Raw genomic sequence first — 57376 nt, 5'->3', positions numbered from 1 at the left:
CGAGCACGTGCGTGCCGCAGGCGGATCGGTCCAGGCGGGCCCCGACGACGGCGACTTCGTGCTGCGCGCCGAGCTGCGCCCCGTGTCCGAGGATCTGGCGGGCACCCCGAGCAGTGCGCCGGACGGACACGGTGGTGGTGCCGCGCCGCGGTCCCTGGACGACGCGACGAGCCAGGGGACGAAGATCCGGGACACGACGGCCTCGGGCACGACCTCCCCCGGTGGGACGGTCAGGGATGCGCGCACAGTCACCCACGGGCTGACCCGCGCACGCCGTCGCGGCGGGGCGCTGCTGCTGGCAGCGGTGCTCGTGCCGACCGCCGCACTGGTCGCGGTGGCGGCAGCGATCCAGGTCGCGGACCACCTGGACGCACGACGCGCGCTGATCGACCCGGCGACCTTCGCGCGCATCTCGGTCGGCGACGCTCGGTCGCACGTTCAGCCGCTGCTTCCTACGGCCACCCTCGACCCGCCCCCGGGCGCTGACCCGTCGTGCGACTACTACTCTGTCACGGTGGACTCGCTGGATGACGCGTCCGGTGACGCCTATCGGATCTGCTGGGCGGGCGACCGCGTCTCCTCGGCAGACCTCGTGGTCGGCGGAGCGCAATGAACGGGCCGGATGCCTCCGGGGCGCTCCGGGTGGTCCTCGCCGACGACGAGCCCCTGGTCCGCGCGGGACTCGCCGGGATCCTCCAGACGGATGACGGCGTGCGCGTGATCGCCCAGGCGTCGTCAGGTCAGGAGGCGCTGGCCGCGGTGCGGGCGCACCGGCCGGACGTCGTGCTGCTTGACGTGCGCATGGGGACGATGGGCGGCCTCGAGGCTCTCGCGGAGATCCGACGCACCGCCGGTCCCCTGCCATGTCTCATGGTCACCACGTTCGGTGAGGACGAGTACGTCGCGGAGGCGATCCGGCTGGGCGCCGACGGGTTCGTGCTGAAGGCGGGCGATCCGCGCGAGCTGCTGTTCGCGGTGCACGCCGCGGCGTCGGGCGGTGCCTACTTCTCGCCCGCCGTATCGCGGCGGCTGCTGCAGACGGGGCTCGGTACCCGGTTCGTCGCACAGCAGGACGCCAGGGAGCGGTTCGAGCGCCTCACCCCGCGTGAGCAGGAGGTGCTGGCGCTGATGGGCGACGGCCTGCCGAACCCCGAGATCGCGGATCGCCTCCACCTCGCGGAGGGCACGGTCAAGGTGCACGTCACCTCGATCCTGCGGACGACGGGCGCCCGCAACCGGGTGGAGGCGGCGCTGATCGCGGCGCACGCACGGACGCCGGGGTGACTACCTAATCACCAGGGTGCTCGTTTCGACCGCGGTCGAAATGGATTGAGTGTCAGGTCCTGCGGTACGACAGTGGCCTACGGGAGGAATCACATGTCCGACTCACTAGCGGTCGAGGCGCGCGGCCTCGTCAAGCATTTCACCAGTCGCAAGTCCGTCACCAAAGCGGTCGACGGCATCGACCTCTCGATCGCGGAAGGCAGCGTCTTCGGTCTGCTCGGCCCCAACGGTGCGGGCAAGACCACGGTGGTCCGGATGCTCGCCACCCTGCTGCGGCCCGACGCCGGCACCGCCAGCGTGCTGGGGCACGACGTGGTGCACGACGCAGACGCCGTGCGCTCCGCCGTCGGCCTGACCGGGCAGTACGCCTCCGTGGACGAGGACCTGACCGGTACCGAGAACCTGCTCATGCTCGCCAGGCTGTACGGGTTCGCGCCCGACGCCGCACGACGGCGGGTCCAAGGCCTGCTGGAGGCGTTCGACCTGGCCGACGCCGGAGGCCGGCAGGTCAAGACCTACTCCGGCGGCATGCACCGGCGCATCGACCTCGCCGCCTCGCTGGTGCTCGCGCCGCGCGTACTGTTCCTGGACGAGCCGACCACGGGCCTGGACCCGCGCAGCCGCAACCAGGTGTGGGACATCGTTCGCGTGCTCGTCGACGACGGCACCACCGTGCTGCTCACCACCCAGTACCTGGACGAGGCGGACCAGCTCGCGGACCGCATCGCCGTCGTCGACCGCGGACGCACCATCGCCGAGGGAACCTCGAGCGAGCTCAAGCGCTCGGTCGGCGAGGGAGCTGTGCACCTCCGCGTCGCCGAGGTGGCCGACCGCGCCCTGGCGGCCGAGATCGCTGAACGCGTGCTCGGCGCCGAGGTCACCTTCGACTCCGACCCGCACGCCATCGCCGCCCGCGTGCCTGACGACGGTGCCGACGCAGTGCCCGGTCTGCTGCCGGCCCTGGCCGAGGCTGGGATCAGCGTGCCGGAGTTCAGCTTGGGCCAGCCGAGCCTCGACGAGGTGTTCCTCGCTCTCACCGGCCAGCCGCTGCCCGACGACACGGAACCGGGCGCAGAGGGTGCCATCACCAAGTCCGGCGCCCGTGAGTCGACGGAGGCGCCCCGATGACCAGTACCTTGCGTGACGCTGTCGCCCTCACTGAGCGGCCCTCCCGGCCCTCACCCCTGTCGACCACGCTGACGTTCGGCTGGCGTGCGCTGCTCAAGATCAAGCACGTCCCTGAGCAGCTGTTCGACGTGCTGGTCTCCCCCATCATCTTCACGCTGATGTTCACGTACCTGTTCGGCGGGGCGCTGGCCGGCTCCACGCAGGCGTACATCCAGTTCCTGCTGCCCGGCATCCTCGTGCAGACCATCCTGTTCGTGACCATCTACACGGGCTACACGCTCAACACCGACATCTCCAAGGGTGTGTTCGACCGGTTCCGCTCGCTGCCCATCTGGCGGCCGTCGCCCGTTGTGGGCGCGTTACTGGGCGACACCGTGCGCTACACGATCGCGTCGGTCATCACCATCACTCTGGGGCTGCTGCTGGGATTCCGGCCCGACGGCGGCTTCCTGGGCGTGCTGCTCGGCGTGCTGCTCCTGCTGGTGTTCGCGTTCGCGCTGAGCTGGACCTTCATCATCCTCGGGCTCCTGGTGCGCTCACCCAACGCCGTGATGGGCGTGTCGATGATGGTGCTGATGCCGCTCACGTTCGCCTCGAACGTCTTCGTGGACCCGGCCACCATGCCATCCGGCCTGCGCGCGTTCGTCGACGTCAACCCGGTGAGCCACCTGGTCACCGCGGTGCGCGGCCTGATGGCGGGCAACCCCGACACCGCAGAGATCGTGTGGGTCCTGATCGCGTCGGTGGTTCTGACGGCGGTGCTGGGGCCGATCGCGATGCGGATCTACCGCACCAGGACCTGAGGACCGCCGTCCGTGGGCGGCACGCGCAGCCCGTTCAGCAGGCGGGTGATGACGCCGTCGGCCTCGTAGTGAGGGAGCTGAGGAGCCGGTACGAGAAGAGGCCCGGAACCGCAGGATTCTGGGGTTCCGGGCCTCTCACACCAGGCCTGCCGGGCTACCGGACTTCCTGAGGAATCTCAGAAGTCCCAGTCGTCGTCCTCGGTCTCCACGGCCTTGCCGATCACGTACGACGAGCCCGACCCTGAGAAGAAGTCGTGGTTCTCGTCCGCGTTCGGCGACAGCGCCGCGAGGATCGCCGGGTTGACGTCGGTGTCCTCCTTGGGGAACAGCGCCTCGTAGCCCAGGTTCATCAGGGCCTTGTTGCCGTTGTACCGCAGGAACTTCTTGACGTCCTCGGTCAGCCCCAGCTCGCCGTAGAGCGAGTCGGTGTACTCGACCTCGTTCTCGTACAGCTCGAAGAGGAGGTCGAACGTGTACGCCTTGAGGTCGTCCTGCTCGGGCTGCGTGAGCTGCGCGAGGCCCTTCTGGTACTTGTAGCCGATGTAGTACCCGTGCACCGCCTCGTCACGGATGATGAGGCGGATCAGGTCGGCCGTGTTCGTGAGCTTCGCCCTCGAGGACCAGTACATCGGCGCGTAGAAGCCGGAGTAGAACAGGAACGACTCGAGCATCGTCGAGGCGACCTTGCGCTTCAGCGGGTCGTCGCCCCGGTAGTAGTTGAGAACGATCTCTGCCTTCTTCTGCAGGTTCTCGTTGTTCTCCGACCACTCGAAGGCGTCGTCGATCTCCGGCGTCGACAGCAGCGTGGAGAAGATCGACGAGTAGCTCTTCGCGTGCACGCTCTCCATGAAGGCGATGTTGGTGTACACCGCCTCCTCGTGCGGGGTGAGCGAGTCCGGGATCAGCGACACCGCTCCGACCGTGCCCTGGATCGTGTCGAGGAGGGTCAGGCCGGTGAACACCCGCGAGGTCATGGTCTTCTCGTGCTCCGAGAGGGTGTTCCACGACTGGATGTCGTTGGAGACCGGGACCTTCTCGGGCAGCCAGAAGTTACCGACCAGACGGTCCCAGACCTCGGCGTCCTTCTCGTCCTCGAGGCGGTTCCAGTTGATCGCGGTCACGCGATCGATGAGCTTGAGCTTGCCAGTTGGCGACATGGGAGTTCCTTCAGGTGCGGCGGAGCGCGCAGTTCGTAACGTACGGGTGAGCCTGACGTTGCGGGTACGTCACAGCATGCAGGAAACGCAGTCCTCCACGGACGTGCCCTCAAGAGCAAGCTGACGCAGACGGATGTAGTACAGGGTCTTGATGCCCTTGCGCCATGCGTAGATCTGCGCCTTGTTGACGTCACGCGTGGTGACAGTGTCCTTGAAGAACAGCGTGAGGCTCAGACCCTGGTCCACGTGCTGCGTCGCCGCGGCGTACGTGTCGATGATCTTCTCGTAGCCGATCTCGTACGCGTCCTGGTAGTAGTCCAGGTTGTCGTTCGTCATGTACGGCGCCGGGTAGTAGACGCGGCCGAGCTTGCCTTCCTTGCGGATCTCGATCTTGGCCGGGACCGGGTGGATCGACGACGTCGAGTTGTTGATGTAGCTGATCGAACCCGTGGGCGGCACGGCCTGGAGGTTCTGGTTGTAGATGCCGTGCTCCATGACCGAGGCCCGCAGCTCGCGCCAGTCGTCCTGCGTCGGGATGGACACCCCGGCGTCGGCGAAGAGACGCGCTACACGCTCCGTGGCCGGCTTCCACTCCTGCTCGACGTACTTGTCGAAGTACTCGCCCGTCGCGTACTTCGAGTCCTCGAAACCACCGAACTTCTGCTTGCGCGCGATCGACAGGCGGTTGGACGCCGCGATCGCGTGGTAGGCCACGGTGTAGAAGTAGATGTTCGTGAAGTCGATGCCCTCGTCCGAGCCGTAGTAGATGCGCTCACGGGCGAGGTAGCCGTGCAGGTTCATCTGGCCGAGGCCGATAGCGTGGCCCATCTCGTTCGCCCGCTTGATCGACGGGACCGACTCGATGGCGGTCTGGTCGCTCACGGCGGTCAGGGCGCGGATCGCGGTGTCGATGGTGCGGCCGAAGTTCGGCGAGTCCATCGCCTTGGCGATGTTCAGCGAACCCAGGTTGCAGGAGATGTCCCGTCCGACCTCGCTGTACGAGAGGTCCTCGTTGAACGTCGACGGGGTGGAGACCTGCAGGATCTCGGAGCACAGGTTCGAGTGCGTGATGCGGCCCTTGATCGGGTTCGCCGCATTCACCGTGTCCTCGAACATGATGTACGGGTAACCGGACTCGAACTGCAGCTCGGCGACCGTCTGGAAGAAGTCGCGTGCCTTGATCGTGGTCTTGCGGATCCGGTCGTCCGCGACGAGCTCGTCGTACTTCTCCGAGATGGAGATGTCGGCGAACGGCACACCGTAGATGCGCTCGACGTCGTACGGGCTGAACAGGTGCATGTCCGCGTTCTTCTTGGCCAGCTCGAACGTGATGTCCGGGATGACCACGCCGAGCGAGAGCGTCTTGATGCGGATCTTCTCGTCCGCGTTCTCCCGCTTGGTGTCGAGGAACCGCATGATGTCGGGGTGGTGGGCGTGCAGGTACACGGCACCGGCACCCTGACGCGCGCCGAGCTGGTTGGCGTAGGAGAAGGAGTCCTCCAGGAGCTTCATCACGGGGATGACGCCGGAGGACTGGTTCTCGATGTGCTTGATCGGCGCGCCGTGCTCGCGGATGTTGCTCAGGAGCAGGGCGACGCCGCCGCCGCGCTTGGAGAGCTGCAGCGCGGAGTTGATGCTGCGCGCGATCGACTCCATGTTGTCCTCGATGCGCAGCAGGAAGCAGGACACGGGCTCGCCGCGCTGCGCCTTGCCGACGTTGAGGAAGGTGGGGGTCGCCGGCTGGAACCGCCCGGAGATGACCTCCTCGACGATGTCGCGCGCCGTCTGCTCGTCACCGTCGGCCAGACCGAGGGCCACCATGGCGACACGGTCCTCGAAGTGCTCCAGGTACTTCTTGCCGTCGAACGTCTTGAGCGTGTACGAGGTGTAGTACTTGAAGGCGCCGAGAAACGTCTCGAAGCGGAACTCCTTGGAGTACGCGAGCTGGAACAGCTCCTTGACGAACTCCCCGGAGTACTTCGCGAGCACGGCCGGGTCGTAGTACTTGGCCTCGACGAGGTGCTCGAGCTTCGCCTCGAGCGACTCGAACTCGACGGTGTTCGGGTTGACGTGCTGCAGGAAGTACTGGCGAGCCGCCTCGCGGTCCTTCTCGAACTGGATCTTCCCGTCCGGCCCGTACAGGTTCAGCATGGCGTTGAGCGAGTGGTAGTCCATCTGGAGGGACTCCAGGGGGATCTCGCTCACGCCCTCGCTGTTCAGGCGGAGAGGCTCTGTGGTTGTTGCTGCCAAAATCGTCCCAATCCGTTGCGGACGCGCGTGACGTCCTGCGCAGTACCCAAGAGTTCGAAGGCGTACAGGTACGGGACATGGCACTTCGCAGCGATGATGTCCCCGGTGATGCAGTACGCAGCCCCGAAGTTGGTGTTCCCCGCAGCGATGACGCCGCGAATGAGCGACCGGTTGTGTTCGTCGTTGAGGAACTTCCTCACCTGCCGTGGGACCGCCCCGCCCTCGTTGCCGCCACCGTAGGTGGGGGCCATGAGGACGTAGGGCTCGTCCACGCGCAGAAAACCGTCGGCCGGGCGCAGCGGGATCCGGTGCACCGACATGCCCAGCTCGTCGAGAGCGAGCTTCTCGACGAACCGGTGCGTGTACTCCGACACGCTGGAGAAGTAGACGAGAGAACCCACGTCACGCCTCCTTGCCGACGTTGCGGTACTTCAGGTCAGGCCGAGGCGGCCTGAAGCGCGGCGACCGCGCTGATCTGGTCGGGGCGAAAGCCCGACCAGTGGGTGTCACCGGCCACGACGACCGGCGCCTGGAGGTACCCGAGACCGCGAACCATCTCGAGCGCCTCGGCGTCCTCAGTGATGTCGACGACCGTGTACTCGACACCCTTGCGATCCAGTGCCCGGTACGTCGCGTCGCACTGGACGCACGCCGGCTTGCTGTAGACCGTGACGCTCATGTCCGCCTCCTCTGACCTCGAAGGACACCCGTGAAGTTACGTTGGTGTGCTTTGTTCGCGGGTCTGCGTCTCCCGCTGAACCAAACACTACACCTAGTGTCTGACACTCGCTTGCTTACGACATGTTGTGGTCGGGGGCGAACAGGGCACCACACCGGAACCGCTCGCGACCCTCATGGACCATGCTGCCACGAGCCTCTGACACCGCCTGGTAGGCGACATGGAGCGCTTCCTGCGTTGCCCTCGGGCGAGGGCCCGGGAGCCGCGAGAAAGGGCACCTCGGGGGTCCCGGGAGGTTCGAAAAGTGATCTGAGTCAGCGGCGTGTCGCGACGCTTGGGCGTGTCACCCGGTGGAGCCCGGACGATGCCAGCCGGTCGCGTCCACGCCGCCGGGCACCGCCGTCGCCGGGTCGTACGGGGCGCGGGTGAAGTGGAACGTACCGACGTCCAGCGCCACGGGCGCACCAGCGGCCTCGCACACCCGCAGCCGCTCCCCCAGCCAGTACCCGCCCTCGACGCCCCGCAGCTCGCCGTCCACGGCGTCGAACACGGTGCCCCGTCCGCCGCCGTCCTGGGAGCGCAGCTCGACGCGCCCCTCCGCACCGACGCTCACCGTGTGCGGGGACGGCCCCCAGTACCAGGTGCCGGTGATCTCGCCGGGACCTGCGGTCCCGCGCCCGACCGCCCGCCCGACGGTGTCGTGCGAGTCCCCCGGCGGCAGCGGTACACGCACCAGGTCCCCCTGAAGAGCAGCGAGCAGTGCCGCGCCGCCGCCGAACCCGAGCGTCGACGAGCCGCACACCGCCACGACGTCTCCGGTGACGGCGTCCGCCCGGAGGTCCGCGGTGAAGCCGGGGACGGACCCGCCGTGGCCGATGGTGCGCACTGCGCCGTCCTGCCGTACGCGCACCCCCAGCCCGTGGGCCGTCGACCACGGCCCGCCGGCCGGTCCTGCGTCGCCGACCACCACGCGCGGAGCTGCCATGTCGCGGCGCCGGGCGAGCGGGAGCACCGCCTCACCCGCGTCCCGGTCGGCCTCTCCGCCCACGAGCCACAGGCCGAACCGCACCAGGTCCGCCGGGGTGGACCACACCTCCCCAGCGGGCCCTGCCGCGAGGTACTCGGCCACTGGCTCGTGGTGGACCAGGTCGGCGTGCGGGTGCACGGCGTACCCCGTGACGTGCGGGCCGACGGGCACGCGGCCGGTGGCGGTCATGCCCAGCGGGCCCCACAGCTCGTCCTGGAGCACCTTGTCCCACGCGCGACCACGGACCACCTCGAGCAGGCGGCCCAGGACCGCGAAGCCAGGGTTGCTGTAGTGGTACTGCTCGCCCGGGTCCCAGAGCTGCTCGACGCCCGAGGCGGCCAGCTCGTCCCACGTGGGCCCGCCGTGCCGCTCCCACCAGGGACCGGGGAACTCGGCCTGCAGGCCGCTCGTGTGCGTGAGCAGATGCCGGATCGTGGCGTCGGCAGCGGGCGCGTCCGGCAGGTACTCACCGATCGCGTCCGCGAGCGCCACGAGGCCCTCGTCGACGAGCCGGAGCACCGCCACGGCGACCATGGGCTTGGTGATGGACCCGATGCGGAAGGCGTGCTCCGCCGTCGGCGTGCCGACCCAGGGGGCGTGGGCGACCTCGGACCAGACCACCTCGCCGCCGCGCCCCGCGGCCGCGGAGAGCGCAGGCACCCGCCGCGCGGCGCGCAGCTCCCTAAGCACGCTGCGCACCCCCGCCCGGCTCACCTGATCAGATCCGCTCACCCCCACAAGGTACCGAGAAGCGCAGCGCGGGTGGTCGGTAGAACGTCGCATGATCGGCAGCCCGAGCTACCGATCATGCGACGTTCTGCCGACCACCGCGAGGAGAGGGCCCCGCTCAGGCCGGCGAGACCTCGGTCACCGGCGGGAGGGTGTTGGTCGTCGCCAGGCGGCGGTACCAGTGCGCCGAGTCCTTCCAGGTACGCTCCAGCGTCTCGTAGTCGACGCGGATGATGCCGAACCGGCGGTCGTAGCCGTAGGCCCACTCGAAGTTGTCGAGCAGCGACCACGCGAAGTACCCGCGCACGTCCACGCCCTGGTCCCGGGCGAGCCCCAGGGCCTCGACGTGGTCGTGCACGTACGCGACCCGCTCCACGTCGTGCACGCGGGCGACGCCGTCCTCGGTTACCACGGTGTCGTCGAACGCCGCGCCGTTCTCCGTGACCATGAGCGGCTGGTCGGGGTAGGCGTCGCGCAGCGAGACCAGCAGGTCCGTCAGGCCGGCGGGCTCGATGTTCCAGCCCATGGCGGTGTACGGGCCGGGCTGCGGCAGGAACTCGACGTCGTCCGCCGCGATCCAGGGGGTGCCCGCCGAGTCCTTGTGCCCGTCGGCCTGCTGCCGCTCGCCCTCCCCGGAGTACTGCCGCACCCGCGCGGTGGAGTAGTAGTTGACGCCCAGCACGTCCAGCGGCTGCCTGGTGATCTCCAGGTCACCGTCCTGCACGAACGACCAGTCCGTGACCGAGGCGGTGTTCTCCAGCAGGTCGGCGGGGTACGCGCCGTCGAGCACCGGGCCGAGGAACGCCCGGTTGGCCAGCGCGTCGACCTTGCGGACAGCGCCCTGGTCGGCTGAAGACGACGGGTCGTCCGGCCGGAAGACGTGCAGGTTCAGGGTGATCGACGTCTTCGCGGCGTCACCGAGGACCTCGCGGATCTGCTGGACCGCGAGACCGTGCGCCAGGTTCAGGTGGTGCACCGCCTGCAGCGCGGCCAGGGACTCCGTACGGCCCGGCGCGTGGACACCGGAGCCGTAGCCCAGGTACGCCGTGCACCACGGCTCGTTGAGGGTGGTCCACACGTCGATGCGGTCGCCGAGCTCCTCGGCCATCTTCCGCGCGTAGCGGGCGAAGGCGTAGGCGGTGTCGCGGTTGGTCCAGCCGCCCGCGTCCTCGAGCTCCTGCGGGAGGTCCCAGTGGTAGAGCGTCACGACCGGCTTCACGCCGGCGGCGAGCAGCCCGTCCACGAGGTCCGAGTAGAACCGGATGCCCTCGGTGTTGAACTCGCCCGAACCGCCCGGCTGCACACGCGACCACGAGATGGAGAACCGGTAGGCGCCGAGGCCCAGGTTCTTGATGTGCTCGACGTCCTCCTGCCACCGGTGGAAGTGGTCGTCCGCGACGTCGCCAGTGTCCCCGTTCAGCGTCTTGCCGGGGGTGTGCGAGAACGTGTCCCAGATGGACGGCCCGCGCCCACCCTCGGTCGCACCACCCTCGATCTGGTACGACGCGGTCGCCGAGCCCCAGAGGAAATCGCTGGGGAAACTCCGTGCACTCACAGTGTCACCTCTCCTGGGCCCGTGGCCCGAACGGTCCGTCCTTCGTTCTCGACGCTCCACTCACCCGGAGCGTCGTCACTGGTCACCCGCACGACGCCGGAGTCGCACCGCACGCGGAACGTCGCGGGTGCGCCCGTGCCACCCGGGACCAGTACTTCTTCGTCGTACCCCTCGGGCAGACGGGTGCAGCGTAACGTCACGCCCTCGGCCCACGCGTAGTCCGGCCGGTCATCTCGATCACCGACGGGCAGCACCGTGCCGGGCCGGACGAGCACGGGCAGGCTGTCGAAGCCGTGCTCCTCCGCGACCCACCGGGGGCCGGTGACCGTCGGCGCCTGGCCCGCCCCGACGTCGGGCAGCCGGGTCCACTCCCCCGCGGGCACGTAGTACTCCGCACGCGACTCGTGGAAGACCGGCGCGACCAGCAGCGACGGCCCCAGCATGTACTGGGTGTCGACGGACGCCGCCGTCCGGTCGTCGGGGAACTGGAGCACCATCGGGCGCATGACGGGCATGCCCTCCTGCGCGGCCACGTGCCCGAGCCGGCCGAGATACGGCATGAGCCGCAGCTTCAGCCTGGTGAACTTCCTGGTGACGTCCACCGCCTCGTCGTCGAACGCCCATGGCACGCGGTAGGAGCTGGACCCGTGCAGGCGGGAGTGCGACGACAGCAGGCCGAACGCCGCCCAGCGCTTGAACACCGCGGGGTCGGGCGTGCCCTCGAACCCGCCGATGTCATGGCTCCAGTAGCCGAACCCGGACAGCGACAGCGAGAGACCGCCCCGAAGGGACTCCGCCATGGAGACGAAGGTGGACTCGCAGTCGCCGCCCCAGTGCACGGGGTAGGCCTGCGTGCCCGCGGTCGCGGACCGCGCGAACAGCACCGCCTCGCCGCGCCCGCGCTCCTCCTCCAGCAGCTCGAAGACCGTCCTGTTGAACAGGGCGGTGTAGTAGTTGTGCATGCGCTGCGGGTCGGACCCGTCGTGCCAGACGACGTCGGTGGGGATGCGCTCCCCGAAGTCCGTCTTGAAGCTGTCCACGCCCTGACCCAGGAGCACGCGCAGCTTGTCCTGGTACCACGCGACGGCGTCGGGGTTGGTGAAGTCGACCAGGGCCATGCCGGCCTGCCACTTGTCCCACTGCCAGACGTCGCCGTCGGACGTCATGACCAGGTAGCCCTTCTCCCAGCCCTCGCGGAACAGGTGCGAGCGCTGGGCGATGTACGGGTTGATCCACACGCAGACCTTCAGGCCGCGGTCGTGCAGCCGGGCCAGCATGCCCTCGGGGTCGGGGAACGTCGCCGGGTCCCACACGAAGTCGCACCAGTGGAACTGCCGCATCCAGAAGCAGTCGAAGTGGAACACCGACAGCGGGATGTCCCGCTCGGCCATGCCGTCGATGAAGCTCGTGACGGTGGCCTCGTCGTAGTTCGTCGTGAACGACGTCGACAGCCACAGCCCGTACGACCAGGCCGGGACGACGGCGGGCCGCCCCGTCAGGGCCGTGTACCGGCGCAGGATCTCGGCGGGCGTCGGCCCGTGGATCACGTAGTACTGGAGCGACTGCCCAGGCACCGAGAACTGGGTGCGGCTGACGGCCTCGGAACCCACCTCGAACGAGACCCGCTCTGGGTGGGCCACGAACACGCCGTAGCCGCGGTCGGTCAGGTAGAACGGCACGTTCTTGTAGGCCTGCTCGCTCGCGGTGCCGCCGTCCTCGTTCCAGACGTCGACGCTCTGGCCGTTCTTCACGAACGCGCCGAACCGCTCGCCCAGGCCGTAGACGTGCTCGCCGACGCCGAGCCCGAGCTGCTCGTGCACGAAGTCGCCGTCCGGGGTGCTCGCGATCCCGACGCTCCGGTCCGACGACGAGGTGAGCACCTCGCCGTCGGCCACGAAGTCGACGTGCCACTGGCCGTCGGTGGAGACGCGGGCCGTGAGACCGCCGGAGGTGAGCTCGGCCGGGCCGGACTCGGGCACGACCACCTTGACCGCCCCCGGCTCCCGGTTGACGGCGAAGTGCGGACCGGGATCACGGCGACCCTGGTGGTGGTCGATGCGCACGCCGATGACGTCGTCCGCCGGGGCGTCGAACGTGACCGTGACGACCGGCCGGTTCAGGGTGTCCCCGCGCCGCGTGATCGGCATGGTCGGCGCGTACACGGTCAAGGTGTTGTCGCCGGCCTCGACCGAGTCGATGTCGCGGGGGCGAAGCATCTCGACGCCGGGTCGCAGCTGCCAGTAGCCGTCGGTGAATCTCATGGCTGGTGAAACCTCTCGGCGTAGTGGTGGGCAGGCCGGGGTGCGGTCACTTGACCGCCCCCGCCGTGACGCCCCGGGTCAGGGTGCGCTGGAAGATCAGGAAGAAGATGACGGCCGGCACGAGCGACACGAGCGAGCCCGCGTTGATCGTCGGCGCGTCCATCATGCGATCGCCCTGCAGCGAGGCCAGGGCGATGGGAATGGTCTGGGTGTCGTTGCTGGTCAGCATGACCAGCGGGATGAAGAACTCGTTCCAGGTCCAGATGAAGAAGAAGATCATCAGGACGGAGAGCGTCGGCCGCACGATCGGGAAGACGACCTGCCAGAGGATGCGCCACCGGCTCGCGCCGTCGAGCGCCGCGGCCTCCAGCAGCGCCGGCGGGAACGTGCCGAGCACCGAGGAGAGCAGGTAGGTACCGAACGCCGACTGGATGACGGTGAAGATGATGATCACCGACCACTGGGAGTTCGAGAGCCCGACCGACTGCGCCATGGCGAACAGCGGGTAGATCAGGGCCTCCTGCGGCAGCATGTTCGCCAGCAGGAACAGCGCGACGATCCACAGCCGCCCCTTCACCCTGCCGATGCCGATCGCGTAGGCGTTGAACAGCGACAGCAGCGCAGCGAGCACGGCCACGATCGCGGAGATGAAGAAGGAGTTCCAGAGCTTCACCGGGAACTCGGTGCGCTCCCAGAAGGCCACCACCCCGTCGAGGTAGAGGCCTGACGGCAGGGCCAGCGGCCCGTTCGCCGCGTAGTCCTGCGGTGACTTGAAGGCGTTGAGCAGCATGATCCCGAACGGCGCGAGCACCGCGAGCCCTACGAGGACCGCGAGCGCCAGCACCAGCCAGCGGCCAGGACCGCGGCGGTACCGCGTGTCGACGGCCGTGCTGCGCACCTGGGCCGGTCGTGTGGCAGCGCGCACGTCTGTGGCGACGGCCATGTCAGATCCCCTCCCGCTCACGTCGTTCCGCTCGGCCCTGCAGGCCGAGGATGATCACGGCCACCACGACGATCACGAGCGTGAGCACCGTGGCGATCGCGGACCCGTAGCCGACCTGGGACTTGTCGAAGAAGCTCAGGTACGAGTAATAGCTGGGCACGAGCGTCGAGCTCTCCGGTCCGCCGCGCGTCAGCACGTAGATGGGCCCGAACACCTTGAGCGCCGCGACCGTGCAGGTCAGCGTGACCACGAAGATCTCGGGCCGGATCTGCGGCACTGTGATGGCCCGGAACCGGTCCCACCAGCCGGCGCCGTCCAGCTCGGCCGCCTCGTAGAGCTCGGGGTCGACCCGCTGCAGCGCCGCCATGAAGATGACCACCGGGCAGCCCATCTGGACCCAGATCAGCACGAGCATCACCGACGGCAGGGCCGTGCTCGGGTCACCGAGCCAGTTGGGCGGCGTCTCGATGCCGATCCCGCGCAGGATCACGTTGAGCGCGCCGGTCTGGGAGTTCAGGATCCAGTTCCACAGGACGCCCGCCACGGCCACGGGCAGGATCTGCGGCAGGTAGTACGTGGCCCGCAGCACCGACGAGACGCGCTCACCGAACCGTCGGCCGAGGTAGTCGAACAGCACCGCGGCGAGCACGAGCCCGAGGAGCGTCGGCACCACGACCATCGCGACGATCATCGCCGCCGAGTTGGCGAACGACGTCCAGAACTTGTCGTCGCCCATCAGGTCCACGTAGTTGCCCAGCCCGTTCCAGCGCAGGGGCGCCATGCCTCCGCGCCACTTGAACAGGCTGAAGTACACGTTCGTGACGAGGGGGTACCCGATCACCACGAGGAACGCGATCCCGCCGGGCAGCAGGTAGGGCAGGTACCCCACCCACGAGGCCCGACGGCGGCGGCGCGTCCCCTGCACCGGTCGCGGGCGCCCGGCCGTCCGCGGGCGCTCCTCCGTCAGGGTGCTGTCAGCCATCGAGCAGGTCGGCCTTGCCTTCGTCGTACGAGCTCTGCAGCCCGTCCAGCACCTCGTCCGGGGTCTTGGACCGGTTCACGAGCGACTGCAGCTCGCTGACGAGCACGTCGTAGTAGCCGGCGACCGGCCAGTCCGGGTAGAACGCCAGGCCGTCCTCGTCCAGGATCGCCTGGAAGTTCTCGGTGAGCTCCCGCGTGCGCTCGTCCTCGATCACCGAGGCGTCGCCGGCCACGGGCAGGCCGCCCTCGGCGGCGAGGATGTTCTGGACCTCGGGCCGCAGCGTGACGTCGATGAACTCCTCGGCGAGGCTCGTGGAGTCCGCGTTCGCCGGGACCACCCACAGGTTGCCGGACGAGCCCGTGTGCAGGGTGTTGCCCGGGAAGTTGAACTGACCCCAGTCGGCCTCGACCTCGGTCGCGAGCCGGCCGAACCACCAGGACCCGCTGACCATGAGCGGGTAGGTGCCGTCGATGAACGAGACGCCCATGTCCTCGGCGGTCAGAGCCGCGGAGTCGGAGGCGATGTAGCCCTTCTCGATCCACTCGTCGAGCTTCTCGGTGGCCTTGGTCATCGCATCGTTGTGGAAGTCGACGTCGTTCGCGAAGAGCTGGTAGTCGTCCACCAGGGCACGGTCCCCGTACGCGAGGACGAGCTCGTACCAGAGCTGGCCGAGCGGGTACTCGGCGCCGGCCTCGGCCAGCGGCGTGATGCCCTCCTCCTTGAAGGCGGCCAGGACGTCGTCGAACTCGTCGAGGCTGGTCGGCACCTCGAGCCCGTGCTCGGCGAACATGTCCTTGTTGTAGTAGACACCGACGAACTCGCCGTAGTTCGGCACCCCGTACCACTCGCCGGAGCCCATCAGACCCTGCTCGTCGTACGTCGCGGTGGTGGCCAGCGAACCGGGCAGCTTCTCGTCCCAGCCGCGCTCGGTGGCGGCGTCGGTCAGCGGGGTCAGCAGGCCCTGCGCCGCGAGCTGGCCGGCCGTCGCGTTGCCCTTGTTGAACTCCATGACGTCGGGCACGTCGTCGCCCGTGAGCACGATCTTGGCGTTCTTCTGGATCTGCTCGAAGGTCTGCTTCTCGACCTCGACGGTGACGTCCGGGTTCTCCTCCTCGAAGATCTTGATGGCCTCGGCCCAGGCCTTGCCCATCGCCGAGTCCTCGTTCTCGTAGTGCCAGATCGTGAGGGTGCTGTCGTCGGTGTCACCGCCCCCACCGCTGCCGGTCTGACCCGTGCAGCCCGCCAGCGCCAGGGCGCCGGCCAGCGCGGCCGCCACGGCAGTCATGGTCCGCTCGTGCTTCATCGCATCTCCTTGGTTCACCGAGCCCGACGGGCTCATCCTTCCGGCCACGCCCAGACCTCTGCGTCTAGATCGTCGAAGCGTTTCAACACGCTAACCCCAGGCGCTCACAACTGTCCAGTGCCATCCGCGAACTATCCCGCTACCATTTTGTCGAAGCGCTTCCCTGCCATACGGCACACTGGTGTGCCGGCGCGTCACACGCACCACCTGCCACCGCACCAGGCACACTGCGGTACTGATGAGATGAGGAGCTCTGTGGCTACGATCGACGACGTCGCCAGGGCGGCGGGGGTCTCGACCTCGACCGTGTCCTACGTGCTGTCGGGCAAGCGGCCCATCTCCGCGCCGACGCGGGCCCGGGTCGAGCGCGCCATCGAGAAGCTCGGCTACCGGCCGCACGCCGGGGCCCGGGCACTGGCCTCGTCCCGCACCAACGTCATAGCGCTCATGGCGCCCCTGCGGGTCGGCGTGAGCGTGCCCGTCATCATGCAGTTCGTCGCCGGCGTGGTCACTCGCGCCCGGGACTTCGACCACGACGTCCTGCTGCTGACCCAGGACGACGTGAGCGGCCTCGACCGGGTGACCAGCGGCTCCATGGTGGACGCCCTGGTCATGATGGACATCGAGGCGGACGACCCGCGAGTGCCCCTCGTGGCGGCCGCCAAGCAGCCGACCGTGCTGATCGGCCTGCCGCAGGACCCGGAGGGGCTGAGCTGCGTCGACCTCGACTTCGAGGCCGCCGGGCGGCTCGCGGTGCGGCACCTCGCCGGGGCCGGCCACACCGACGTCGCGCTCATCGGTTCCCCGCCCGAGGTGCTGCGGCGGCACACCTCCTACGCCGAGCGGATGATGCGGGGCCTGCGGAACCAGGCGAAGAGCTCCGGGGTGACGGTCAAGGTGGAGGCGTGCGACTCCACGCCGTCGGGCGCCACGGAGGCCGTGGACACGCTCCTGGCCACCGCACCGGACACCACGGGGATCATCGTGCACAACGAGGGTGCGCTCCCCCACGTCCTGGCCCGCCTGGCCGACCGCGGCATCGCCGTCGGCACCGACATGTCCGTGGTGGCGGTGTGCCCCACGGACGTCGCCCTCTCCCAGCGGATCCCGATGACCAGCATCGACCTGCCCGCCGAGGACATCGGCAAGGTGGCGGTCGACATGGTCATGGCCCGCCTCGAAGGCGAGCAGCCGTCCGAGACCAGGCTGCTCGCCCCCGTGCTCACCGAACGCGCGAGCTCGGCGCCCGGGCCCGCCGGCGCGCTCGGCTGACGGCGGGCTCCCCGTGCCGTTCACCCCTTGATGGCCCCGAAGATCACGCCCTTCGTGAAGTGCCGCTGCACCATGGGGTAGACCACGAGGATCGGGATGATCGCGAGCACCATCACCGCCATCTTCACGGGGAGGCCGGTCACGGCGCCGTCGTCGACGTCGACCTGGCCCACGCCGCTGCCCGGGAGCGTCACCCCCTGCAGGACGTAGGAGCGCAGCACGAGCTGCAGCGGCCACTTCGCGTTGTCGTTGATGTAGAGCATCGCGTTGAAGAACGCGTTCCAGTAGCCGACGCCGTAGAACAGCGCGACCACCGCCACGACCGCCTTCGACATGGGCAGCACGATCTGCCCGAGGATGCGCCAGTCCCCCGCGCCGTCGATCCGGGCCGCGTCGATGATGGACCGGTCGATGCCCATGAAGAACGCCCGCAGGATCAGGACGTTGAACGCGCTCACCGCCCCCGGGAGGATGAGCGACCAGTAGTTGTCGATCAGCCCGAGGTTGCTCACGAGCAGGTACGTCGGGATCATCCCCGCGCCGAAGAACATGGTGATGAGGAAGACGAACAGCAGGGGCCGGTGCGCGAAGGAACCTGGTCGGCTCAGCCCGTACGCGGCCAGCACGGACACGGTGGTGGAGAGCACGGTGCCGACCACGGTGATCCCGACGCTCACGATCGTGGCCCGCGTGACGATCCCGCCGGACAGGATCTGCGTGTAGGCCGAGAGCGACAGGCTGCCCGGTACGGTGACCAGGCCGCCGGACCGGGTGATGTCCGCCTGGGTGGAGAGGCTGGTGAGCACCACCGTGTACAGGGGGAACAGCACGGTGAGCACGATGAGCAGCAGCGCCACCCCCTTGACGACGAGCCCCAGCGGGTTGGGATCCTCCTCCCAGACCGGGCGGTTCTTCCCGCGCAGCAGGGTGCGATACCGGGCGGAGCGCCGCGGCGGCGGCTCCGGCCGCTGTCTCGGCGACCGTGCCGGTATGGGCTTCTTGGCGTAGTTCTCGGTTCGGACTGTCATGCGCGCTGGTACACCCCCGCCTCGCCCACGAGGTGGGCGAGCTTGTTGGCCCCGAGCACCAGGGCGAGCGAGACCAGGCCCTTGACGAGCCCGGCGGCGGCCGCGAAGGCCCAGTCGCCGTTCACGACACCCTGGTAGTAGACGAACGTGTCGAGCACCTCCGCCACGTCGGTGCCGACGGCGCCGCGCTGGAGGATGAGCTGCTCGAACCCGACGGTGAGCGAGTCGCCCAGCCGCAGGATCAGGAGCAGGATGATCACCGGCCGCAGCGCGGGGAGGGTCACGTGCCACATGCGACGCCACCGGCCGGCGCCGTCGACCACCGACGCCTCGTAGAGCTGGGTGTCCACCGTGGCGAGCGCAGCGAGGAAGATGATGATCCCCCAGCCGGCGTCCTTCCATACCGTCTGCGCGGTGATGAGCAGCAGGAACGTGTCCGGGTTGGTCATGAGGTCGAAGCCCGAGTACCCGGCCTCGCGCAGCCGGCTCGCCAGCATCCCGGCCCCGCCGAAGATCTGCTGGAAGATCGTCACGACGATCACCCAGGAGAAGAAGTGCGGCAGGTACACGATCGACTGGATGGTGGTGCGCAGGGCCGGGGTCAGCACGCTGTTCAGCAGCAGCGCCAGCACTATCGGCACCGGGAAGAAGAACACGAGCTGGAACGCGGTGATGATCAGCGTGTTCGAGACGGCGTCGAGGAACAGCGGGTTGGTGAAGACGCGCGCGAAGTTGGCCCAGCCCACGAACGGGCTCTCGCGGATCCCGACGTACGGCGAGTAGTCCTGCCAGGCCACCACGTTGCCGGCCATCGGCACGTACGCGAACACCGCGAGGAGCAGCACTGCCGGCGCCACCATGATCAGCAGGGTGCGGTCGCGCCGCATCCGCGTGGTCCAGGGAATCTTGCGGTGGGGCGGGCTGTCCGCGCGGGAGGTCGCCGTGCTCGCCGAGATGTCGGTGCTCACTTCTTGTCCAGGATGTCCTGGTAGAAGGCGCGCAGTTCCTCACCGCCGGAGCTGCTCCACGTCGCCACCGCTTCGTCGAGGTCCGCCATGCTCTTGCGCCCGCGCGCGATGTCCTTCTCGAGGTCCTCGAACGGTGCCTTGAGCGCGGCGTACTGGGCGGGCTCGGTGATCTGCATGCCGTAGAACAGGTCCTCGACCAGGTACTGGGCGGCATCGGCCTGCCAGGTGCAGAACGCCTCGACGAAGCCGGGGTACTGCACCTTGGCGTTCACCACCGGCGGGTCCACCAGGAAGACGTAGGACTGCGCCACGTCCGTGGCCGCCTGGTCGGTCGGCACCGGCAGGCCCTGCTCGTCGAACTCGTAGTGCGTCCCCTCCACGCCGTAGTTGATGAGCTGGAACTCCTCGGTGCCGAACGGCGAGGCCAGGAAGTCCGCGACCGCGAGCAGCTCCTCGATCCGCGCCGTGTCGTCCGTCTTCTTCAGGAACGAGAAGATGTTGACCGGGGCGCCCTTCCACAGCGCCGGGTCGCCGCCGTCGGCCGCGAAGAAGGGGAACGGCCGCTGGTCGTAGCCAGGGTTCGTCGACTGCATCCGGCCGAGCGCCTCGTGCCACCCGCCGACGCCGTCCGTGCTGATCAGTACCCTGCCGGACTCGAAGTTCGGCTTCGCCGCCTCCGGGCGGTCGGCCACGGCGTCGGGGTGGACGGCACCCGACTCGTACAGCTTGGTCTGCCAGTCCAGCGCGGCCCGGTACTCCTCGGTCTCGATGCGGTGGACCAGCTTGCCGGCGTCGTCCAGCCTCCAGCGGTCCGTCGGCGGCACCGCGAACATCATGTTCGCCGCGACCCACATGTCGTTGGTCCCCCAGCGCTTCTTGCCCGGGTCGGTGACCTCCTTGGCCAGCTCGAGCAGCTCGGCGGCGGTGGTGGGCGCGGCGTCGATGCCCAGCTCGGCGAAGATGTCGGCCCGGTGGAAGATCGCGTTGTTGATGACGTCGCCCGGGAACGGCAGCGCGTAGAGCTTGTCGTTGAACACACCGAACCGCCACGCGTCGGTCGGCAGGTTGGCGAGGTTCTTGTACTTCTTGACCTTGTCGCCGGCCAGGTACGGCGTGAGGTCCTGGAACAGGGCGTCGACGGCCTGCCCGAACCGCGGCGGGATGTTCCACGTGGGCACGCACACCCAGTCGGGCACGTCCTTTGCCGACGCCAGCACGGCGGCGAGCTTGTCGCCGTAGGTGTTCCCGTCCGAGATCCGGAACTCGAGGGTGGTCCCGATGGCCTCGTTCACGGCATCGAAGTACGCGTTGTCCCGCGTGGACGGGATGGTGCTCCACAGCGGCGTCATGGCCGTGTAGGTGCCGCCGGACCCCGGTGGCGCCTCGAAGGCGGTGACGAGCTCCTCGGGGATGCTCGCGTAGCCGGCGGTGGACCCGTTGACGCTGGGGAAGTCCGGCTTCACGTACTCGATCGGCACGTAGCTGGGCAGGTTCGAGGCGGTCACGGTCCCCGGCTCGACGGCGGGGCCGCCGCCCGCGGTGGTGCACCCGGTCAGCAGGGACGGTACGCCGATGACGCCGGCGCCGACTGCGAGGAAGCCGAGGAACGACCGACGGTCCAGCCGACCGGTCAGCAGAGGTGCTGTCATGGCTCTTCACTCCTTTGTGGACAGCGCGGCACGTCAATGTGCCCGGACCCGGCGAAGGAGTAGCGAATCAACGTCGAAGCGCTTCGACCTCCGTCGATGCCAAAACAGTAGGGGACGGCGCGAGAGGAGGCAATGATTTGTCCAGTTTTTTAGTCTGATCGTGCTCTGCTGGCGTGGTTTCCCAGGATCTGAGCCGTTTGCGTGGCGTATCCTCCACCGTGACCGCACCGGCGCGGCCACGGATCGGCGGGCGCCGGATCATTGAACCGTTTCGAGGACAACGTGCCACACGAGACCCAGCCCCTCTTCCGTGACCCTGCGGCTCCGCTCACCGACCGGGCCCGCGACCTCCTGGAACGCCTCACGTCCGACGAGCGCCTGAGCCTGCTGCACCAGCACCAGCCCGCCGTCGAGCGGCTCGGCCTTGCCGCCTTCCACACCGGTGCCGAGGCGCTGCACGGCGTCGCGTGGCTCGGCCGCGCGACGGTGCTGCCGCAGCCCGTCGGGCTGGGCGCGACGTGGGACACCGACCTGCTCCGGCGGCTCGGGGACCTGGTCGCCACGGAGGTGCGCGCCAAGCACGCCGAGGACCCCGCCGTCTCGCTGAACGTGTGGGCCCCGGTCGTGAACCCGCTGCGGCATCCCGCCTGGGGGCGCGGCGAGGAAGGGTACAGCGAGGAGCCGCGCCTCGTGTCCCAGCTCGCCACCGCGTACTGCCGTGGCCTGCGCGGGGACCATCCGACGGTCTGGAAGACGGTGCCAGCGCTCAAGCACTTCCTCGGGTACGGCAACGAGACCGACCGCTCGGCGACGTCGTCGAACCTGTCCGAGCGGACCCTGCACGAGTACGAGCTGCCCGCTTACCGCGGGCCGGTCGAGGCGGGCGTCGCCGGCGCCGTCATGCCCTCGTACAACCTGGTCAACGGGGTCCCTGCCCATACGTCGGGCGAGCTGCTGGCCGAGCTGCGCTCGTGGGCCCCCGGTTCGGTGGCCGTCGTGTCCGACGCCGGCGCGCCCACCTTCCTGGTCACCGTCCAGCGGGCCTTCGGCTCTCATGCCGAGGCGCACGCAGCCGCCCTGCGCGCCGGTCTGGACTCGTTCACGGACAACGACACCGACCCGTCGGTCACGCTGGACCGGCTGCGCGATGCGCTGGCCGCCGGACTGCTGACGTGGGACGACGTCGACGTAGCGGCCCTGCGCATGATCGAGCTACGGCTGCGCACGGGCGAGCTCGACGGGCCCGCCGACCCGTACGCGCGCATCGGCCCCGAGTCCATCGACCTGCCGGAGCACCGCGTGCTGGCCCGGGAGGCCGCCACGAAGTCGGTGGTGCTGCTGCACAACGACGGGACGCTCCCGCTGCGAGCGCCCGAGCGCATCGCCGTCGTCGGGCCGTTGGCCGACCGCGTCCTGACGGACTGGTACTCCGGCACCCCGCCGTACGCGGTGTCGCTCGCCCGCGCGGTCGCCGACCGCTACCCCGGCGCCGTCGTGGAGGTCGCCGACGGGGCCGACCGCGTGGCGCTGCGCGCGGCGTCGAGCGGCCGGTACGTGACCGTCGACCCTGCGGGCGAGGTGACCGTGTCGGCGTCCGACGCCGGTCCGGGGACCCACCTCGACGTCACCGACTGGGGTGACGGCCTGCTCACGTTCGGCTCGGTCGCCTCCGGCCGCCTCCTGACGGGCGCGGGCTGGATCCTGCGGGCCGACGCCGAACGGGTCGGTGGCTGGGTGGTGCAGGAGTCGTTCCGGCGACACCACCACGACGACGGCACCTGGTCGCTGCACCATGTGGCGAGCGGGCGCTGGCTGCGGGCGCAGCGCGGGTCGGGGCTGCTGGTCGCCGACGCCACCAGGCTCGCCGACGCCGAGCGGTTCACGTGGCGCACCGTCGTCTCGGGGCACGCGGAGGTCGCGCGGGCGGCGGCGAGCGCCGAAGTCGTGCTCGTGGCCGCCGGCAACGACCCGCACCTGGGCGGACGCGAGACCGAGGACCGGACCAGTCTTGAGCTGCCGGCTTCGATGGCCGAGATCTGGCGCGTGGCCCGCGAGGCGTGCCCGTCGGCGGTGCTGGTGCTGACGTCGTCGTACCCGTACGTGCTGGGGGCGGGGCTGCCCGGGTCCGACGCGACGCCGGGCGCGCTCGTCTGGGCGTCGCACGGCGGGCAGGAGGCGGGCACAGGGCTGGTGGACGTGCTGTCCGGGGACGCCGAGCCGTACGGGCGGATCGCGCAGACCTGGCCCGCGACCCAGGCGCAGGCCGGTGACCTGTTCGACTACGACGTCGCCCGTCAGGGCGTCACCTACCGGCACCTCGCGGGTGAGCCCGCCTACTGGTTCGGGCACGGGCTGAGCTACACGAGGGTCGAGTACGAGGACCTGCGGCTGGTGCAGGGCACCGCGGTGGTCTCGGTGCGCAACGCCGGGCGCCGGCCCGTGGACGAGCTGGTCGCCGTGTACGGCCTGTCACCCGACCTGCCGGTGCCCGCGGCCCGGCGCCAGCTGCTCGGGTACACGCGCGTCCGGCTGGCGCCGGGCGCAGCGGCGGAGGTGCCGGTCCCGCTGGATCTTGGCGCGCTCGCCGTGTGGCAGGACGGCGCGATGGTGGTGCAGCCTGGCGCCTACGGCGTGGCGTCCGGGCCGTCGGCCGGCGACCTGCGGGTACGAGCGGACCTGACGGTCGACTGACCGTGCTCGCGGTCGAGGATCGCGTAGACGACCTCGGTGGACCACCCGCCGTCGCGCAGGTCGTTCTCCACGAGGCGAGCCTCGTGGCGCATGCCGAGGCGCTCCGCGACGCGCACCGAGGCCACGTTCTCCTCGTCGATGCGCGCGAACACGCGGTGGAACCCGTAGGCGGAGAAGGCGAGCCGGAGGGTCGCGCCGGCGGCCTCCGTGGCCAGGCCCTGTCCGCTGACGTCCGGGTGCAGGGCGTAGCCGATCTCGACCTGGCGCGGGCCAGCTGCCCACTTGAGCAGCGTCTCGCCCACCACGTCGCCGTCGAGCTCGACCGCGAGCACCAGGACGTCGCCGGGCTGCTCGAAGGGAGCGTTCGACCAGGTGCGCAGCTTCAGCACCGCCGTGGGGTGGTCCCACGGCGGCAGGTACATGTACCGCACGACCGAGGTGTCGGAGCGCCAGGAGAGGAAGGCCTCGGCATCGGCGGGGACGACCGGGCGGAGCGTGAGACGGTCGGTGGTCACGGGCCAGCCGAGGTCGACACGATGATGGGCGAGGCCGGGCGTGGCGGGTCGAGGAGGCGAACCGGGTGCTGCAGGTCCGGGGACCGGGACGGAGGAGGGCACGAACCGACCGTAGCGCCCGAGCACCGGGTTGCCACCGGAATTGCGGCGACAGCCGCCGGACCGGCCGCCATGAGCGGCGAGTCGCCGTCAGCGCGTCTCGAACGGCAGACTCGCCCAGTCGGCGGGAATCTCGCGGGGCTGCCATGACGCGTCGGGCGTCCAGTCGGCCCAGGCCTTGTCCCACCAGAGCTCGCCGGCGTCGAGCAGGCCGGCGATCCGGTCGCCCTCGGCGCGGATCTGCTCCATGCGGCCGGGATAGCGTGCCGGTCCGGTCTCCTCGAACTCGGCGACGTCCTTGAACTCGTACGTCTCGGCGTCGGCGGCCCACCAGACGTCCAGCTCGTGGTCGAGCGTGTCGAACCCGATGGCGGTACGACGGGGCGCGTCCTCGAGGTTGAAGTACCAGCCCTGGAAGGCCCGTTCCGGGCCGGCCCAGAACAGGAAGAGGGAGTGCTCCACCCCGGCCCAGTGCAGCTCGAGCCGACCGTGCCCGCGCCAGTGAGTGCCGCCGGCGGTCTTCCACGGGTGCTCGCCCACGGGGAACTCGCCGGTCTGCGGGTAGGCCAGCGGCGTGCCGCCCGGGGTGTAGGTGACGAGCAGGTCGCCGTCGTCCTGGACACATACCTGTGGGACGGCGATCCACGGCTCGCCCCGCATGATCTCGCGGCGCACTACGGTCTGGCCGGGCTGGAACACGGGAGACGTCATGCTCGGCACGTTAACAGCGGTGCGTTACGCACCGGCGACATCGACGTCGACCTCACGCCGGTTACGCGACATCCAGCCCACCGCGAAGTCCACGAGCGACTGCTGGTCCATGAGCCGGGCAGCGGCGGACCCCACCTGCCCGACGGTGACCGCGCCGCTCTCCTCGAACGCGGCGCCGAGCCGGTCGAAGTCCTCCTCGCCAGTCACGAGGTCCGTCCAGGTCACCCAGCGACTCGTCCCGTCGGCGTCGCTGATCGCCGCGCCTGTCTCGCCCATCGGGGGTGCCGCCTGACGGCGCTCGGCCAGGTGCAGGGACGTATTGGAGTCGTGACCGCAGCCGAGGAGCAGGACCCGCCCGCCGAGCCGGTAGACCGCACCGATCGGCGACCTCTCCCCGTGCGACTCGGCGAGGTCGTGCTCCACGGTCACCTCCCGGGCGCGGGCGCCGAGCGCGGCGCAGGACACCTGCGGGTGCCCGCTGCGTAGGGCGCCCGGCCAGGTTCGGACGACTTCAGACAGGACGCCGACCCAGCGGCTGGGCGTACGTGCGGGGTCGAATCCGGGTGTCTCGGACCGGATCACCGGCCACCACTGCTCGGGGACGGGCGGATCCTGCCAGTTTGCCGGGTCGGTGTTCTCCGACGTGTGGGTCGGGACCACGATGGTGCCCTCAGAGCCCACGGCCGACAGCAACGCTTCGACAACGGCCTGCACGCCGCCCGCGACGAAGCCAAGGCTCTGCACGGACGAGTGCACCAGCAGCACGTCACCCGGGACCACGCCCAGCGCTCGCAGGTCGTCCGTCAGTGTGGCTGCGGTATGCGGTCGAGCTTGATCCATCCGGGGAGCGTAGTTCCGAGCCCGAGCAGCACACACGGGAATTCTGACCTCACATGGCACGAAGTCGGCGATGGGTCCAGAGTTGCGCGCCATGGGTCGGGGCCTCACGGTGCGGGCTGGGGAATTCGATGGAGAACCGCCTCCACTGGCCGTAGGTGGTCGCGGCGAACGTCGTGATGACGTCCTCCGTCGCGCTGGGGTGCTGCATTCCCCAGGTGCCGGACACCAGTTGTTCGGCGTCGGCCGGGTCGTGTCCTTCGGCGATCAGCCGGATGGTGAGTAGGGCGGCATCGATCCAGGGCGGGCCGGTCCGCGACCACGCCCAGTCGATGACGCTCACCGTGCCGTTGTCCACGAGCAGGTTCAGCTCGTGGATGTCGGCGTGGACGAGGCTGTCGCCGGCCAGGGCGTTCGGTGCCTCGTCGTCGAGGTGGACCAGCAGGTCGAGGTGCTGCTTCTCCCACGCGTCGAGCTGGTCGGCGTGGTTGTCGGCGAGCCACTGCCATCCGGCCAGCCGCGTGTACTTGCGGCTGAGCGGTGCCACGTCGGGTGCGGGGCTCGGCGTCAGTTCCTCGGCCAAGCGCGAGATGGCGTCGACCACGGTTGGTATGTCGGGCGAGCTGGGTGAGAAGTCGGCGTGCTCGCCGGGTACAGGCTCGTACCCGGCGAGCAGCCAGCCCCCGACCTCGATCGTCCACAGCAGGCACGGGACACCGGAGACGCGGTGCCGTAACCAGGTGTTGACGCGGATCTCGTGCCGATGGGCCCTGAACAGCCGAACGTCGGTCGGGATGCCCTTGACGAACACGCTCCCGTTCGCCGTGTGCAGCAACGCGGACAGGGCCGAGTTCCGGCCGGCGGACGGGCTCTCGGTGCGCAAGACCGCCCCGCACTGTGCCTCGATGGCGTTGCGGACGGTGTCGGGCAGCTCGTCCCAGGATCGGCGGTCCATGGTGTGTCTCCGTGTCGATCGGGTGGGCGATCAGGCGGGTGAGCTGGTGCAGCCCGCGTGGCACTGCGAGCACTTGCCCGTGTGCGCGGTCGGCCACAGCTCGGTGTCGACAGAGAACCCTGCGGCGTCGATGGCGTCCACGGTGTAGCTGAGCGTGTCGTGCCCACCCTCGCCCTCGGCGGCCACGTTCTCTGGCTCGGTGGGCACGTGGTGCAGGAACCGGCCCGCGATCCGCTCGCAGAACTCGACGTAGTCGACCGTGTGCAGGATGAACTCGTGCCACCCCGGGTTCACGATCTCGGACGGCGACAGCGGGCGCCCCTGGTGGGTCGCGGTGGTCCCGAGGAACGCGAGGGCCTGGTCCACGATCCGTCCGGCCATGCTCAGGTCGTGGTCGTGCTCCTCGGCGACCCGCTGGACGATCCGGTGGAACAGCTCGGGTTCGACAAGCTCCCTGCCCTCTCGCAGGTCGCGTGCGGTGGTGGTGGTCATGCGCTTCCTCCTCGTCGTGCGGGGTGGTGCCTGCACTTGCACCCGCCTGGAGCGGGCTCACTTACGGCTGGGCAGCGGTGCTAGGCACCGACCAGCCGCAAGATCAGTGGGCCCGGACGGTGGTGGCGGTCTCTGCGCCCGCCCGGGTCCCGCCCGTGAGGTCCTCACGATCAGGCTGAGCAAGCGCATGCAGGATCAGAGCCGCGCCGTCGTCCTCGACGTCCTTGGTCGCGTAGTTCGCGGAGAACCGGACCAGCGCAGACGCGTTACCCATCGCGATGCCTCGCTCGGCCCACGTCAGCATCGAGATGTCGTTCTCGCTGTCCCCGACGGCGACCGTGCGGCTCTTCGGGATGCCGAGATCGCGGCGGATCGTCTCCAAAGCGGTCGCCTTGCTCACCCCTCCGGGCGTCACGTCGACCCAGTCCGGGCGAGTCCGCGTGGCGGTCATCCCGCCCGCGCGAATCGACGGGACAAGGTTCTGCGCGCCCGCGCCATAGATGGCCAGGCGCGGGGTGGCCTCTGCCCACAGGTCGTCGAGCCGGGTGACCTCGACCTGTTCACCGCCCAGTTCCTGCGGCGGGAAGGGCTTTGAGACGTGGTAACCCACGCCGACTATCTCGGCCGCTATCCGAAGGTCGGGTCGGACGGCCGAGACGAGCTGCACGACGGCCTTCGCATCGACACTGTGCATGCCTGTCACCTCGCATCCCGCGCGAGTCATCTTGGCGACGACGCTGCCGTTCGAAGCGACGACATACCCATCCCCGATCTTGAGTAGACGGGCGGCCGCCAGTGCGCCGGAGAGCGAGCGACCGGTGGCGAGAACGAACTCATGCCCGGCATTGCTCGCGGCCCTGATCGCAGCAACAACGGCAGGCGTCGGGAGCTGACCCGTAACCAAGAGCGTCCCATCGATATCGAGCGCCACAAGGACGGCCTGGCGCTGGCTCATGTCACAGGTCGTCGTCATGTTCACTCCAAGGGTCGGCGGTTCAGGCAACAAGTATTACGTCTCAAACGTGATAGATGCAACCACGAAAGAGCAGCGGCCGTCACAGCACGGCGTACTCCGCTCTGATCCGCTCCAGATGCGGCCGGGCGCTCTCGCCCCACAGGACGTACCGCTCCAAGTGGTCCCACTCGCTCGTGACCTGCTGGACGTTCTCGGGATCGGTCACCAGTGACGTACCCGGGACGGTCGAGACCAGGGCTGCCGCGTCGTCGTAGATGGTGAACTGGTGCAGAGCAGGCGAGCTGACCGACGATGTCCACGGAATGATGCCCTGGCGCAGGTGGGGCCTGTCCAGTTCGACCAGCAGCCGGTCAAGCTGCTCGATCATCACCTTTGGACCGCCCAGATTCCAACGCAGCGCACCTTCGGTGTGCACGGCCGCGATCTCGCGCTTGTCGCTGCCGAGAATCAACTGGCGGCGCATCCTGGACTCGACGAACTTGTCCACCTTCTCGGCAGGGACCTCGTCATCCCACATCGCCCGGACATAGGCCGGCGTCTGCAAGAGTCCGATCACACCGGACGGGCAGAAGTACCGAATGGAGCTCGCGGAACTCTCCTGCCGACCGATGCGGTCCTGCAGCAGCCAACCACCGCGCTGCAGCACCACCTTCGCCGACCACGCCTGGGCCTTCGCCTGACGAGACTGCTCAATCAGCTGCGCACGCACCTTGGCCGGGACGCCGTACACCTGGGCGAGCCGATCAGCGTCCTCCGGCGTCGGCGGGGTCTTGCCTCGCTCGATGTTGGAGAGCTTGGCCTGGCTGATACCAGCCGCCTTCGCGGCACTGACGCCGGTGATCCCGACCTCAGCGCGTAGGGCGCGAAGCGTCGCGGCAAGCGGTGGAAGATCAGTAGTCATTCGCTCCGAGGGGTCGGGACGTAGAACTCGCGCCAGTACTGCTGATGGGCGTCCCACCAGATGGCGAGATCGATTCCCGAGTCCCACGCCAGGTCGGCGATCGCGGCCCAGTGTCCCACGTCCTGCTCGTCGTCTACCGGCTCCGCGCCGACGAAACGCCCTTCGTCGTCGTAGTGCATCAGCACCACGAGGCGGCGATCGATCAGCCAGAAGTCCTGCGTACCGAGTCCTGGAGCGCTGGGCCTGTTCACCACCCTGCAATGTTCACCTGCAGCTACGTTGTCGAGGTAGCCCCACTCGATCGAGCAGCGACGATAGTCGGTCAACGGTTCACTGAGTGCGAGGACACGACGGGTGATCTGCCCTCGCGCGACCTGCCCGCGGATCACATCAGCCCACGGACGATGACCAGGCCCCGGCTCGCCATTGAGATACCGCTCCAACCGGCCAGCATCCTGCGGAACATTGAGCACGTCGCGAGTCTCCAGACGGAACAGATCCCTCTGATGACGAGAAGCGACGAACTCCCCGAGCTGGTCCGCGTTCAGCATGACGAAAGCTCCAGAGCCGGAACATCGCCCGGACGTACGATCACGGCGGCCTCTCCGTCCGGAAGGTCTAGGTATGCAATGGTGCCCGGGTCGGTGACGAGCCGGCCGGTCATGAGGAGATCGTCACCGTCACGGCGCGCAGGAGTGTCCCACTCTGTCGCGAGCCACGCCGGGATACGCACCACTCGATCAGAGGCGGTCCGATACCCCTGCACGATGAGCGCACCGTCATCGGCACGATGAATCGTCGGGCAGGTCGTTCCGTTGTCACAGCTTGAACGCAGGATCTCGGGCATCTTCCAGTCCCCGTCTTTCCGGCCGATACGAGATCAGGCTACCGCAATCACGTCTCAGATTGAATATCTGGGAACGATCTCGTCGAGGCCGTGCCGACGGTCCGGCCCGTGCTTTGTGGCAACGGCGGCCGGATGCAGGACCAGCCCCGTCGCGGAATCCGCGAAACCTTCAATCGGTTACGCCCCGGCGACATCGACGTCGACGCCGTGGCGCAGCACCCGGACCGGGCGCAGGTCCGCGTCGGTGACCAGGACGTCGGCGCGCGCGCCCGGCTCCAGGCTGCCGACCTCGCCCGTCAGCCCCAGGACCCGGGCCGGCACGGCGGTCGCGGACCGCACGGCGTCCGGCAGGGACACCCCTCCGGCCACGGCGCAGCGCACGACGTCGATCAGGTGCGCGGTGCCGCCCGCGATCGGTCCGTCTCCCCCGGCGACCTCAGCGGTCCCGACCTCCGGGACGACTCGCGCGACGCCGTCGAGCACCACCACCGACATCGGCCCCAGCTCGTAGCGACCGTCGGCCACGCCGGCCGCCGCCATCGCATCGGTGACCAGTGCCACCTGGTCCGCTCCCACCATGTCGAACACCGAGCGGACCGTGGCCGCGTCGAGGTGTACGCCGTCGCCGATGAGCTCGACGACCATGTCGCCACGAGCCGCCGCGGCCAGGCAGGCCGCGATGGGACCCGGCGTGCGGTGGTGCAGCGGGCGCATGCCGTTGAACAGGTGCGTGGCCGTCATCGGCCCGAGCGTGCTGCCCCGGGCGGCCAGGGCCTGGGTGACCTGCGCGATCAGCGCTTCGGCCTGCTCGGTGCTGCCGTCGGTGTGGCCGAGGGAGGGTAGGACGCCCGCGTCGACCAGTGCCTCGACGGCTCCCCCGGGGCCTGCGACGCCCGGCACCTCCGGAGCCACCGTCATGGTGCGCAGGAAGCCGCGAGCTGCCTTCGCGAGGTCCCTGACCAGGTCGACACTGCCTTCTTGCAGGTCAGCCGGGTTGTGCGCGCCCCTGCGCCGGTGCGAGAGGAACGGCCCCTCGGCGTGCAGCCCTTCGATCTCGCCGGCCACGGCGAGCTCGGCCAGCACCGCTGCCCGCTCCAGCAGCACCTCCGGCCGGGCCGTCACGAGTGACGCGAGCAGGGTCGTGGTGCCGTGCCTGCGGTGCTCCAGCACGCCGGCCAGCGCGGCGGTGGACGAGGTCACGTCCGGGAACGAGACGCCACCCCCACCGTGGTTGTGCAGGTCCACGAGCCCTGGCAGCACGTATGCCTCGGGCGCCGGTGGCACCGACCCGACGACCGGGCCGTGACCGGCAGCGACGGCGTCGGGCAGCGAACCCGCGAAGGTGACGCGACCGCCGGAGGTGACGACGACGCCGTCGTCCACCACCCGGGACGGCTGGACCAGGCGGCCGCGCACCACGAGAGCACCGGAATCAGTCATGCGGACATCCTGCCAGGGTCACGGCCGCTCCCGGTCGCTGCGCCGGAGGGCGGTCCGTCGCAGCGGGAGATCCGCTCGAGACGCGCAACCGCTTCGATCTTTTAGTTCTCACGCAGAGCCGCCCAAACCGGCGGCTGATCGGTGATCTACGGTCGCTCCGTACCGGAGAAGGCCTTGACAGTCCTCTTTCGGGCTGGCAATGATGCTACCTATTCATCGAAGCGCTTCGCACAGCTGCGAGGGCGTTCACCGCACGTCAAGGAAGATGTGAATGATGCGTAGGACTGTCTCGGTCATGGCCACGCTCTCAGCGGTCGCCCTCGCCCTCACCGCCTGCTCGTCGGGCTCCGGATCCGGCGGCGCCGATCCCGGCGACGGTGGTCCCATCACACTCGACTACTGGGCCTGGGGCACGGCGCAGCAGCCCATGGTCGACGCGTGGAACGCCGCCCACCCCGACATCCAGGTGAAGCGGACCGACGCCGGCGGCGGGACCGACTCGTCGGCGAAGCTCGTGACCGCCACGCGCGCCGGGAACGCCCCCGACGTCGCGATCGTCGAGTACAACACCCTGCCGGCGATGATCGTGGCCGGCGTGGCCGGGGACATCTCGGAGCACGCCGAAGGGCTCGAGGACGAGTTCGCCCCGGGCGTGTGGAGCCAGGTGACCTTCGACGGCGCCACTTACGGCGTGCCGCAGGACGCGGGCCCCCAGGCGCTCACCTACAACCAGGCGAAGCTCGACGAGCTCGGCATCGAGGTCCCGACCACCTGGGAGGAGTTCGCCGTGGCCGCGGAGAAGGTCCACGAGGCCGACCCCGACACCTACCTCACGACCTTCGCGCCGGCCGAGTTCGGTGGCTTCGCGGGGTACGCACAGCAGGCCGGTGCCGAGTGGTGGTCGGTCGACGGGGACACCTGGACGGTGGACATCGACGACGCCGCGTCCGTCGCGGTCGCCGACTACTGGCAGGACCTCATCGACCGCGATCTCGTGCTGGCCGAGCCCATGCTCACCCCCGAGTGGAACGCCAAGGTCAACCAGGGCGAGGTGCTCTCCTGGCCGGCCGGCCTGTGGGCCGCCGGGGTGCTCTACGGCGTGGCCGAGGAGAGCGCGGGCGACTGGGCCATGGCCCCGCTCCCGCAGTGGGAGGAGGGCGATCCGGCCGTCGGGTTCCAGGGCGGGTCCGCCGTCGTGGTCACGACGTCCACGGAGCACCCGGAGGCCGCCGCCGAGTTCGCGCGGTGGATGGGCACCGCCGACGAGGCCTCCGCCGCACAGATCGAACAGGGCCAGTACCCGGCGTCGCTGGCCGGTCAGGAGCTGACCCTGGCGAGCGACCCGCCCCTGCTGATGCCGCAGCAGGAGGACTACTGGGAGACCGCCGCGGAGATCACCCGGGCCACGATCCCCGAGATCAGCTGGGGACCCAACGTCAACGTCGCGTCGAGCGCGTTCCAGGACGCGATGTCGACGGCCGTCACGAACGGCACCCCGCTGCGTGACGCCCTGACCGAGACCGAGGCCGAGGTGGTCGACGACATGGAGACCACCGGCTTCGAGGTCACCCAGAAGTGACTCCCGGTCGGCGCTGGGGTGCCCCGCTCCTCTTCCTCCTGCCGGCGGCGCTGCTGTTCGTCGCGTTCCTCGCGATCCCGATCTGCTACGCGCTGTACCTGAGCTTCCGGGGGATGCGCATGGCGGGCGGCGGCCCGTTCGGCGTCCGCCAGGAGACCTGGGTGGGACTGGACAACTACGTCGCCGCGTTCACCGACCCCGAGCTCCTCGCGGGGCTGGGACGCCTCGCGATCTACGGGGCCATCGCGGTCCCGCTCACCCTCGGGCTCGCGCTCACCTTCGCGCTCCTGCTCGACCTGCCCCGCGTTCGCGGCTCCCGGTTCTCCCGGACCGCGATCTTCATCCCGTACGCGGTGCCCGGTGTCGTAGCCACGCTCCTGTGGGGCTTCCTCTACCTGCCCTCGACGAGCCCCGCCGGCTGGATCCTCGAGCGGGTCGGCCTCGGCAGCATCGACGTGCTGCACGGCCCGATGATCTTCCCCTCGGTCGCGAACATCGCGATCTGGGGCGGGGTGGGCTTCAACATGATCATCCTGTACACCTCGCTGCGCGGGATCCCGGTGGACGTGTACGAGGCCGCGCGGCTCGACGGAGCCAGCGAGTGGGACATCGCCTACCGGATCAAGATCCCGCTGGTCGCCCCGGCCCTGACGCTCACCGGCCTGTTCGCGCTGATCGGGACGCTCCAGGTGTACGGAGAGCCCACCACGCTGCGGCCGATGACGAGCGCGATCTCCCAGACCTGGGTGCCGCTGATGATGATCTACCGCGACGCCTTCACCCGGGACAACCTGTCCCTCGCCGCCGCGTCGTCGGTCGTCCTCGCTCTCGGCACGCTCGTCGTGTCGGTCATCCTGCTGCGCGTGACGCAGAAGCGTTCGTTCGGAGAGTCCTGATGAGCACCGTCACCACGCCACGCCCCGTGGGCACCCGACGCCTGGTCGCGGAGCGCCCGCGCCCCGCGAGCCGACGCGGAGCGGTCCTGCCCACCGTGGTCCTGATCCTTGGGGCCCTGTACTGCCTCGTGCCCGTGGCCTGGGTCCTGGTCGCCTCGACCAAGTCCAGCTCCGAGCTCTTCTCGACGTTCACCTTCCTGCCCGGCACAGGCCTGCTCGAGAACCTGCGTGACCTGTTCGCCTACGGCGACGGGCAGTACCTGCAGTGGGCGCTCAACAGCGTCCTCTTCGCCGGCGTCGGTGCCGTCGCGTGCACCGTCGTCTCGACGATGGCGGGATACGCGCTCGCCAAGTACGACTTCCCCGGACGCCAGGTCGCCTTCTACGCGATCCTCGGCGGCGTGCTGCTGCCGGGTATCACGCTGGCAGTCCCGCAGTACCTGCTGATGTCCAAGATCGGCCTCGCCGGCACCTACTGGTCGGTGCTCCTGCCCTGTCTGATCTCGCCCTTCGGCATCTTCCTTGCCCGCGTCTACGCCGCGTCGGCCGTGCCGACCGAGACGATGGAAGCGGCGCGCATCGACGGAGCGAACGACGCCCGCGTCTTCGTCTCGGTCGCCCTGCCGATGATGGTGCCCGGCATGGTGACGATCTTCCTGCTGCAGTTCGTGGGGATCTGGAACAACTTCCTCCTCCCGTTCATCATGCTGTCGGACGAGCGGATGTACCCCCTCACGGTCGGCCTGTACACGCTGCTGTCCAAGGGGTCCGGGACGCCGTCGCTCTACACGCTCGCGATCATCGGCTCGGCCGTGGCGATCATCCCGCTCGTCGCGATGATGCTGGTGCTGCAGCGGTACTGGCGGCTCGACCTGATCAGCGGCGGGCTGAAGGGATGAGCGCCGCCCTCGCCCACCAGGCCCTCGGGACGACCGGGCTGCGCGTGCCCTCCGTGGTCCTCGGGACCTCCTCGCTCGGCCGGCGGCTCGATGCCGCCGGCGCGGCCGCCGTGCTGCGCGCCGCCGCCTCCTCCGGGTGGCGGACCTGGGACACGAGCAACGAGTACGGCGACGCCGAGGCGTTCATCGGCTCAGCGCTCGTGGACGCCGGCGGTGCCGGCAGCGCCGGCAGGTCCGACGCCGATGGCCCCGTGCAGGTGTTCACCAAGGCCGACCCGGCACCCGGATCCAGCGACTTCTCGGGCGCCCGCGTCCGGGCGTCCGTCGCCGAGTCCCTCGAACGCCTCGGCGTCGACCGGCTACCGCTGGTGCACTTCCACGACCCGGAGCGCATGACCTTCGCCGACGCCATGGCGCCCGACGGACCGGTCCGCGCGCTGCTGGACCTGCGCGAAGCGGGCACGATCGAGCACCTCGGCGTGGCCGGGGGCCCGATCGGGCTCCTGCGGCGGTACGTCCGCAGCGGAGAGTTCGAGGCCGTCGTGACGCACAACCGCCTCACGCTCCTGGACCGGTCGGCCGAGACCCTGCTGGACGACTGCGCCGAACGTGGCGTGGGCGTACTGACCGCCGCCCCGTTCGGCGGGGGCGCCCTCGCCGACGACGACGGGCCCGTGCGCAGCTACCACTACCGCGACGTCGACCCCGTCCAGCGGGACGCGGTCCTGAGGATCCGCTCGATCGCCCGTGCCGCGGCGATCCCCGTCGGTGCGCTCGCCCTGCGGGCCGGCAACCGCGACCCGCGGGTCGCCGGGACGATCGTCGGCGTGACGAGCACCGCCCAGCTCGCCCAGGTGACGGCGTGGGCGGCCACCGACGTGCCGGACGACATCTGGCCGGAGCTCGACGCCGCCCTGCCCGGACCGGCCCACTGGGCCGGAGAGCTCGGCCGCTGACACGGCTCCCCCGCCGCGGACTCGGCCTCCGCCGTCCACCTGCCCCTCCGCCCCACCGACCCGAGGACAACCCATGACGGTTCCCTTCGCACCCGCCCGCCTGCTCTTCGGCGGCGACTACAACCCCGAGCAGTGGCCGCGTGAGGTCTGGGCCGAGGACATGGCGCTCATGCGCCGCGCAGGCGTGAACACGGTGACGATCGGGGTGTTCTCCTGGGCGGCGATCGAGCCTCGCGAAGGGGAGTTCGACGCCGGCTGGCTGGACGACGTCGTCGCGCTCCTGGACGCCCACGAGATCGGCTTCTTCCTCGCGACGCCCACCGCCTCCCCGCCGCCGTGGTTCACGCGGGCGCACCCGGACGCGATGCCGGTACGCCCGGACGGGACGCGCCTCTCCCACGGCTCGCGTGACACGTACGCGATCAGTGCGCCCGCCTACCGCCAGGCCGCACGTCGCGTCGCGCGGTTCCTCGCCGAGCGGTACGGCGCCCACCCGCGCCTGCGCGGCTGGCACGTGCACAACGAGTACGGCACGGTCGACCACGGCCCGCACGCGGCTGTCGCCTTCCGACGCTGGCTCGAGAAGCGGCACGGCTCGCTCGAGGCGCTGAACGCCGCGTGGAACACCGCGTTCTGGTCCCAGCGGTACGACGACTGGGACGAGATCCTCCCGCCGTGCGCGACGCAGTACCTGCACAACCCCGCCCAGGCCGTGGACTTCAAGCGCTTCTGCTCCGACGAGATGCTCGCGGCGTTCGCCGAGCAGCGCGACGAGATCCGGGCGGCCGGCCCGACTGCGCCGATCACTACCAACTTCATGCTGCCCACGTGGAACCACCTCGACCAGTGGGGCTGGAGCGACCACCTGGACCTGGTGTCGGTCGACCACTATCTCGACACGCCCGGCCCGGACGGCGAGGCGCACGTCGCGTACGGCGCCGACCTGACCCGCTCCTGGGGCGGCGGACCCTGGCTGCTGATGGAGCAGAGCGCCGCCGGCATCCGCGACGGTGCACGGCAGGCCGTCAAGGACCCCGACCGGATGATCCGCAACTCCCTTGGCTACGTCGCCAGGGGCTCCCAGGGCGCGCTGTTCTTCCAGTGGCGGGCGTCGGCGGGCGGATCGGAGACGTGGCACAGCGCGATGGTGCCGCACGCGGGCCCGCGGAGCCGCACGTTCGAGGGCGTGGTGGAGCTCGGGGCGCTGCTCGACCACCTCCAGGAGGTCGCGGCACCGCCCCATGACGGACGCGTCGTCGAGGCCGACGTCGCGGTCCTCTGGGACGCCGACGGCTGGTGGTCGCTCGAGACGCCGCACCTGCCGAACGACGACCTCGACTACGCGACCGAGGTCCGGGCGACGCACCGCGCCCTGTGGCGCGCCGGGGTCGCGGTCGACTTCGTGCGCACCGGCGCCGACGTCGCTCGCTACCGGGTCCTGTTCGTGCCGACCCTCATGGCCGTCGACTCCGACACCGTCGCATGGCTGACCAGGTACGTCGAGGCGGGCGGGCACCTCGTCGTCGGGCGGTTCACCGGTGTCGCGGACGAGCACCAGCGAGTGGTCCCCGGCGGGTACCCGGGGCGGCTGCGCGACCTTCTGGGCGTGCGGGTCACTGAGCACGTCCCGCTCGCGCCCGACGAGAGCCAGGAGCTCAGCGACGGGTCGACCGTGGTCCAGTGGACCGAGCGGATGGACCCGCCCCGGGCAGAGGTCCTTGCGACCTACTCCGCGGGGACGCTCGCCGGTTCCCCCGCCGTCACCCGCCGCAGTGCCGGTGCCGGGACCGCCACGTACGTCTCGGCGGGGCTGACGCAGGAGTCGCTGGACAGGTTCGTCGCTGCGCTGCTCGCGCGGCACGGCGTGCGCCCGGTCCTCCCCGGCGCCGTCGGCACCGGGGTCGAGGCGATCCGGCGGCGCGGCGCGGCGGGTACGTACCTCTTCCTGCTGCACCACGGGGACCGGGCGGTCCGGGTCGCGGGCCCTGGCCACGACCTCGTCAGCGACGCCCCGACGGAACCCGGGATCGTCGTGCCCGCAGGTGGGTATGCCGTGGTCCGCGAGGCGCCGGGCGCCACGTGGTCGGTGACCACGCTCTAGAAGAGGCGGGTCGTCGGGTCGTCCACGCCACGCATCGCGTCATAGTCCAGGAGGAGGGTCGCGATGCCGCGGTCCTTGGCCAGCACGCGCGCCTGCGGCTTGATCTCCTGGGCGGCGTACACGCCGCGGACCGGGGCCAGCATGGGGTCCCGGTTCAGCAGGTCCAGGTACCGCGTGAGCTGCTCGACGCCGTCGATGTCGCCGCGACGCTTGATCTCCACCGCGACCGTGGACCCCGAGCCGTCGCGCGCGAGGATGTCCACCGGTCCGATGGCGGTCGGGTACTCCCGGCGAACCAGGGTGTGGCCGTCGCCCAGCAGGGCGATCTGCTCGGCGAGCAGCTCCTGGAGGTGCGCCTCGACGCCGTCCTTCACGAGACCGGGGTCGATGCCCAGGTCGTGCGCGGAGTCGTGGTGCACGGTGAACAGCTCCACCTCCAGCCGGTCGTCCGACTTGGCGTGCTGAACGGTCCACACCTCCGTGACACCGCGCTCGGCGGCCTCCTCGGACGGCTCACGCACCGCCAGGGTGCACGGGGGGCTCATCCAGTTCAGCGGCTTGTACGAGCCGCCGTCGGAATGAATCAGCACGCTTCCGTCAGCCTTGACCACGAGCAGCCGCGTCGCCTGCGGGAGCATCGCGGTCAGGCGGCCCGTGTAGAGGGCGGAGCAGTCGGCCACGACCAGCCGCATCAGAGAACCAGATCCTGTCGTCCGGGAGGGGCGGCCTCGAGCCAGGAGGCGAGGCCGAAGTAGTCGCCGGCGGCGAGATCGAGCTCGAAGTCGAGCCCGTCGTACCGGCACTGGACGAGATAGTGGTCACCCTGACCACGCTCGTCCGGGTCCAGCGGGGTGCGGCCGGTCACTGCCAGCCGCTCCCGGTACCACGTGCGGGCCGGACGGGGCGACAGCGACCAGCACCGCCACCACTCGATCCGGCCCACCGCGTACTGGGCGATGCCCGGCGTCCAGGAACCCTCGGGGTTTCCGGTCGGCCGGGCACTGCAGTCGAACGAACCCACCCTGCGGGAAAGCGTCCGCAGCCGGGAGATACCGGCCGCGAGCACAAGTGCGAGCGCACCGAGCACCGCTATCGCGATCCAGATGACGCCCGGCACTCGCGCTCTCCCTCAGACCAGGGAGATCTCGTCGACCACCAGGGTGACGAGGTTGTTGTCCACGGACACGAAACCACCGGTGACCTGCGCCTCCAGGGCGGGGCCTGAGGCCGTCTCCACCTTGATCGCGCCCGGGCGAAGCACAGCCAGCAGCGGCGTGTGGTTCGCCAGGATGCCGATCTGGCCGTCCGCGGACGGCGCGCTCACCTGAGTCGCCGTACCGCTCCAGACCTTACGGTCCCGGGACACGAGGTCCACGCTCAGCTCTGCCACGAGAGCTCCTTCCGATGTAGCGGGCGCGATGCCGCCCCTTGCCGGTCGCCCTGACCTTCCGGGCTGCCCAGCGGGGCGGCATCACGCACGGGGTTGCGAGGCCTCAGGCCCCGTACTCCTTCTGGATCCGTGCCCAGTTCTCTTCGAGCATCTCAAGCCCACCGATGTTGTAGAAGGCCTGCTCGGCGATGTGGTCGAACTCACCGTCGCAGATCTTCTTGAATGCCTCGATGGTCTCAGACAGGGGGACCGTCGAGCCCTCCACGTCCGTGAACTTCTTGGCCATGTAGGTGTTCTGGGAGAGGAACTGCTGGACGCGGCGCGCACGCGCCACGACCGTCTTGTCCTCTTCCGAGAGCTCGTCGACACCGAGGATGGCGATGATGTCCTGCAGCTCCTTGTTGCGCTGCAGGATGGACTTCACGCGGGTCGCGACGTCGTAGTGCTCCTGGCCCACGTACCGCGGGTCGAGGATGCGGGACGTCGAGGTCAGCGGGTCGATCGCCGGGTAGAGACCCTTCGACGCGATCTCTCGGGAGAGCTCGGTCGTCGCGTCCAGGTGGGCGAACGTCGTGGCCGGGGCCGGGTCCGTGTAGTCGTCAGCGGGCACGTAGATGGCCTGCAGCGACGTGATGGAGTGACCACGCGTCGAGGTGATGCGCTCCTGGAGGAGGCCCATCTCGTCGGCGAGGTTCGGCTGGTAACCCACGGCGGACGGCATCCGGCCGAGCAGCGTGGAGACCTCGGAACCGGCCTGCGTGAAGCGGAAGATGTTGTCGATGAAGAGCAGCACGTCCTGCTTCTTCACGTCGCGGAAGTACTCCGCCATCGTCAGCGCCGACAGGGCGACCCGCAGGCGCGTGCCCGGCGGCTCGTCCATCTGGCCGAACACCAGCGCGGTCTTGTCGAAGACGCCGGCCTCGTCCATCTCGTCGATGAGGTCGTTGCCCTCACGGGTGCGCTCGCCGACACCGGCGAACACGGACACACCACCGTGGTCCTGGGCCACACGCTGGATCATCTCCTGGATGAGGACCGTCTTGCCGACGCCCGCACCACCGAAGAGACCGATCTTGCCACCCTGCACGTACGGGGTCAGCAGGTCGATGGACTTGATGCCCGTCTCGAACATCGCCGTCTTCGACTCGAGCTGGTCGAATGCCGGGGGCTTGCGGTGGATCGGCCAGCGCTCGGTGATCTCCAGCTTCTCGCCCTCGGCGAGGTTCAGGACCTCACCGATGACGTTGAAGACCTTGCCCTTGGTGACGTCGCCCACGGGGACCGTGATGGGCGAGCCGGTGTCGGTCACCACGGCGCCGCGGACCAGGCCGTCGGTGGGCTTGAGCGCGATGGCCCGCACCAGGGAGTCGCCCAGGTGCTGCTCGACCTCGAGCGTCATGGTGAACGTGTTGGCGGCGTCGCCCTTGCCGGACAGGTCGATCTCGACGGTGAGCGCGTTGTAGATCTCGGGGATCGCGTCGTCGGGGAACTCGATGTCCACGACGGGGCCGATCACCCGAGCGACTCGGCCAGTTGCCGGCTCGCTCGGGGCCGCGCCGTGTGGTGATTCCACGGTGGTGGCGGTCATACTTGCCTCGCTTCGGTGGGCCGGAGGGTCCTCCGGCGGGGGTTCAGGTTCAGTGGTCTGGTCAGGACGCCAGGGCGTCGGCACCGGAGACGATCTCGCTGATCTCCTGCGTGATGTCGGCCTGACGGGCCTGGTTGGCCAGCCGGGTGTACGTGCGGATCAGTTCCTCGGCGTTGTCCGTCGCCGTGTGCATGGCACGCTGGCGGGCGGCCAGCTCCGACGCCGCGGCATCGAGCAGCGCCGCATAGATGCGGTTCTGCACGTACCTCGGGAGCAGAGAGTCCAGCACGGCCTCTGGCGACGGCTCGAAGTCGTAGAGCGGCAGGATCTCTTGATCTCCCGCCTCCACCACACCCTCGACGACCTCCAGCGGCAGCATGCGCACGACGTGCGGACGCTGGGTCACCATGTTGACGAACTGCGTCGAGACCACGTGCAGCTCCGAGACGCCGTCCTCGTCATCGGTCGCGAGGAACTTCTCGAGCAGTACCTGCCCGATCTCCTCGGCGATCTCCGGCGTCGGCCGCTCCGAACCGTACGTCCATGCCTGGACGACGTTGCGCCCACGGAACGAGAAGTACGAGATCGCCCGACGGCCGGCGACGTAGAGGAGAACCTCCTTGCCGTCGGCGACGAGCTGCTGCGTCAGCCGCTCGGCCTCACGGACGATCGACGCGGGGTACGAGCCCGCCATGCCGCGGTCAGAGGAGACCACGAGCACCGCGGCTCGCTTGCCGCCCTGTTCCCGGGTGAGCGGGTGGTCGATGTCCGTGTGCGTCGCGACAGCCGACACCGCACGGGTGATCGCCTGGGCGTACGGTGCCGCCGCCGCAGTCCGCGCACGGGCCTTGCCGATGCGAGACGCGGCGATCAGCTCCTGGGCACGGAACATCTTCTTCAGCGACTGCGTCGACTTGATCCGTGCCTTATAGATGCGCTGGGATCCACCGGCCACGGGTCAGGCCTTCTTCTTGACGACGACCTGCGCCTGCTCGACGTCGACGGGCTCGTCGTCCGTCTCGCCACCGACGAGAGCGGTGCCGTCGCCCCGCTGGAAGCCGGCCCGGAAGTCGTCGACGGCGGCGCCGAGGGCGTCCTCCGTGTCGGAATCCATCTTGCCGGACTCCAGGATCTTCGGCAGGACGTCAGACTTGCGACGCAGGTGGTCCAGGAACTCGGACTCGAAGCGCTTGACGTCCTCTACCGCGACGTCGTCGAGCTTGCCCTTCGTGCCTGCCCACACCAGGGCGACCTGGTCCTCGACCGGGTACGGCGAGTACTGGGGCTGCTTGAGCAGCTCCGTCAGGACGGCACCGCGCTTCAGCTGCGCGCGGGACGCCGCGTCGAGGTCGGACGCGAACATCGCGAACGCCTCGAGCGAGCGGTACTGCGCCAGCTCCAGCTTGAGCGTGCCGGAGACCTTCTTCATCGCCTTGATCTGCGCGTCACCACCGACTCGGGAGACCGAGATACCGACGTCCACCGCGGGACGCTGGTCGGCGTTGAACAGGTCGGACTGCAGGAAGATCTGGCCGTCCGTGATGGAGATGACGTTCGTCGGGATGTACGCCGAGACGTCGTTCGCCTTGGTCTCGATGATCGGCAGACCGGTCATCGAGCCGGCACCCAGCTCGTCCGAGAGCTTCGCACAACGCTCGAGCAGACGGGAGTGCAGGTAGAAGACGTCACCCGGGTAGGCCTCGCGGCCCGGCGGGCGCCGCAGCAGCAGCGAGACGGCACGGTAGGCCTCTGCCTGCTTCGACAGGTCGTCAAAGATGACGAGGACGTGCTTGCCCTGGTACATCCAGTGCTGGCCGATGGCCGAGCCCGTGTACGGGGCGAGGTACTTGAAGCCTGCCGGGTCGGACGCCGGAGCCGCGACGATGGTCGTGTACTCGAGCGCGCCCGCCTCCTCGAGGGCGCCACGCACGGAGGCGATGGTCGAGCCCTTCTGGCCGATGGCGACGTAGATGCAGCGCACCTGCTGGGTCGGGTCGCCCGACTCCCAGTTCGCCTTCTGGTTGATGATCGTGTCGACAGCGATCGCCGTCTTGCCGGTCTGGCGGTCACCGATAATCAGCTGCCGCTGACCGCGGCCGATCGGGATCATCGAGTCGATCGCCTTGATACCGGTCTGCAGCGGCTCGTGCACCGACTTGCGCTGCATGACGCCGGGCGCCTGCAGCTCGAGGGCGCGGGTGCCCTCGGTGTCGATCGCGCCGAGGCCGTCGATGGGCGTACCCAGCGGGTCGACCACGCGGCCGAGGTAGCCCTCGCCCACGGGGACCGAGAGCACCTCACCGGTGCGGCGGACCTCCTGGCCCTCCTCGATGCCGGTGAACTCGCCGAGGACGACCACACCGATCTCGCGGACATCGAGGTTCTGCGCGAGTCCGAGCGTGCCGTCCTCGAAGCGCAGCAGCTCGTTGGCCATCACGCCCGGGAGGCCCTCGACGCGGGCGATGCCGTCCGCGGCGTACGAGACGCGGCCCACTTCCTCGGCGACAGCTTCCTGGGGCTCGTAGGCCTTCACGAAGCTGTCCAGTGCGGCCCGGACCTCGTCCGGCCGGATCGTCAGCTCAGCCATTGCTCTTCTCCTGTCGTGGCCGCGAAAGCCGCGGCGGAAGGTTCATGTTCACGTTTTCAGCCGGCCAGACGACGCGAGGCGTCAGCAAGGCGCGACAGGACAGTGGAGTCGACGACGTCCGCGCCGACCTGGATGCGCATGCCCCCGACGATGGCGGGGTCCACGGTGACGTTCAGCTGCACGGGCTTCCCGTACGAGCGCTCGAGCAGCGCACCGAGGCGCTGCTCCTGCTCGCGGGTGAGCATCGTCGCGCTCGTCACGGAGGCGACGAGGCGCTTGCGACGCTCCGCCGCGACCTCGCCGAACCAACCGAGCGTCTGCACGAAGCGCCGGCCACGCGGCGACGAGGTCGCGCGCTGCGCCAGGCGCTGGGTCACGGTGTCGACCTTTCCGCCGACCAGCGTGTCCACGAGCGCGACCCGGCGTTCGGGAGCCGTCGTGGAGTCCGAGAGAGCCTGCTTGGCCTCCCGCTGGCCGTCCAGCGACCGGGCGAACCGGAACAGCTCGTCCTCCACCCTCTCGAGCGCGCCGCGCGCCTCGGCGGACGCCAGGACGGCGTCCAGCCCGAGACGCTCGACGGCCTCGCCGAGGTCGGCGTCACCCGCCCAGCGCGACCGGACGAGCCCGGAGACCAGGTCGACCACGCGCTCGTCGAAACCGCTCAGCAGGCCGGCCACCAGGCCGGCCTTGGCCTCGCCCTCGCGGGAGGGATCGGCGAGCGAGCGGCGCAGCGCGGCGGATTCGTCCAGCGCCGACACCAGGGTGAGCAGCTGCTCGCCCAGCGTCAGTGCGTCCGCACCCGCGGCACGCAGCACCGGCTCGAAGCGCTCCTGCGCCGCCTTCAGCGATGCCCCGCTCGATCCCCGCATCACGCCTCCTTGTTGCTTGCCACGGCCTGGCTTGCCTCGAGCTCGTCGAGGAAGCGGTCCACCACACGCGACTGCCGAGCCGAGTCCTCGAGAGACTCGCCCACGATCTTCGACGCCAGACCGGTCGCGATCGCGCCGACCTCGGTCCGCAGGGACACGGACGCGGCCTGACGGTCGGCCTCGATCTGTCGACGGGCGGTCTCGGTGATGCGCTCCGCCTCCTCGCTCGCCTTGACCTTGAGGTCCTTGACGATGGCGGTGCCCTCGGCACGCGCCTCCTCGCGGACCTGCGCGGCGTCGGCACGGGCCTCGGCGAGCAGCTCCTGCTGCTGCGCCAGCGCCTGGTCGGCCTGCTTCTGGGCTGCCTCAGCCTTTTCGATACCGCCCTCGATCAGAGCGGAGCGCTCGTCGAGCATCTTGTTCATCGGCGGCAGCACGAACTTGTAGAACACCACCGCGATGATCAGGATCGTGACCGATGACCACAGCAGGTCGTATCCGGCGGGCAGGAACAGATCGATGCCCGCGGGCTCTTCATTCGCTGCCACGACGGCGGCAGCGCCCGGGAGCGCAGCCATCACGCGGCGGGGAAGAGGAAGCCGGCGACCAGGCCGAGCAGCGCGAGCACCTCGACGAACGCGACACCCAGGAACATGGTCGCGCGGAGCTGGCCGGCGACCTCGGGCTGACGGGCCATGCCCTCGATCGTCTTGCCGATGAGGATACCGAGGCCGATACCAGGGCCGGTGGCGGCGAGGCCGTAGCCGACAGCGTTCAGGTTACCGGTGACCTCGGCGAGAGTGGTGACGTCCACTTGCGTCTTCCTTCCGTTGGGCGCCGAACCAGGTGGGACGGCGTCGCGTGGTGTGCGGAGGCGCTGGTGCGCCCGTCGCGGGTTTTCCAGGTGAAGCTATGAAGCGCCGCCCGGAGGAGCAGTCAGTGCTCCTCCTCCAGCGACATGCTGATGTAGACCGCGGCCAGCAGCGCGAAGATGTACGCCTGCAGGAACGCGACCAGAAGTTCGAAGAGGGTCACGAAGATGCCCGCCGGGAGCGTGAGCGCCCCGAAGATCATCAGACCCGAACCCGCCGAGTCCACGACGAAGAACTGCGTGGCGGCGAAGCAGAGCACGAGCATGATGTGACCGGCGACCATGTTGGCCACGAGTCGCACCATTAGCGAACCCGGTCGGATGATCAGGATCTGCAGCAGCTCGATCGGCGTCAGGATGAAGTAGATCGGCCACGGCACGCCGGGTGGGAACAGGTTCGACTTGAGGTAGCCGCCGAGCCCGTGCTTGCGGATGCCGACGGCCCAGTAGGTGACGAACACCCACAGGGCCAGGAGCAGCGGCACGCCGATCCGCGAGGTGGCGGCGAGGTTCAGCCCCGGGATCACACTCGTGAGGTTGAACGCCAGGATGGTGAAGAAGATGGTGGTGAGCATGGGCAGGAAACGCCTGGCGTTGTCCTTACCCAGGATCTCCTCGCCGATCTGTACCCGGACGAAGCTCAGCAGGTACTCGACGGCTGCCTGGAACCGACCCGGCACCACCTTGGCCCGGCGGGCGGCGATCACGAAGACCGACAGCAGCACCAGGGTGGCGATGACCCGGATGATCCAGATGCGATCGATCTGGAAGATCGTGTCCTCGAAGAGGATTGCCGGCGGGAAGAAGTCGGAGATCGACGGCGGGTGGAAGCCGCCCTCACCCTCGTGGCCTTCGGTGGCGGCGAGGATTACGGACGTCGCATGCGTGGACAGGAGGACTCCCAGGTGGTCATTAGGCCCTGCGCGCGTCACCGCAAAGGGGCGGAACGGGCGCGCCGTCGGGCCTGGCCGTCATGGATTCAGTCGTAAGCCTAACCCATGTCGGACGAGGAATTGGCCGCTTAACCGCACAGCGCGGCCCCTTGTGACTTATTGCGCAACCCAGTGCCGGGTCAATGCCGGCACGGATGTGTCCGTCAGGCCCCGGCTTCGGGCTCGACGTACGTGACGCGGCCGTTCTTGACCGCGCGATAGTCGAGGAGTGCCGCACCGACCGCCCCGAGCAACAACACGACGAACAGGACCACGCGGTCATAGAAATCAAACCGCGTGAGCACCAGGAGCACGGCGACGAGAACCACCATCTTGGCGATCCAGGTACCCATCACCACCGCGCCCATCGCGGTAGCGCCCTTACCCACGGTGTAGAGCATCGACCACACGGTGGTCCCGCAGAAGAACGCGGCGATCGCCGCGCCGATCAGACCGCCCCAGAGCCCTGGCACACCCGCGACCAGGAGACCGACGAGCGAGCCGAGGACCGCGAGCGCGGCCACGAGGATCAGGCCGTCGCGCAGTGCCGCACGCAGCATCGCCTGCTCGGCGGCGCCCCGCGGTGCGCCGGGGGCGTGTGGTACCTGCTCGGTCATTCGATGGTCTCCTTGGTCTTGGGCGAGGCGCTCGGGTGAGCGGCGCTCGGGCGAGGTTCGCTCTGCGGTGCGAGGCGCTGCACCGGCAGCCCGGCGTCGAGCCGGGAGCCGTCGGTGGCCGCGGCCCCGACCGCAGCGGGAACCCTCGGGGTCTGGCCGGACAGCGCGGCGACGTCGTCGTCCAGGAAGCGGCCGCGGTGGCGCAGCGGGCCAAGGGTGGCGAGCAGCGCGAGCACCACGAACACGGTGGTCCACATCAGCACGATCTCCCAGTCCCACTGCACGAGCGCCGCGGCGCTGAACGCGAACACTGCGGTCCACACGTACAGGATGACCACGGCGCGGCGGTGGGAGTGGCCGAGGGAGAGCATGCGGTGGTGCAGGTGCATGCGGTCGGGCGCCATGGGTGACTTGCCGGCGGCCAGCCGCCGGATCACCGCGAGCCCCATGTCGAGCAGCGGCAGCATGAGCACCGCCACCGGCAGCAGGAGGGGGATGAACGCGGGCAGCGCCTTGGCGCCCGTCATGATGCCCGGCGGGATGTTGCCGGTCACGGTGATCGCGGCGCCCGCCATCACCAGACCGATCAGCATGGACCCGGCGTCGCCCATGAAGATGTGCGCCGGGTGGAAGTTGTGCGGCAGGAACCCGACGCACACGCCAACCATCACGGCGAGCATGAGCGAGGCGAGGCTGGCGTAGTTGTCCGGCGTGGACTGCTGGGTGAGCCCGTAGGTGTAGAGGAAGAACGCGGAGCCGCCGATGGCGACGATGCCGGCGGCGAGGCCGTCGAGGCCGTCCACGAAGTTCACCGCGTTCATCGCGATCACGATGACCAGCACCGTGACCACGAGCGACATGCGCGACGACGTGATGGTCACGCCGGCGATGGGCATGGTGATGAGCTGGACGCCCTGCAGCGCCATGAAGCCGGCGGCCAGCACCTGGCCCGCGAGCTTGGTGATCCAGTCGAGGTCCCACTTGTCGTCGGCCCAGCCGAGCGCGCAGACGATGGCGGCCCCGCCGACGATGCCCCAGACCTGGGGGGCCTGCCTGGCGGAGAAGACGCCCTCGAGGAACGGCATCTGGGAGGCCAGCAGCACCGCCACGATGATGCCGATCAGCATCGCGAGCCCGCCGAGCCGCGGCGTGGGGACCTGGTGCACGTCACGGGCGCGCACCGCCGAGATGGCCGAGGTCTGCAGGGCGACCCACCGGGCGAAGGGCGTGGTCAGGAACGTGACCGCGGCGGCCACGAGCATCAGGAGCAGGTACACCCTCACTCGTCGTCCTCCGCGGCGTCGGCCGAGGGATCGCTCGGGTCGTCCTCACGCGACGCCGCTGGTCCGTCGACGTCGGCGACCTCGCGCAGCGCCTCGAGCGACACGGCGCCCTCACGGACGACGCGCAGCCCGGGCCCGGTCGCGTCCACGATCGTGGACGCGACAGCACCCGGTGCCTCGCCTCCGTCGAGGTAGACGGCCACCGCCTCGCCGAGCTGGCGTTCGGCGTCCGCCACGTCCAGGGCGGCAGGGCTGCCCGACTTGTTCGCGCTGGAGACGGCCAGCGGGCCCGTGCGCTTGAGCAGCGCGAGCGCCGCCGGGTGGTCCGGCATCCGCAGGGCGACGGTGCCGCCCGTGTCGCCGAGATCCCACTGCAGCGACGGTTGCGCGCGCAGGATGATCGTGAAGCCGCCGGGCCAGAAGGCCTCGACGAGCTTGCGGGCGTCGTCGGGCACGTCGATGGCCAGGCCGTCGAGGGTCGCCACCTCCCCCACCAGGACCGGCGGCGGCATCTGCCGGCCGCGGCCCTTGGCCGCGAGGAGGGCGGCTACCGCCGCCTCGTCGAACGCGTCAGCACCGATGCCGTACACGGTGTCGGTGGGCAGGACCACGACACCGCCACGGGATATCGCGTTCACTGCCTCGTCGATCGCGGGGCCCCAGGTCTGCGGGTCGGTGGCGTCGAGCACGGGATGCACAGGCACACTCACGCGCAACAGTCTTTCACGATCCGGGGACCGGAGATGCCGTGCGGCGCGCGACCACCATGCGGGGCCGGCCGGTCAGGTCCTTGCGGGTCTCCGGGATGCCGAACACAGGGTGCCCGTCGGCGTCGCGCGCCGCGGCGACCATCGTCCGGGCGGCCTCCGCCTGGACCTCGGCATGCTCCATGACGTACAGCCCGCCGGGCCGCAGCAGCCGCGCGGCGGCGTCGGTGATCCCGCGCGGCACCTCCAGCCCGTCGGGCCCCAGCCCGTACAGCGCGACGGCCGGGTCGTGCTCGGCGACCTCCGGGTCCACCGGCACGGCGTCCGACGGCACGTACGGCGGGTTCGAGACGACGACGTCGGCCAGTCCGTCGATGCCGTACAGCGCCGTGCGGGCATCGCCCTTGACGAGCCGCACCACCCGCTCGGGCGCGGCCTGCGGCGTCGTGCCCGTCCCGACGCCCGCCACGGCAGCACTCACGGCGTCGACGTTGCGTTCCGCCCAGGCGTGCGCGTCCTTGTCCAGCTCGACGGCGTGCACGCGGGTGCCGGGCACCTCGGTGGCGACGGCCAGCGCGATCGCCCCGGTTCCGGTGCACAGGTCGACGACGACGGCGCTCTCGCGCTCACCGACGATCTTGGCCGCCTCGTCGATGGCTACCTGCGCCACCTCCTCGGTCTCCGGCCGGGGCACGAAGACCCCCGGCCCCACCGCCAGCTCGAGGTGCCGGAACGCAGCGGTCCCGGTCAGGTGCTGCAGGGGCTCGCGCGCGGCTCGCCGGGACACGAGCAGGGAGAAGGCGTCTGCCGCGTCGTCGGGCACCTCGCGGCCCAGCACGACGAGCCGTCGCAGCTCCCCGCGGTCCACACCGAGGGCGTACGCCAGCAGCACCTCGGCGTCGGCCTGGGGCGACGCCACCCCGGCGTCGGCCAGCTCCTCGAAGGCCCACTTCAACAGCTGTGCACTCACCGCACTCCTCCGCCCACACCGCAAGCCTGCCCCGCACCCGGCCCGGCGTGCAATAGCACCCGGACCCGCGCCTCAGACACCGGACGCTGCCGCGAGCCGCGCCGCCTCGTCGGCGTCGATCGCCGACCGCACGACGGGGCCGAGGTCGCCGTCGAGCACCTGGTCGAGGTTGTAGGCCTTGTAGCCGGTGCGGTGGTCCGCTATCCGGTTCTCGGGAAAGTTGTAGGTCCGGATCCGCTCGGAACGGTCGACCGTGCGCACCTGCGAGCGGCGCAGCTCGGCCGACTCGGCGGCGGCGGCCTCGGCCTGCGCGGCGAGCAGCCGGGCCCGGAGGACCCGCATGGCCTGCTCACGGTTCTGCAGCTGCGACTTCTCGTTCTGCATGGAGACGACGATGCCCGTCGGCAGGTGCGTGATACGCACCGCGGAGTCCGTGGTGTTCACGGACTGGCCGCCCGGGCCCGACGAGCGGTAGACGTCGATCCGCAGGTCGTTCTGGTCGATCTCGAGCTCGCCCGGGTCGTCGACCTCTGGGAACACCAGCACACCGGCGGCCGACGTGTGGATGCGGCCCTGCGACTCCGTGACCGGGACCCGCTGCACGCGGTGGACACCGCCCTCGTACTTGAGGCTGTGCCAGACGCCGTCCTCCGGGCCCTGGACGTTCTTCGCCTTGATGGCGACCTGCACGTCCTTGTAGCCGCCGAGGTCGGACGCGGTGGCCTCCAGCAGCTGCGTCGACCAGCCCTGCTGCTCCGCGAAGCGCAGGTACATGCGCAGCAGGTCGCCGGCGAACAGGGCGGACTCCTCGCCGCCCTCCCCTGCCTTGATCTCGAGGATGACGTCGCGGCCGTCGTCGGGGTCGCGGGGCACCAGCACGCGGCGGAGCTTCTCCTCGGCGACTGCCTCGGCCTCCTTCAGGCTCGGCAGCTCCTCGGCGAACGACGCGTCGTCGACGGCCAGCTCGGCGGCGGCCTCCGCGTCGTCGTGCGCCTGCTCCCAGGCGCGGTACGCACCCACCACCTGGTTGAGCTCCGCGTACCGCCGCCCAAGGGTCCGTGCGCGGCCGGGATCGGCATGCACGGCGGGGTCGGCAAGCGCCGACTCGATCTCGGCGTGCTCGCTGACCAACGCCCCGACGGCGGCAAACGACTCGGTCACGATCTCTCCTGGCTACGGCGGCGTTGAGTGCTGGATATTTGCCGTTCCAGCGGTGTCAGAAGGGCAAATATCCAGCACTCAACGAAGTGGGGGAAGGTGGGGAAACGACAGCGCCGGTGGTCCGGTGCCCGACTGCCCCTGGAGAGGTTGTCGGGCCGGACCACCGGCGCTGCGAAGTCGCTACTTGTCGGCGGCCTTCTTGCCGTAGCGCGCCTGGAACCGGGCCACGCGGCCACCGGTGTCCATGATCTTCTGCTTGCCCGTGTAGAACGGGTGGCAGGCGCTGCACACGTCGGCGGAGATCTTGCCGGACGTCTCGGTGCTGCGCGTGGTGAACGTGTTACCGCAGGTGCAGGTGACCTCGGTGACGACGTACTCGGGGTGGATACCAGCCCTCATGTTGCTCCTTGGTGTGATGCCGCTGGGTCGCCCTGCAGAATCGCAGTGACGTGAACCAGCGAGCCAGCCATTCATTCTGCCACTACCTCGCCCTAGTCGGCGAGACAGTGGGGGTGTGACGTGAGTCGGACGGTCCCGAGACGGTCCCTAGACGGTCTCGCCGACGTTCTCGTCGTCCGTCAGACCGCCAGGCGTCGTCTTCTGCACGTGCAGCAGGAACTCGACGTTGGTCTTGGTCTTCTTGAGCTGTCCGAGCAGGAGCTCGGCTGCCTGCGTCTGGTCGAGCGCACCCATGACGCGGCGCAGCTTGTAGACGATCGCGAGCTCGTCCTTCGACATGAGGATCTCCTCACGACGAGTGCTCGACCCGTTGACGTCGATCGCCGGGAAGATGCGCTTCTCGGCAAGGGACCGGGAGAGCCGCAGCTCCATGTTGCCGGTGCCCTTGAACTCCTCGAAGATCACCTCGTCCATCTTCGACCCGGTCTCCACCAGGGCGGTGGCCAGGATGGTCAGCGAGCCGCCGTCCTCGATGTTGCGCGCGGCGCCGAAGAACTTCTTGGGCGGGTAGAGCGCCGCGGCGTCCACACCACCGGACAGGATGCGGCCCGACGCCGGGGCGGCCAGGTTGTAGGCGCGCGACAGGCGGGTGATGCCGTCGAGCAGCACCACGACGTCCTGGCCCAGCTCCACGAGGCGCTTGGCGCGCTCGATCGCGAGCTCGGCGACCAGCGTGTGGTCCGAGGCGTGCCGGTCGAACGTCGAGGAGATGACCTCGCCCTTGACCGAACGCTCGAAGTCGGTGACCTCTTCCGGACGCTCGTCCACCAGCACGACCATGAGGTGGACCTCAGGGTTGTTGAGCGAGATCGCGTTGGCGATCTGCTGCATCATCAGCGTCTTGCCCGCCTTGGGCGGCGCGACGATGAGGCCACGCTGGCCCTTGCCGATCGGGGCGACGATGTCGATCACGCGCGGCGTGAGCTTGGTCGCCTCGGGGTTCTCCAGGCGCAGGCGCTCCTGCGGGTACAGCGGCGTCAGCTTGGTGAACTCGGGGCGCTCGCGCGCCTCCTCCGGCGTCATGCCGTTCACGGAGTCCAGGCGCACCAGGGCGTTGACCTTGTTGACCTTGGCGCCGCGCCCGGTCGGCTGCTGCGGGGGCTCCTCGCCCTCACGCGGCTGGCGCACGGCCCCGACGACGGCGTCGCCGCGGCGCAGGCCGGACTTCTTGACCTGGTTCAGCGACACGTACACGTCGTTGTTGCCGGGCAGGTAGCCCGACGTCCGCACGAACGCGTAGTTGTCGAGGATGTCCAGGATGCCGGCGACGGGGAGCAGCACGTCGTCATCGCGCACCTCGACGTTGTCGAGGCCCGCGACGTCCGGACCCTGGCGACCGCGGCCGCGCTTGCGGTCCCGACCACGGTCCCGACCCCGACGGCGACGCGAGTTGCGGTCCTCCTCGGAGTCGGTGCGGTCACTGGCGCGGTCGTTGTTCCGCTCGACGCCGCGGCTGTTGCCGCGCTCGGCCCGGTCACCGTTACGGTCGCCGGCACGGTCGTTGGAGTTGCCGCGCTCGTTGGCGCGGTCGTTGCCGCGGGCGCCCTGCCGGCCGGCCTGGGCGTTCCGGCCCTTGTCGTCGCCGGCCTTCTCGCCGTTCCCTTCCGGGGCGCCCTGGCCGCGGCCGGAGCGACGTCCGCCGCCCTGCTCGCGCGGGGCCGCCACGGCCTCGGCCAGCTGGGCCAGGCGAGCGGCCTTGTCGGCGTCCGTGGTCGCGTCGGCGCGCACGCTCGAGGCGGCGACCTCGGCGGCGGCGACCGGCGCCTCGGCACGGGCAGCCTTGTCGACCGGCGCCTCGGCGCGGGCAGGCTTGTCGTTGGTGGCGGGCTTCTCGGCGGAGGCGGAGGCGGCACGGTCAGGACGCTTCGTCGCGCCGCCCGTCTTCTCGCGGATGGTGTCCACGAGGTCGCTCTTACGCATCCTGGAGGTGCCCTTCACGCCCAGGTCTCCGGCGAGTGCCTGGAGCTCGGCGAGGCGCATGCTGCTCAGCGCTCCGGCTCCGGCCGCACGGCCGGCAGCTGACTGAGCGTTATCGGTGGTGTCTGTCACGAAGGACCCTTCCCCCTCGAACTGCGGCTGATCGCGTGATCGCGGGCCGCGGGATGGTGGGCGCCCGGCGCTGAATGGCCGGAACGCGAAAAACCTCGCATCCGTGGTACGACGACGACGGCTGACGGGGGCGTTGTCTGCCTTCTCGCGAGATGCGGTGGCCGTTGGTCACGGCCTGCAACGGGCACGGTTGAGCGGCTGAGACTCTGTGGAGCAGCTCTGCCGGATCAGGCGGTGAAGAACCGAAGCTGAGTCCGAGTTCCAGCCACCATGGCTCACGACGTGCGATCCCGAAGGTTCACTGCATACTACCACCCCGTACTGCTGGCGATCCTGGTACGACATGACGCCCGGTTGCACCTGACGAACCGGACGATAGCGCACCCGCGTCCCCGGAGATCCTCCGTGCGCGTGCGCCGCTCAGGTCGATCCCTGGACTGATCCGCCGCCACCCCGCCGTCTCGTCCACGAGATCCGCCAGGACGGCGTCCCGCCGGGCCCGGTGACCCGGCCCTGCGAGCACCAGGACGGTCGGCCCCGCACCCGAGACGGTCGCCGGGACGCCCTCGTCCCGCAGGGCCCTCAGCAGCTCGCTGGAGGCCCCGAGGACGGCCGCGCGGTACGGCTGGTGCAGCCTGTCCTCCGTCGCGTCGAACAGCAGCTCCGGGCGCCGTGCCAGGGCCTCCACGAGCAGCGCCGCGCGGCCCGCCGTGAACGCCGCGTCGCCGTGCGACACCTGCTCGGGCAGGGCGGCCCGCGCCCGGGAGGTGGCGAGCCGTGCGTCGGGCACCAGCACGGTGGCCTCGATCGTCGGATCGACGTCGAGGCCGACGGCGCGGGGCCCGTCGTCGGTGGTCCACGCGACGGTGGCGCCGCCCTGGATGGCGGGCGCCGCGTTGTCGGGATGGCCCTCGAACTCCGTGGCGAGCGCCAGCACCGTTGCGGCGTCGACGGCCCGTGGCTCGGCCAGGAGGGCCCGCGCGGCCACGATCCCGGCCACGACCGCCGCGGACGACGACCCGAGCCCTCGGCCGTGCGGGATCACGTTGTGGCACGTCATGTGGACACCGGTGGGAACGGCACCGGCCAGCTCCATGGTGCGACGCAGCGCGCGCACCACCAGGTGGTCCGCCCCGAGGGGCACGTTCCCCGCACCCTCGCCGTGGACCTCCACCACCACGTCGGAGCTCGCCACGAGGCGCACCTCGACCTCGTCGTACAGGGCGAGGGCCAGGCCGAGCGAGTCGAACCCCGGCCCGAGGTTCGCGCTCGTCGCGGGCACCCGGACCCGCACGTGGTCGGCGCCGAGCTGCATCAGAGTGACAGTGCGTCGGCGATCGAGACGACGTCGGCGGACACCCGCACGGGTTCCACGTCGCCGCCCTCGGGCGTGCGCAGCGCCCAGCTCGGGTCCTTGAGCCCGTGCCCGGTCACGGTGATGGTGATGCGTGCTCCCGCGGGGACCAGGCCGCGCTCGTGCCGCGCCAGGAGACCCGCGACGCCGGCGGCGGAGGCGGGCTCCACGAACACGCCCACCTCGGCGGAGAGGATCCGGTGCGCCGCGAGGATCTGCTCGTCGGTCACCGCCTCGATGACACCGCCGGACGTGTCCCTTGCCTCCTCGGCGAGCTGCCACGACGCGGGGTTGCCGATACGGATGGCGGTGGCGATGGTGTCCGGCTCGTCGACCGGGTGGCCCTTCACGATCGGGGCCGCACCGGCCGCCTGGAAGCCCCACATCGCCGGCGTCCGGCTCGCGCCCCCGGCCTCCGCGTACTCCCTGAAGCCCTTCCAGTACGCCGTGATGTTGCCGGCGTTGCCGACGGGCAGCAGGTGGAGGTCAGGGGCGTCGCCCAGCGCGTCCACGATCTCGAACGCGGCGGTCTTCTGCCCCTCGATGCGGTCGGGGTTCACGGAGTTCACGAGCTCCACCGGGTGGGTGTCCGCGAGCTTGCGGGCGGCCACGAGGCAGTCGTCGAAGTTGCCGTCCACCTGCAGCAGGCGCGCGCCGTGCGCGACGGCCTGGCTCAGCTTGCCCATGGCGATCTTGCCTTCCGGCACGAGCACCGCGCAGATCATGCCGGCGCGCGTGGCATAGGCGGCCGCCGACGCCGACGTGTTGCCGGTCGACGCGCACACCACGACCCGGGCGCCGCGGCCGGCAGCAGCGGAGATCGCCGCGGTCATGCCGCGGTCCTTGAACGAGCCGGTCGGGTTCATGCCCTCGACCTTGACGTAGACGTCGGCGCCGGTGCGCTCGGACAGCGCAGGGGCGGGCACCAGCGGCGTCCCGCCCTCGCCCAGCGTCACGATCTTGCGCTGCACGTGGGCGGGCATGCGGTCGGCGTACTCGGCGATCACGCCGCGCCACAGGCGTGACGTGGCCGGTCCACCGGAGGCGGCGGAGGGGAGGTTCGGTTCAGCGGGCAGCACAGGAGGCACGGGTTCAGCCTTCGACTCTCAGGACGGACGTGATCTCGCGGACCGGTTCGAGGTTGCGCACGGCCGCGATGGTGGCAGCCAACGACGCCTCACGGGCGGCGTGGGTGGTCAGGAGCAGCTCGGCGGTGCCCTCGGAGGGACCAGTCTGACGCATCGTGTCGATCGACACGCCGTGGTCGCCCACGACCCCCGCGACCTGGGCGAGGACGCCCGGGAGGTCGGCGACGAGCAGGCGGACCTGGTAGCGGGTGACCGCCGCGTCCGCCGGCAGCAGCGGACGGGCCGCGTAGATGGACTCCTGCGGGCCCTTGCCACCGAGCACGCGGTGACGGGCCGCCGAGACGACGTCACCCAGCACCGCGGAAGCGGTGGGCCGGCCACCGGCGCCCTGGCCGTAGAACATGAGCGGGCCGGCCGCGTCCGCCTCGACGAAGATCGCGTTGAACGCGCCCTTGACGCCCGCCAGCGGGTGCTCCAGCGGTACCAGTGCCGGGTGCACCCGCACGGACACGCCCTCACCGGTCTGCTCGGCGATGGCCAGCAGCTTCACGGCATGGCCCGTCCGCGCTGCCCATGCGACGTCGTCCGGGGTGACGTCCGTGATGCCCTCGCGGGCGACGTCGTCGGCCGAGACGCGGGTGTGGAAGGCGAGGCTGGCGAGGATCGCGGCCTTCGCGGCCGCGTCGTACCCTTCGACGTCGGCAGTGGGGTCCGCCTCCGCGTAGCCGAGCTCCTGCGCCTGCTTGACCGCCTCCTCGAGGTCGAGGCCGCTCGTGGCCATCTGGTCCAGCACATAGTTCGTGGTGCCGTTGACGATGCCGAGGACCCGGCGCACGTAGTCGCCCGCCAGGGACTCCCGCACCGGGCGCACGATGGGGATGGCGCCCGCCACTGCCGCCTCGTAGTAGATGTCGACGCCGGCGGAGTCGGCGGCCTTGTAGAGCGTGGGTCCGTCCGCCGCCAGGAGCGCCTTGTTCGCCGTGACCACGGCGGCCCCGCTCTCGATGGCACGGAGCAGCAGACCACGAGCCGGCTCGATGCCGCCCATCACCTCGATGACGATGTCCGCGCCGTCCACCAGCGACTCCACGTCCTCGGTCAGGAGGTCGCGCGGGATGACGGCGTCGCGGGGACGGTCCGCGTCGCGGACCGCGATCCCGGCGAGCTCCAGCGGGGCACCGACCCGGGCGGCGAGGTCCGCACCCTGGTCGAGGAACATCCGAGCCACCTCGGTGCCCACGACACCACAGCCGAGCAGTGCGACGCGCAGCCCGCGTGCGGGCTCAGGAACGTGGACAGGCACAGCGATCCTGCTTTCGTCTTCGGGGAACGGTCCGGTCCGGCGCAGGTCCACACGGGGAGTTCCGGACGTTGCGATCAGGGTAACCGCAGCGTCCGACACACGAGACCCGTGTCTCACGACAGAAGCGCCCAAGTAGAACCAGGGCGAAGTAGAACTGTGGCGAGATAGAACCGCAGCAATCGGCAGATGCCTCGCTGCGGGCGCCCGATCCCGTGGCCCCGGTCGTGGATCCGGA

The 57376-nt window shown here is 69.9% G+C and carries 54 protein-coding genes (1 of these 54 cut by a window edge); 11 read left to right on the top strand and 43 right to left on the bottom strand.

Translation table 11 applies throughout. The annotated features are described in order from the left end of the window. The 4 genes from AB0F40_RS11745 to AB0F40_RS11730 form a co-directional block, all read left to right on the top strand. Positions 1–613: the end of a histidine kinase gene (locus AB0F40_RS11745; protein WP_357466960.1), read on the top strand. It extends 1007 nt beyond the left edge of the window; the window shows 613 of its 1620 coding nt (coding positions 1008–1620); its start codon lies beyond the left edge, outside the window; its stop codon occupies positions 611–613. Beyond that, positions 610–1284 (top strand): response regulator transcription factor, encoded by a 675-nt coding sequence (locus AB0F40_RS11740; protein ID WP_357466957.1) that lies wholly within the window; start codon positions 610–612, stop codon positions 1282–1284. The genes AB0F40_RS11745 and AB0F40_RS11740 overlap by 4 nt, the downstream gene beginning before the upstream one ends. A 93-nt stretch (positions 1285–1377) precedes the next feature. Then, positions 1378–2412, top strand: a complete 1035-nt coding sequence (locus AB0F40_RS11735) for an ATP-binding cassette domain-containing protein (RefSeq protein WP_357466954.1) — start codon at positions 1378–1380, stop codon at positions 2410–2412. Then, positions 2409–3215, top strand: a complete 807-nt coding sequence (locus AB0F40_RS11730; protein WP_357466951.1) for an ABC transporter permease — start codon at positions 2409–2411, stop codon at positions 3213–3215. The genes AB0F40_RS11735 and AB0F40_RS11730 overlap by 4 nt, the downstream gene beginning before the upstream one ends. Positions 3216–3391: 176 nt before the next feature. On the opposite strand, the gene nrdF is transcribed toward AB0F40_RS11730, so the two are convergent. From nrdF to AB0F40_RS11680, 10 genes are all read right to left on the bottom strand, one after another. After that, complete coding sequence (gene nrdF / locus AB0F40_RS11725; RefSeq protein WP_357466948.1) at positions 3392–4372, bottom strand: class 1b ribonucleoside-diphosphate reductase subunit beta; 981 nt, start codon at positions 4370–4372, stop codon at positions 3392–3394. A 69-nt stretch (positions 4373–4441) separates the two neighbouring features. Next, positions 4442–6547, bottom strand: coding sequence for a class 1b ribonucleoside-diphosphate reductase subunit alpha (nrdE, locus tag AB0F40_RS11720; RefSeq protein ID WP_357467023.1), 2106 nt, complete (start codon positions 6545–6547; stop codon positions 4442–4444). A gap of 41 nt (positions 6548–6588) precedes the next feature. Beyond that, entirely contained in the window at positions 6589–7023 is a 435-nt protein-coding gene (gene nrdI, locus AB0F40_RS11715; protein WP_357466945.1) for a class Ib ribonucleoside-diphosphate reductase assembly flavoprotein NrdI, read from the bottom strand. A 35-nt stretch (positions 7024–7058) separates the two neighbouring features. Continuing rightward, positions 7059–7301, bottom strand: coding sequence for a glutaredoxin-like protein NrdH (nrdH, locus tag AB0F40_RS11710; RefSeq protein ID WP_253872763.1), 243 nt, complete (start codon positions 7299–7301; stop codon positions 7059–7061). A gap of 343 nt (positions 7302–7644) precedes the next feature. After that, complete coding sequence (locus tag AB0F40_RS11705; protein ID WP_357466941.1) at positions 7645–9060, bottom strand: serine hydrolase domain-containing protein; 1416 nt, start codon at positions 9058–9060, stop codon at positions 7645–7647. A gap of 115 nt (positions 9061–9175) precedes the next feature. After that, positions 9176–10612, bottom strand: coding sequence for a GH1 family beta-glucosidase (locus AB0F40_RS11700; protein WP_357466938.1), 1437 nt, complete (start codon positions 10610–10612; stop codon positions 9176–9178). Next, positions 10609–12873, bottom strand: coding sequence for an alpha-xylosidase (gene yicI / locus AB0F40_RS11695; RefSeq protein ID WP_357466935.1), 2265 nt, complete (start codon positions 12871–12873; stop codon positions 10609–10611). The genes AB0F40_RS11700 and yicI overlap by 4 nt, the downstream gene beginning before the upstream one ends. Before the next feature lie 46 nt (positions 12874–12919). Then, on the bottom strand, positions 12920–13816 hold the full coding sequence (locus tag AB0F40_RS11690; RefSeq protein ID WP_357466932.1) for a carbohydrate ABC transporter permease: 897 nt from the start codon (positions 13814–13816) through the stop codon (positions 12920–12922). A gap of 1 nt (position 13817) precedes the next feature. Continuing rightward, positions 13818–14798, bottom strand: a complete 981-nt coding sequence (locus AB0F40_RS11685) for a sugar ABC transporter permease (RefSeq protein WP_357466930.1) — start codon at positions 14796–14798, stop codon at positions 13818–13820. Beyond that, the gene (locus AB0F40_RS11680; RefSeq protein ID WP_357466927.1) at positions 14791–16101 is read right to left on the bottom strand and encodes an extracellular solute-binding protein; all 1311 of its coding nucleotides are present in this window, start codon (positions 16099–16101) and stop codon (positions 14791–14793) included. Before AB0F40_RS11680 ends, AB0F40_RS11685 begins: the two co-directional genes overlap by 8 nt. A gap of 255 nt (positions 16102–16356) precedes the next feature. On the opposite strand from AB0F40_RS11680, the gene AB0F40_RS11675 reads away from it, so the two are divergent. Continuing rightward, positions 16357–17373, top strand: a complete 1017-nt coding sequence (locus AB0F40_RS11675) for a LacI family DNA-binding transcriptional regulator (RefSeq protein WP_357466924.1) — start codon at positions 16357–16359, stop codon at positions 17371–17373. A gap of 20 nt (positions 17374–17393) precedes the next feature. Here the strand turns inward: AB0F40_RS11675 and AB0F40_RS11670 are convergent, their stop codons facing one another. Genes AB0F40_RS11670 through AB0F40_RS11660 form a run of 3 tightly spaced genes read right to left on the bottom strand, consistent with a single transcriptional unit; the run spans position 17394 to position 21018 of the window. Continuing rightward, on the bottom strand, positions 17394–18401 hold the full coding sequence (locus AB0F40_RS11670) for a carbohydrate ABC transporter permease (protein ID WP_357466921.1): 1008 nt from the start codon (positions 18399–18401) through the stop codon (positions 17394–17396). Next, positions 18398–19369, bottom strand: a complete 972-nt coding sequence (locus AB0F40_RS11665; RefSeq protein WP_357466919.1) for an ABC transporter permease subunit — start codon at positions 19367–19369, stop codon at positions 18398–18400. Before AB0F40_RS11665 ends, AB0F40_RS11670 begins: the two co-directional genes overlap by 4 nt. After that, a complete protein-coding gene (locus AB0F40_RS11660) occupies positions 19366–21018 on the bottom strand; it encodes a sugar ABC transporter substrate-binding protein (RefSeq protein ID WP_357466916.1) in 1653 nt (550 codons plus the stop codon). Before AB0F40_RS11660 ends, AB0F40_RS11665 begins: the two co-directional genes overlap by 4 nt. A 282-nt stretch (positions 21019–21300) precedes the next feature. On the opposite strand from AB0F40_RS11660, the gene AB0F40_RS11655 reads away from it, so the two are divergent. After that, on the top strand, positions 21301–23709 hold the full coding sequence (locus tag AB0F40_RS11655) for a glycoside hydrolase family 3 C-terminal domain-containing protein (RefSeq protein WP_357466914.1): 2409 nt from the start codon (positions 21301–21303) through the stop codon (positions 23707–23709). Here AB0F40_RS11655 and AB0F40_RS11650 read toward each other — a convergent pair. The 10 genes from AB0F40_RS11650 to AB0F40_RS11605 all read right to left on the bottom strand — a co-directional run bounded on the left by AB0F40_RS11650 (position 23643) and on the right by AB0F40_RS11605 (position 31482). Next, positions 23643–24326, bottom strand: a complete 684-nt coding sequence (locus tag AB0F40_RS11650) for a GNAT family protein (RefSeq protein WP_357466911.1) — start codon at positions 24324–24326, stop codon at positions 23643–23645. The two genes, AB0F40_RS11655 and AB0F40_RS11650, sit on opposite strands and share 67 nt — an antisense overlap. 87 nt (positions 24327–24413) lie before the next feature. After that, the gene (locus AB0F40_RS11645) at positions 24414–25034 is read right to left on the bottom strand and encodes a DUF402 domain-containing protein (RefSeq protein ID WP_357466908.1); all 621 of its coding nucleotides are present in this window, start codon (positions 25032–25034) and stop codon (positions 24414–24416) included. Positions 25035–25058: 24 nt separating this feature from the next. Then, positions 25059–25874 carry an AAC(3) family N-acetyltransferase gene (locus AB0F40_RS11640; protein WP_357466905.1) on the bottom strand — a complete coding sequence of 272 codons (816 nt, stop codon included), beginning with the start codon at positions 25872–25874 and terminating at the stop codon, positions 25059–25061. 49 nt (positions 25875–25923) lie between these two features. Beyond that, positions 25924–26826: an aminoglycoside phosphotransferase family protein gene (locus AB0F40_RS11635; RefSeq protein ID WP_357466903.1), complete on the bottom strand. Its 903-nt coding sequence runs from the start codon at positions 26824–26826 to the stop codon at positions 25924–25926. Between the two features lie 30 nt (positions 26827–26856). Continuing rightward, the gene (locus AB0F40_RS11630; RefSeq protein ID WP_357466900.1) at positions 26857–27318 is read right to left on the bottom strand and encodes a hypothetical protein; all 462 of its coding nucleotides are present in this window, start codon (positions 27316–27318) and stop codon (positions 26857–26859) included. 103 nt (positions 27319–27421) lie between these two features. Next, a complete protein-coding gene (locus AB0F40_RS11625) occupies positions 27422–28291 on the bottom strand; it encodes an HAD family hydrolase (RefSeq protein WP_357466897.1) in 870 nt (289 codons plus the stop codon). An 82-nt stretch (positions 28292–28373) separates the two neighbouring features. Continuing rightward, on the bottom strand, positions 28374–29195 hold the full coding sequence (locus AB0F40_RS11620) for a helix-turn-helix transcriptional regulator (RefSeq protein ID WP_357466893.1): 822 nt from the start codon (positions 29193–29195) through the stop codon (positions 28374–28376). Then, on the bottom strand, positions 29192–29746 hold the full coding sequence (locus AB0F40_RS11615; RefSeq protein WP_357466890.1) for a DUF6879 family protein: 555 nt from the start codon (positions 29744–29746) through the stop codon (positions 29192–29194). Before AB0F40_RS11615 ends, AB0F40_RS11620 begins: the two co-directional genes overlap by 4 nt. Beyond that, complete coding sequence (locus tag AB0F40_RS11610; protein ID WP_357466887.1) at positions 29740–30042, bottom strand: hypothetical protein; 303 nt, start codon at positions 30040–30042, stop codon at positions 29740–29742. Before AB0F40_RS11610 ends, AB0F40_RS11615 begins: the two co-directional genes overlap by 7 nt. Positions 30043–30219: 177 nt before the next feature. Further along, complete coding sequence (locus tag AB0F40_RS11605) at positions 30220–31482, bottom strand: amidohydrolase family protein (protein ID WP_357466885.1); 1263 nt, start codon at positions 31480–31482, stop codon at positions 30220–30222. Positions 31483–31777: 295 nt separating this feature from the next. Between AB0F40_RS11605 and AB0F40_RS11600 the strand changes: the two genes are divergently transcribed. The 5 genes from AB0F40_RS11600 (at position 31778) to AB0F40_RS11580 (ending at position 37913) form a co-directional block, all read left to right on the top strand. After that, positions 31778–33061 carry a sugar ABC transporter substrate-binding protein gene (locus tag AB0F40_RS11600; protein ID WP_357466883.1) on the top strand — a complete coding sequence of 428 codons (1284 nt, stop codon included), beginning with the start codon at positions 31778–31780 and terminating at the stop codon, positions 33059–33061. After that, entirely contained in the window at positions 33058–33957 is a 900-nt protein-coding gene (locus AB0F40_RS11595) for a sugar ABC transporter permease (RefSeq protein WP_357466881.1), read from the top strand. Before AB0F40_RS11600 ends, AB0F40_RS11595 begins: the two co-directional genes overlap by 4 nt. Beyond that, positions 33957–34856: a carbohydrate ABC transporter permease gene (locus AB0F40_RS11590; RefSeq protein WP_357466879.1), complete on the top strand. Its 900-nt coding sequence runs from the start codon at positions 33957–33959 to the stop codon at positions 34854–34856. The genes AB0F40_RS11595 and AB0F40_RS11590 overlap by 1 nt, the downstream gene beginning before the upstream one ends. Further along, positions 34853–35812 carry an aldo/keto reductase gene (locus AB0F40_RS11585; protein ID WP_357466877.1) on the top strand — a complete coding sequence of 320 codons (960 nt, stop codon included), beginning with the start codon at positions 34853–34855 and terminating at the stop codon, positions 35810–35812. The genes AB0F40_RS11590 and AB0F40_RS11585 overlap by 4 nt, the downstream gene beginning before the upstream one ends. A gap of 73 nt (positions 35813–35885) precedes the next feature. Next, entirely contained in the window at positions 35886–37913 is a 2028-nt protein-coding gene (locus AB0F40_RS11580) for a beta-galactosidase (protein ID WP_357466874.1), read from the top strand. Here AB0F40_RS11580 and nucS read toward each other — a convergent pair. From nucS to AB0F40_RS11480, 20 genes are all read right to left on the bottom strand, one after another. Further along, entirely contained in the window at positions 37910–38605 is a 696-nt protein-coding gene (nucS, locus tag AB0F40_RS11575; RefSeq protein WP_357466871.1) for an endonuclease NucS, read from the bottom strand. The two genes, AB0F40_RS11580 and nucS, sit on opposite strands and share 4 nt — an antisense overlap. Continuing rightward, on the bottom strand, positions 38605–39030 hold the full coding sequence (locus AB0F40_RS11570) for a DUF2550 domain-containing protein (RefSeq protein ID WP_357466868.1): 426 nt from the start codon (positions 39028–39030) through the stop codon (positions 38605–38607). Before AB0F40_RS11570 ends, nucS begins: the two co-directional genes overlap by 1 nt. 12 nt (positions 39031–39042) lie before the next feature. Further along, complete coding sequence (locus AB0F40_RS11565; protein ID WP_253872692.1) at positions 39043–39303, bottom strand: F0F1 ATP synthase subunit epsilon; 261 nt, start codon at positions 39301–39303, stop codon at positions 39043–39045. Positions 39304–39406: 103 nt separating this feature from the next. Then, complete coding sequence (atpD, locus tag AB0F40_RS11560) at positions 39407–40891, bottom strand: F0F1 ATP synthase subunit beta (RefSeq protein WP_357466865.1); 1485 nt, start codon at positions 40889–40891, stop codon at positions 39407–39409. 61 nt (positions 40892–40952) lie between these two features. Further along, a complete protein-coding gene (locus tag AB0F40_RS11555) occupies positions 40953–41846 on the bottom strand; it encodes a F0F1 ATP synthase subunit gamma (RefSeq protein ID WP_357466862.1) in 894 nt (297 codons plus the stop codon). A 3-nt stretch (positions 41847–41849) separates the two neighbouring features. Further along, on the bottom strand, positions 41850–43478 hold the full coding sequence (gene atpA, locus AB0F40_RS11550) for a F0F1 ATP synthase subunit alpha (protein ID WP_357466859.1): 1629 nt from the start codon (positions 43476–43478) through the stop codon (positions 41850–41852). A 56-nt stretch (positions 43479–43534) separates the two neighbouring features. Continuing rightward, the gene (locus AB0F40_RS11545) at positions 43535–44347 is read right to left on the bottom strand and encodes a F0F1 ATP synthase subunit delta (protein WP_357466856.1); all 813 of its coding nucleotides are present in this window, start codon (positions 44345–44347) and stop codon (positions 43535–43537) included. Next, on the bottom strand, positions 44347–44925 hold the full coding sequence (locus AB0F40_RS11540; RefSeq protein WP_357466854.1) for a F0F1 ATP synthase subunit B: 579 nt from the start codon (positions 44923–44925) through the stop codon (positions 44347–44349). Before AB0F40_RS11540 ends, AB0F40_RS11545 begins: the two co-directional genes overlap by 1 nt. Then, complete coding sequence (locus AB0F40_RS11535; RefSeq protein WP_119142629.1) at positions 44925–45161, bottom strand: ATP synthase F0 subunit C; 237 nt, start codon at positions 45159–45161, stop codon at positions 44925–44927. Before AB0F40_RS11535 ends, AB0F40_RS11540 begins: the two co-directional genes overlap by 1 nt. A 122-nt stretch (positions 45162–45283) precedes the next feature. Further along, complete coding sequence (atpB, locus tag AB0F40_RS11530) at positions 45284–46150, bottom strand: F0F1 ATP synthase subunit A (protein ID WP_357466851.1); 867 nt, start codon at positions 46148–46150, stop codon at positions 45284–45286. 164 nt (positions 46151–46314) lie between these two features. Then, on the bottom strand, positions 46315–46767 hold the full coding sequence (locus tag AB0F40_RS11525) for a hypothetical protein (RefSeq protein WP_357466849.1): 453 nt from the start codon (positions 46765–46767) through the stop codon (positions 46315–46317). After that, positions 46764–48050 (bottom strand): MraY family glycosyltransferase, encoded by a 1287-nt coding sequence (locus tag AB0F40_RS11520; RefSeq protein WP_357466846.1) that lies wholly within the window; start codon positions 48048–48050, stop codon positions 46764–46766. Before AB0F40_RS11520 ends, AB0F40_RS11525 begins: the two co-directional genes overlap by 4 nt. Further along, entirely contained in the window at positions 48047–48760 is a 714-nt protein-coding gene (locus AB0F40_RS11515; RefSeq protein ID WP_357466844.1) for an L-threonylcarbamoyladenylate synthase, read from the bottom strand. The genes AB0F40_RS11520 and AB0F40_RS11515 overlap by 4 nt, the downstream gene beginning before the upstream one ends. Before the next feature lie 13 nt (positions 48761–48773). Beyond that, positions 48774–49727: a peptide chain release factor N(5)-glutamine methyltransferase gene (gene prmC / locus AB0F40_RS11510; RefSeq protein ID WP_357466841.1), complete on the bottom strand. Its 954-nt coding sequence runs from the start codon at positions 49725–49727 to the stop codon at positions 48774–48776. A gap of 72 nt (positions 49728–49799) precedes the next feature. Further along, complete coding sequence (gene prfA, locus AB0F40_RS11505; protein WP_357466838.1) at positions 49800–50888, bottom strand: peptide chain release factor 1; 1089 nt, start codon at positions 50886–50888, stop codon at positions 49800–49802. Between the two features lie 180 nt (positions 50889–51068). After that, on the bottom strand, positions 51069–51287 hold the full coding sequence (gene rpmE / locus AB0F40_RS11500) for a 50S ribosomal protein L31 (RefSeq protein WP_357466835.1): 219 nt from the start codon (positions 51285–51287) through the stop codon (positions 51069–51071). 147 nt (positions 51288–51434) lie between these two features. Further along, entirely contained in the window at positions 51435–53396 is a 1962-nt protein-coding gene (gene rho, locus AB0F40_RS11495) for a transcription termination factor Rho (RefSeq protein WP_357466832.1), read from the bottom strand. Between the two features lie 298 nt (positions 53397–53694). Beyond that, positions 53695–54711: a homoserine kinase gene (gene thrB, locus AB0F40_RS11490; RefSeq protein ID WP_357466829.1), complete on the bottom strand. Its 1017-nt coding sequence runs from the start codon at positions 54709–54711 to the stop codon at positions 53695–53697. Then, the gene (gene thrC, locus AB0F40_RS11485; RefSeq protein ID WP_357467020.1) at positions 54711–55769 is read right to left on the bottom strand and encodes a threonine synthase; all 1059 of its coding nucleotides are present in this window, start codon (positions 55767–55769) and stop codon (positions 54711–54713) included. The genes thrB and thrC overlap by 1 nt, the downstream gene beginning before the upstream one ends. A 73-nt stretch (positions 55770–55842) precedes the next feature. Further along, on the bottom strand, positions 55843–57141 hold the full coding sequence (locus tag AB0F40_RS11480) for a homoserine dehydrogenase (RefSeq protein WP_357466826.1): 1299 nt from the start codon (positions 57139–57141) through the stop codon (positions 55843–55845). Positions 57142–57376: the final 235 nt, after the last annotated feature.

The sequence above is a fragment of the Promicromonospora sp. NPDC023987 genome, from assembly GCF_040639055.1.
Classification (GTDB): Bacteria; Actinomycetota; Actinomycetes; order Actinomycetales; family Cellulomonadaceae; genus Promicromonospora.
Note: the sequence above shows the minus strand (reverse complement) of the source record. Positions and strands in the feature narration are given on the sequence as shown.

What these genes read in the sequence shown, in the direction of transcription:
- AB0F40_RS11740 (WP_357466957.1), top strand. Translation starts at nt 610, where the DNA reads ATGAACGGGCCGGATGCCTCCGGGGCGCTCCGGGTGGTCCTCGCCGAC.
- AB0F40_RS11735 (WP_357466954.1), top strand. Translation starts at nt 1,378, where the DNA reads ATGTCCGACTCACTAGCGGTCGAGGCGCGCGGCCTCGTCAAGCATTTC.
- AB0F40_RS11730 (WP_357466951.1), top strand. Translation starts at nt 2,409, where the DNA reads ATGACCAGTACCTTGCGTGACGCTGTCGCCCTCACTGAGCGGCCCTCC.
- nrdF (WP_357466948.1), bottom strand. Translation starts at nt 4,372, where the DNA reads ATGTCGCCAACTGGCAAGCTCAAGCTCATCGATCGCGTGACCGCGATC.
- nrdE (WP_357467023.1), bottom strand. Translation starts at nt 6,547, where the DNA reads ATGGACTACCACTCGCTCAACGCCATGCTGAACCTGTACGGGCCGGAC.
- nrdH (WP_253872763.1), bottom strand. Translation starts at nt 7,301, where the DNA reads ATGAGCGTCACGGTCTACAGCAAGCCGGCGTGCGTCCAGTGCGACGCG.
- yicI (WP_357466935.1), bottom strand. Translation starts at nt 12,873, where the DNA reads ATGAGATTCACCGACGGCTACTGGCAGCTGCGACCCGGCGTCGAGATG.
- AB0F40_RS11690 (WP_357466932.1), bottom strand. Translation starts at nt 13,816, where the DNA reads ATGGCCGTCGCCACAGACGTGCGCGCTGCCACACGACCGGCCCAGGTG.
- AB0F40_RS11685 (WP_357466930.1), bottom strand. Translation starts at nt 14,798, where the DNA reads ATGGCTGACAGCACCCTGACGGAGGAGCGCCCGCGGACGGCCGGGCGC.
- AB0F40_RS11680 (WP_357466927.1), bottom strand. Translation starts at nt 16,101, where the DNA reads ATGAAGCACGAGCGGACCATGACTGCCGTGGCGGCCGCGCTGGCCGGC.
- AB0F40_RS11670 (WP_357466921.1), bottom strand. Translation starts at nt 18,401, where the DNA reads ATGACAGTCCGAACCGAGAACTACGCCAAGAAGCCCATACCGGCACGG.
- AB0F40_RS11660 (WP_357466916.1), bottom strand. Translation starts at nt 21,018, where the DNA reads ATGACAGCACCTCTGCTGACCGGTCGGCTGGACCGTCGGTCGTTCCTC.
- AB0F40_RS11645 (WP_357466908.1), bottom strand. Translation starts at nt 25,034, where the DNA reads ATGACGTCTCCCGTGTTCCAGCCCGGCCAGACCGTAGTGCGCCGCGAG.
- AB0F40_RS11640 (WP_357466905.1), bottom strand. Translation starts at nt 25,874, where the DNA reads ATGGATCAAGCTCGACCGCATACCGCAGCCACACTGACGGACGACCTG.
- AB0F40_RS11635 (WP_357466903.1), bottom strand. Translation starts at nt 26,826, where the DNA reads ATGGACCGCCGATCCTGGGACGAGCTGCCCGACACCGTCCGCAACGCC.
- AB0F40_RS11630 (WP_357466900.1), bottom strand. Translation starts at nt 27,318, where the DNA reads ATGACCACCACCACCGCACGCGACCTGCGAGAGGGCAGGGAGCTTGTC.
- AB0F40_RS11625 (WP_357466897.1), bottom strand. Translation starts at nt 28,291, where the DNA reads ATGACGACGACCTGTGACATGAGCCAGCGCCAGGCCGTCCTTGTGGCG.
- AB0F40_RS11620 (WP_357466893.1), bottom strand. Translation starts at nt 29,195, where the DNA reads ATGACTACTGATCTTCCACCGCTTGCCGCGACGCTTCGCGCCCTACGC.
- AB0F40_RS11615 (WP_357466890.1), bottom strand. Translation starts at nt 29,746, where the DNA reads ATGCTGAACGCGGACCAGCTCGGGGAGTTCGTCGCTTCTCGTCATCAG.
- AB0F40_RS11610 (WP_357466887.1), bottom strand. Translation starts at nt 30,042, where the DNA reads ATGCCCGAGATCCTGCGTTCAAGCTGTGACAACGGAACGACCTGCCCG.
- AB0F40_RS11605 (WP_357466885.1), bottom strand. Translation starts at nt 31,482, where the DNA reads ATGACTGATTCCGGTGCTCTCGTGGTGCGCGGCCGCCTGGTCCAGCCG.
- AB0F40_RS11600 (WP_357466883.1), top strand. Translation starts at nt 31,778, where the DNA reads ATGGCCACGCTCTCAGCGGTCGCCCTCGCCCTCACCGCCTGCTCGTCG.
- AB0F40_RS11590 (WP_357466879.1), top strand. Translation starts at nt 33,957, where the DNA reads ATGAGCACCGTCACCACGCCACGCCCCGTGGGCACCCGACGCCTGGTC.
- AB0F40_RS11585 (WP_357466877.1), top strand. Translation starts at nt 34,853, where the DNA reads ATGAGCGCCGCCCTCGCCCACCAGGCCCTCGGGACGACCGGGCTGCGC.
- AB0F40_RS11580 (WP_357466874.1), top strand. Translation starts at nt 35,886, where the DNA reads ATGACGGTTCCCTTCGCACCCGCCCGCCTGCTCTTCGGCGGCGACTAC.
- nucS (WP_357466871.1), bottom strand. Translation starts at nt 38,605, where the DNA reads ATGCGGCTGGTCGTGGCCGACTGCTCCGCCCTCTACACGGGCCGCCTG.
- atpD (WP_357466865.1), bottom strand. Translation starts at nt 40,891, where the DNA reads ATGACCGCCACCACCGTGGAATCACCACACGGCGCGGCCCCGAGCGAG.
- atpA (WP_357466859.1), bottom strand. Translation starts at nt 43,478, where the DNA reads ATGGCTGAGCTGACGATCCGGCCGGACGAGGTCCGGGCCGCACTGGAC.
- AB0F40_RS11545 (WP_357466856.1), bottom strand. Translation starts at nt 44,347, where the DNA reads ATGCGGGGATCGAGCGGGGCATCGCTGAAGGCGGCGCAGGAGCGCTTC.
- AB0F40_RS11540 (WP_357466854.1), bottom strand. Translation starts at nt 44,925, where the DNA reads ATGGCTGCGCTCCCGGGCGCTGCCGCCGTCGTGGCAGCGAATGAAGAG.
- AB0F40_RS11525 (WP_357466849.1), bottom strand. Translation starts at nt 46,767, where the DNA reads ATGACCGAGCAGGTACCACACGCCCCCGGCGCACCGCGGGGCGCCGCC.
- rpmE (WP_357466835.1), bottom strand. Translation starts at nt 51,287, where the DNA reads ATGAGGGCTGGTATCCACCCCGAGTACGTCGTCACCGAGGTCACCTGC.
- thrB (WP_357466829.1), bottom strand. Translation starts at nt 54,711, where the DNA reads ATGCAGCTCGGCGCCGACCACGTGCGGGTCCGGGTGCCCGCGACGAGC.